The sequence below is a fragment of the Methanomicrobiales archaeon HGW-Methanomicrobiales-1 genome, from assembly GCA_002839675.1.
Taxonomy (GTDB): Archaea; Halobacteriota; Methanomicrobia; order Methanomicrobiales; family Methanospirillaceae; genus Methanoregula.
In genome coordinates this window covers 1-55631 of the sequence record PGYM01000004.1, presented here as the reverse complement: position 1 = coordinate 55631, position 55631 = coordinate 1, and the positions used below count along the sequence as shown (strand labels likewise).

The window sequence follows — 55631 nt, the reverse complement described above, 5'->3', positions numbered from 1 at the left end:
CTCGCTCTCCCAATCTATCCGGTAAGTTGCCCGGTCCGGTGCCCGTCCCTGTACCGCTCAATCGTCAAACGGCATGGGATGACCGGCTCAGGGCTGGGCCGTTACGCGAGAGTCGGTCAGCCCCCGGGTTTCGGTGGGATGGGTGGGGTCCCGGGCCGGAAATAATACCCAGACCCTTGGTTGAAAAAATAAATCAAACCTTGTCCGGAAAATTTCAATCGACCCCTCAGCTCCCGTTTGCAAGTCGCGAACCGTTCAATCAAACCTTGCCCAGAAAATTTCAAGCGGACTCTGTTGCAAAATTTTTACAAGGAATTTTTCAAAAATTATTTTACCGGCCCCTCGCTCAAAAAATTTTCAATCAATCCTCCGGACGAAAAATCTCTAACAAATCGCATGAGTTCACCCTCCTAAAACCACCATTTTTTCAGAGTTCACCCTATCTCCCATCCGGGCACGTATAGGGCTCCGTTCTCCAAAAATTCCCAAACAAAGCCTAAAACGGGCTCTGTTTGGATGAAGATCACCTCATGTTCGATCGAAAACTCCTGGAGGAATTGCATGAACAGGGGGTCGGAAATGATCGTGAATTAACTTCGGTGTCGGACGTGAGGGTGTTCGGTTCCGGGCCCCAAAAAGGGCCTTCATTTCCTCTTGACCGTGCTACCTATCCAGCCCAAAAAGGGGGCTGCTGTAAGCCCGCTAAATTGCAGGGTCTAAATCCCCGCAAATCAGTCCAATTTTGAAAATAATCATTTAAAACCGTATTTTTTGTGAGCGTGGACACTTTTTTCACTGCTCAAAAAACTGCCTTCGTCCGATTGGCAAACCGGGCATTTTACGGGCTTATTGGAGATACACTCCTGGCCACTACCTTTACCAGATGAAACCAATGGCTGATGTCCTTTCAATCCACTGACTGTGAGTCAGGGTAAAATTGTTGAGCCCGGCAAATTTTCTAAACCCGTCGAATTCCACGGATTTAAAATACGGATTGTCGCGACGCTTCCAAATCCTAAAAAAAATTCTATCGAATTCCTGTCTGATAATCCTCTCTGAATCATAAAATCAATCATGCCCATTCATAAAAAACTCAAAACTTTCACTCTCCTGACAGCGATTTCCGGAAAACCCATTCTCTCAACAATCCGTTTGGTTTTCGAATTTCTCACATACCCGCGTTTTGCTAATGCGAGCGGCAATTCCGGCGCAACAAGCTGAACTGAATGAGTGCCATTCAGGGCTGCCCGGATCCAGCGGCTGCGGGTCCACGAAGGTTTGAAGATCATACGTTGTTCGGCAGGTGTCACGTTCCCCCCATTCATGCAGGCATTGAGCGCAATGTGCCAGCTCTGAGAGTCCATGAATATTCCCTCAATGAAATCAAACGAGAATACGGCAAGGTTGGGAAAATTTCCCTTGCTGTTGTAGATCTTTTGGTATCTCCCCTTGATCATCTCACCGCCCGTCAGGACTCTCCAGTTATCCGCATAACCTGTCATGGGTAGTACGGTATCGATCTGCCCGACCGCATAAAAAAAAGGAAAGAACCCGGTTTTTTCTTCCACCCATTCGTACGCAGGTAAAAATGCCGGATCAGAAAATTTCCGGTCCGGCCTGATTGTTCCAAACCGTACCGCATCCCGGGAGATGCAGTGATGAAAGAGAAGTTCTGAAGAATGACTGCCAACGAAAGCGATTACTGTATCACCCAGTACGGATTGATAGTTTTACGTTGATTATTTTCTGGTTGGAACGTAATCGTTCAACTCGCTCCACTCACCCGCTGTGCCACGCCAGAAAATTTCAGGAAAACAGGACTCACGAATTATTAATCGAATTAAAAAAAAGCCCGGGATTTTTCTTGTGGGTGTTCCATGAACCATTTCCAAAAAAGATTGAGCGTTAATACACGTCTTCGTGCGAACCGATATCGATCAATACAACCTGTGTCCGGCTCTCGTCAACAAAATCGAAAACGAGGCGGTGCTCGTACGTAATCCTGAACGACCAGAGTCCCTTTAAGACCCCGCTTAAGGTATGGGTTTTTAATGATGGGTGAAACGGTTCTTCTTCAAACTGGACAATCTTTTTGGCGAATTGCGCTTTCAGCTCCGGGTGCTGGTGCAACCACTTCTTGTAAATTTTTTTGAATCGCTCGTCCCAGATGAGTTCAACCATTCAGATCCGCCAGAAGATCTTTTACTGTTCCGCTCCGGCTCGTGTGTTTCTGCACACTCCCTTTCGCCTGTTTTGCCCGGCGTACAAGTGCCAGGCGTTTTGCGTCGATAAGCCTGCGATGGATGATCTCCTGAAGGTATTGCTGGTCTTCGAGATCGAGCTTATCCACGTATTCAAGAACGGTATTGAGGGATACTGCTTCGGTTCCCATAGGATGCCTCTGTACCATAATTGTTGTTGCCCTACAAAGGCATTTTGATGGTACGGGATGTTTTTGTCTTCCTAGTCCATTACGGTATTGCCCCCTCTCCCAAAATCTCCGATACCCGCCCGGTCCGGTGCCCGTTGCTGTTCCGGGCAATTGCCAAACGGCATGCGATCACCGACTCAGGGCCGGGCCAACAAACGCGATGATGATCAATTAAAAACAAAGTACAAAGAACACCCTTCAGCAGGCAGAGTTCCTCGCACCTTTAAACGTGTAAACGTTTTTCCAGCAGTAAAACGAACAAAGATAATTGTACTATGACCGAACCTCAGCAATCTGACGCTCTGAAAAATCTTGTCATCTTCATAATTGCGCTGGCAATCCTTGGCACAATCATCGCACTGGCATGGTATTTCGCGGTGGACCTCCCCATCCAGCAGGCCGCGGCCCTCAATGTGCCAACGAACAAAGGGTGCAAACCTTTTTGCATAGGTAATTGAGGAAACCGGACAGTCCATAACTCTTTTTTCTTTTTATTCCGTGGGAGATTCCCCCGTCCCTGTTCCGGGCAATCACCAAACGGCATGCGATGACCGGTTCAGGGCGGGGCCGTTACGCGGAGACCCGGCCAGCCCCCGGGTTTCGGAGGGGTGGGGCCCGGGCCTTCGATCGATAAATCCGGGCAGTTGGACAGAAAGTACCTGTTTTCCGGAATCTCTTACGAGAAAAACGTACAGAAAAAAGATCCCGGAAATCGCAATAGATCTGTCCAACTGCCCGGCAAAAGATCTTGGTTTTGGACACTATGGACACCATTTCCGGTTATTCCGGAATCTCTTACGAGAAAATTGTACAGGAAATAGATTCCGGAAATCGTAAAAATGGTGTCCATGGTGCCCGGTGCGGTACCTCTCACTCTCCCAAACGTTTCGTTACCTGCCCGGTCCGGTGCCCGCTCAGTATCTGCTTTCTCGTCCCCATTGATAATCTTCATTGTTTCTGATTTGCCTGATTTACTTCATCCGGAGGAGATGCTGGTTGCGCTACCTGCACTGCCTTCTCTCCATTTGAAGAAGATGTTGGCTGCACGCCTTTCACAACATTCTTAATTATCGAAAAACCTTGCGAAGAATCCTGAGTATCAAGCGTGAAAGTAAGGAACGAGCCGTCTTTTATGGATTGTTTCATTAACGCGATATATGTCTTGTAGTCCGGCATATTTTTTGGAAGTGTGTAAATGCGTGCAGATGGAGTAAGCCAGATCGTAGCATATTCAGCATTTGCCTTTTCGTCCACCATGACAACCTGCATCGTTATCTGATGATCAAATGTGCTGTTATTGGGGGTCTGATTCGTTGCAGTACCTGGCGAAACCGGAGTCCCCGGAACGGTATTCTGTATGCCAGAAAATGCACCGGTACATCCGGCACTCAGCAGTACAACAAAGAGTATCCCCACGCAAGGGAGAATTCCGGATCGTATACGGGATTGTGATTGTTTTTTATCGGACATTATATCACTCCGGAACTATTATTGGAGGTTCAATGAAAAATCATTTCTCGCACAACACTTAACCGGTTCTGATATTCCGGCAATTGTCAAACGGCCTGCGATGACCGGTTCAGGGCCGGGCCGTCTACGCGGAGACCGGCCAGCCCCCGGGTCCCGGCCCGGAATTCACCTTCCTGAAAACCGGGGTTCTTTTTCCCGTTCTGCCTCACAATCTCCTGCCCTCAAGGGCGATCGGTTATCCTCAATCCAAACTGCACAGTACTGGCAGGTTTATCTCCTCTCAAAATGCCCCGTTTCCCCATCAGGAGTTGAAATAAGATTTCCTAAAAAGAACTGGCCGGGAAATCACCGGAACTGGCCGGTCGGGTGCCGGAAATGATGCAATCCGGGGCTGATATGAACCCGGATGGGGGAGATATGGGAGCAGCCTTGGTCTATCTCCTAAGCTGAGCCCCCGGGTTTCAGCGGGGACGGGTGGGGCCCGGGTTGGGAAATTTTCCGGCCTGACGTTGGGGGATTATTTTCTCGTAGTGAAAAATCTCAGAAAAAGAGAATCGGAATTTTATTTTTATTTGTTCTTCGCTTTCTCGTGTGTGATAATAGCGGAGATCTCTTTTTGCAATACCGGGATTTTGTTCACAATAATGTCCCAGAGAATCTCTAAGTCAATACCGAAATATCCATGAATCAGGGTATCGCGGAAACCGGCAACTGCTTTCCAGTCGGTTGAGGGGAACTGCGTCTTCACCTCATCGCTCAGGTTCTTGACCGCTTCTCCGATAACTTCAAAATTGCGTACAACCGCATCGACCCGCATCCGATCATTTTTGAATTTCTCGAATGTAATGTCCCCTACATAAGACCGGATATTTCCTGCTGCCTCTGAAATATCGTTCAGGTAGAGCAGCTGGGATCTAGGCATAGACAACGTCCTGGAGAATTGGATCGCGGATGAGGGGCTTGAGCGCAGCATCCGTCACGAGATCAACTTTCCGTTTGAAGAGATTTTCGAGATAAAATTTGGTTCCCATAAAATTATCAAACGTTTTCCTGTCCTTCTGGAACGTGACGAGGACGTCAATATCACTGTCCGGTCGCTCCTCTCCGCGTGAGAACGAGCCGAAGATGCCGATCTTCGCCACGCCGAACCGCCCCTTTAGTTCCGGCCCGTGCTGCCGGAGGAGTGCTAGTGCATCCATATCAATTCCTGTATGTGTGTGGTTTGTGTGTTCTTGTTATTAATGCATTGACGATTACAGGAGTTTTGCCAATTATGCTGATCGCTCCCTCTCCCAAAAATTTCCGGTACCTGCCCGGTCCGGTGCCCATTCCTGCTCCGGACAATTCCCAAACGGCATGCGATCGCCGGTTTAGGGCTGGGCCGTTACGCGGAGAGCTGGCCAGCCCCCGGGTTTCAGCGGGATGGGGCCCGGGCCCGTCACAGCACCTTCGTTACCCCGGGCACAGCACGGATTACGTGAGCGAGCGCAAACGAGAGGCAGATGGTCAGCGGGAGCACCACGGCAAATTTGGCCAGAGAGGGAATGGCAAGGCCTGCAAATACAAGGGATAAGGAGACGAGGACGACCGGGTGGATAATGTACACTGTATAAGAATCCCCGCCCATTGCGCTGGTGACCGGCCCCTGGCGGTTCAACCAGAGCGAGAAGATCCAGAGCAGTGCGGTGATGATCATTACCCCGGCCATCTGCTCCCAGAACGCATAGAGCACCGCCTGCCAGTGGAGCCCTCCCACGACCGGCTCAAGCCCTGCCGGCGAATTCGTGATTACATACATGAACACAATCTGGAACGCGACAAGGAGCAGGGCCGCGAGTGTGCACATCTTCCCGACACGGGAGGGGATATCGTCAAACCAGTTGTTGTGTGCCGCATAAATCCCGATGATGAAGAGAGCGATATACTGCGGGAAGAACGGGAGCTGGAGATTGAACAGCCAGACGTATCCGATCGGCATGAATATCCGGACGATGGTGGTGACGATCCCGAGGAGGATCCCGAGGGTAAAGACAGAGGCAAAACCCGGGAAGGGATGCGGTTTTTTGTCGCCGGTCGGATCCGGCCGGAAAATCCCGGTCCATATCAGGTAAGCGAAGGTTGCCACGAGCAGGAAGAAGACAAACCACATGAGCCCGAGCCCGGGGCCAGTAATCGGATTTAAGGTGGTTGCCAGGGGCATGGGAAGCGGTGCGCCACCCAGCGTAAGGATAAGCAGGATGATAGGGTTGATGAAGAGGATCCAGACAAGGAGCGGGATCCCGAGCCTTACTAACCGGTCGCGGGTGAACCGGTCTCTTCCCTTGCGCAGGAGCGACCCCACAACGAAGTATGCCGATACCAGGGTAAAGAAGCCCATGAAGAATGACTGGTTCAGCGGATTGATTACGGAAAAAATGAACGGTGTCGCGGCACCGTTGCCCGGGTCGGTGAAGTACCAGCTGCCAAGACCCCCGTAGGTTATTGAGCAGTGCGACACGATCACAAGGCAGATCAGGAGGATCCGGAGATTATCGATATACAGGAGTCGCGGGCCACTCTTTTTTCCTGTAGCTTCCGCGACGGTCATTAGAAAATATTCACTTATTCATGCTATTTATTCCTGACCGGGCTGGGTATTTTTTTTAGGATCCGGTCTTTCCCGGACCGGACCGCCCCCACAAGCGAGACCGGCCAGCCCCCGGGTTTCAGCGGGGATGGGTGGGGCCCGGGCCTTCCGGTTCCGGAAGCACGGTTCGTAAAGGACAAATGCGGATAAAAAAATTATTGTGATTTCTGACGGTGAAAAGTCATAGTCATTGCAAATGCATTTCCGCCCGTGTCCTTGCCCCCTGTATGCGTGAGTACAAGGAACATGGTATCCGGGCTGATAATCGTACCTTTTGCCCATCCACCCGGCTGATCGATCATGTAGACTGACTTACCGTCAGGATCAAAAATACCAACCAGCGTCTGGTTTGCGTAGGTGCCATCCGGTTGTCTGAAAACCTTGTACCCCTCGGCGATATGGCCGTGCTGCGAGGTAAAGATCCAGGTATTCTTGCCGATAGCGACCGGCTGGATCGTGGTATTCAGATAATACCCGGCCTCATCATCGGATATCCAAACTCCGGTAATATTGGGATATTCAGTCATGGATGCCAGAGCATTCCCGGGTGAAGCGGTAGTTGTCGGAACTTGAGTTGTCATGAGCGGGACTGTCGGTGGGGTACTGCTCGTACATCCCGCTACGAACAGGGTCACAATCAGGACTGCGAAAAGGAGGATGGAACGCTGAAATGACTTCATATCTTCAGTAATCCAGCTTTACCATTAAATAATTTCTTTTTCTGTATCCGGCACGGCAGCCCTCTAGCTTGGCTCGTACGGTTCATGCTCGGCTAATACGTTGCTGAATATCTACCCAACCTTACAGTACCGCTCACTCTCCCAAAATCCCCGTTCCTCCGCAAAGGTATGGCTCTGTACCAGAAGTGCTCGCGCAGGGGTTGTGACGAGGAGTGTCACGTTGCTGCGCTTTCTTCCCGGGTGACTCCCACACGCCAGGCTGCCCCGTCAATTCCTGCAGTCTCCCAGACTGCGGTCTTGGTGACATTCCCGTTCCAGTCGCGATCCCAGAATGTATATTTGCCCGAGGCTGACGGCTCTTTCACGATACTCGCTGACACTTCCTTAACGGAGGGATCCGAATAGACGATGTCGGTTATGATATTTTTCCCGATTTCGTCCGGCGAGGTGTCGTAGATCTCGGTCCCGTCTGCCTGGATAACCCAGACATCATACCCTGTCCGGTTTATCACCGGCCCGATATACCGGTCAAGGAAGATTTCCGGTGCATAGGTTATATCGATATACCCGAGATATTCCCCGGAAGGCGAGAAGACCGGGTAACTCTGCGATACTGCAGATGGCCCTTCTGCCATCCTGAATACGCTGCCGACAAGGGGGATCCGGGCTGCGTTCGCTCTATCGATCTGTACCCGCCCGCTCATGTTCAGGCCGGGTTGGACCTCCGGGCTTCCGGGCACAGCGGCCCCGACAATCCCATCCCGCGATACCGTGATCGAAGAGAACGCCCACGGGTAGTGCCGGAGATTCCTAGAGAGGATCTCCTCGGCATGTGTGCCGGAAAGGCCGGACGTGGAAAGCTCGCCGGAAGTATTCGCAAGCCCGGCTTTCATCTCTCCAAGACCTGTATTGATGGAAGACACGAGCTCACCCGCAACCGCTTTCATTTCAGCAGCTTTTGGATCCGTTGCCGGTGCGGTGCACCCTGCGAGTGCCAGTGATGCCGTGAGGATGAGAAGAATCACCGCAGGGGTATATGCCTTCATAGGATTGTATTGCCGGTAAATTGCTATGAAGATTGTCAAACGGAATGTAATGACCGGTTCAAGGCGGGTCCGTTACGCGGGGACCCGGCAGCCCCCGGGTTTCTGCGAGGGATGGGGCCTGCCTTCCGGTTCCGGAGTAGCCCCGCTACACTTCAACTTTCATCAATGCTGATGATCTGCACTGGGCAGAGATCCGCCGCTTCCCGAGTGCAATCGTCCAGTTCAGGGTCTGTCATGCCCCGTGCAATATCGCCGTTGAGCCGGAATTTTTCCGCAACCTGGCTGAATGAATCATCGGGATTCTGTTCGAAAAAGCCCGGGCAGGTCTCCCAGCAGGATCCGCAGCTGACGCACGTTGAACGGTCGATACTGACTTTCATATGTATCCGCTTGTTTCTCATGGGTCTTAATGGTGGTTGCACCTGCTCTTCTTACCCGTTCATCCTTCCGGTTCCGGAGGAGCTGAGCCCTTTTTCGGTACCGCCCAATCTCCCAAAAGGTCCGGTAAGTGAATTTCCCATTGACAAGCCGATTCCGTATGATTTGTAAAAAAAATTGCGCATCTCATAAGATTTTAAGACGTGTCGTAACCTTTATCCCTCATCGTTCTGTTTATTCTCCTCGGGAAGCAAGTCATCCCGCAGATCGTACAGAGGAACACAAACCATGGCCCAAAAATTCTCGCCCAATCTCACCAGTGTGACGTATCACCGATTATATGCGGACGCAGAGGGTGGTTCGCACTTTGATACCGTAACGGTCGAACAGAATCTCGTGACGGGAGCGCCCCCCGCTCCCCCGTTCCACATCTCCGTGGACAAACCCGCTTCGACATATCGCTTCTATTCGTTTCAGCCCGGCTGGATCGGCGACTGGCACCCTTGTCCCACCCGGCAGTTCCTGGCCCTCATGTCGGGTTCCGTGGAAATGGAGGCAACCGATGGCACGGTCAGGAAGTTGGGACCGGGGGACCTCGTCTTACTGGAGGATACCTCGGGCAAGGGTCACGTGACCAGGAACACCGGTAATGGGTACGCTATGTTCTTCGTGGTTCCCGTCCCTGCGGCCTGATTAAAAACCGGGACTGGCCCCACTGCCGCAATTTTTAAAGTCCTGTGGCATCAACATTTTTTTTTATTTTCACTCCTGCCAAATCCAATAAGTGTCCGTTCATGTACCGGCAATTATCAAACGCCCCGGTATCAGAACCGGCTTTTTGCATTTTTTATATCCCGGGCCAGGATCTTTATCGCCTTCCACTTCTTCCTCTCGATCCGGACAAGCCCGATCTCTGATTTTTCCTGCTCGAACGCAAGCTCCTGCATAATCCGGTGATAATTCTCAAGCCGGGATGCCGGGAGGATCCCCTTGCTTACGGCTTCCCGCACAGCACAGCCCGGTTCCTGCTCGTGCCGGCAGTCCGAGAACCGGCAGCCCTCGGCCAGCTCGAGAATATCCAAAAACGTTTCGGCAATGCCGGCGGAAGCCGTGCCGATGCCAACTTCCCGCAACCCGGGATTGTCGATCATAAGTGCCCCGCACTTTAAGATGAAGAGCTGGCGGACGGTCGTTGTATGTCGCCCTCTCCCGTCATTCTCCCGGATGCCGCCGGTATCCTGCATTGGCTGGTCGAGCAGCCGGTTGATCAGCGTTGATTTGCCGACTCCCGAAGAGCCGATGAGGACGATTGTTGTGCCCGGTGCAAGCCAGGGTTCGAGGCAGTCGATCCCCCGCCCGGTGACGGCACTGACAGGAATTACCGGAATGCCGGATACGACCGGAAGAATTTCTTCCGTAAGCAATGCAGGGTCGTCCGCAAGATCGGATTTGTTGATTACGATCACCGGCCGTGCACCGGATGCGTGGGCGATGGCAAGGTATCGTTCGATCCTCCGGGCGTTGAGGTCATGACCGGCTGCGGTGACAATGAAAACGGTATCGATATTCGCTGCTATGACCTGGTCGGTCCCCTCCCTTCCGGAAGCTCCCCGTGTGAACACGGTCTTCTGCGGAAGGATGTCAACGATCGTAGAGGAGCCGGTTTCGGGCTGGTGAAACAGCACGACAAAATCGCCTACTGCGGGAAAGCGGCCGAGCCGTTGCAGGGCGCCGGAGATCCCGGCGATAACCGAATCGTTATCGATGAATACTTCCCAGACTGTTTTTTGCCGGCAGGCCACCCGGCCGGGAATATAGGGGGCGGAATATTTCGAGAAAGCCTGGGAGAATTCGTCAGTCCAGCCAAGTTGTTTCAGGGTATGTGAATGCGGTTGTTCGCATTCCGAAGATGATCTTTTCATAAAAAAAACCTGAACCTTTGATAAGAAGCGTGACATTCAAGGCGCCAAGTATTTTGTGGTCGTAAACTTTTACGTTCATCTCTCATCATCCCGATCGCGTGTATCGATCCTCACTACCTCTAAAATCCTCGGTACATGCCCGGTCTGGTGCCCGTTCCTGTTCCGGGCAATTGTCAAACGGCATGCGATGACCGGTTCAGGGCTGGGCCGTTACGCGAGAGCCGGCCAGCCCCCGGGTTTTGGAAGGGGTGGGGCCCGGGCCTTCCGGTTAGCAGCTCAACCCTTTCCTGAATCGATCAAATCAGCAGCAATTTTTCCCGCACGTTTCGCGATCTGTTTTTCCTGGGATTTCACTCGTCGCTCAAGTTTCATGAGATCTTCTTCCGGAGCAAGACTTTCGGGTCGGATCCCCCGCTTCAGGAGCAAATCCCGGATATCCTGATTATTTTGCACATGTTCAACCGTGATTGGCTCTTCGCCCTGCATATCTTCTTTTGTAACATTGAAATTCGTGATCTCAGTGGCGAGATTTTTGGCCGTAATGGTAACGGTCGGAAGAAAATCGGCGAGTGGCCGGTTCTCTGCAATCACCATGCGTTTTTTCATCATGTGGGTAGTATGGCCGCCGAAAAGAGCCATATCCCCTTTGCTCCGGATACGGGCAAACCCCGACTCGCCAACGCCCCGCTCGTAAATATTCCGTGATAATTCTTTTTCTGAATCTTTCAGCTGTTTTCTCGCTTTCAGCCGTTCGGCAAGACGAATATGGTCTTCAATGATCTCCTGTTTGCGTGTCTGCACCGCAAAATAACTCTGGGCAAACGCAATCTCTTCCTTGCGGGGATCGCCGTTCTGGGCAATAAGATAACAGGCATAGCGGGTGAGAAGGATATCTTCAATATCCCTTTCCCCCCCTTTGGGAACCGGGATCGATTTGTTGGCGTCAACAAAATGATCTAAAATCGGGTTGTTTGCATTTTTGCAGGATTCACGGGCTTTTTCGATAACTTTTAAAAAATTTCTCCATTCGGTATAACCGAGGAGGTTCTGTAAGTCCCGGGCGAACCAGAATTCAATACCTTCCTGTACGTGAACATAATCTTCAAAATTTTTGTGAAGGCGTCTGATGAGTGCTGGTTTCATTTCCCGGTTCCTGACTTGAAAGTATATTCTCTACAGATATAAGCCGGAAGTAATGGCACTTAAAGTATGCAGGTGCGGAGTGAAAATGATCATCAGCCTTTCTGTTTACCGTGTTTCTCATGTCATATGGTTCCGGAGTAGCTGAGCCCATTCCGTTACACGCTCCCTCTTCCAAACGCTTCGTTACATGCCCGGTCCGGTGCCTTGTGTACCGCTCAATCGCCAAACGCCATGCGATCACCGGCTCAGGGCCGGGCCATTACGCGGAGACCCGGCCAGCCCCCCGGGGCACGCCCCACCACTTGGTAATTCAGCGATGCCATTATTATCCCGGGAAAAAAATGATTGACCGTGTATGAGTACTGCGATCTGAAATGGGGTTCAATCACTGCTTCAGGTTTTCTTGCATTATTTATCGGCGTTGCAACGTTCTTCTTCCCCCGTCATGCCATGGGTTTCATTGTTACGTTCAGCGCCATTGTCATTCTTGTCCTTGCCGGAATCCTGATCGCTGAAGGATTGTTCATTGAAGGCGGAGGATTTTCCAGGTGGCTGATTGCAGGGATTGGTGCTGTCGGGATACTGCTGGCGCTGGTTTCCCTGCTCAACCCGGCATGGATTATCGCCACGGCCGGAATCCTCATCGGGGTCAGCCTGATTGTCTTCGGTTGTCTGATGGTGCTTGCTGCAGCAACTATCATCTTTGATTTTTTTGTGCGAAGCATTGTAGCATTCTCGTCGTTCGCTGCGATCCTTCTCGGGATATATTTAATCGTAATCCCGGAAAACAACCTGATGTATTTCGGCATTGCGATAGGGACGTTTCTCATCCTGTACGGGGTTGTCCGGGTAGTGTATGGTATCCGCCTGAAAGAATGGCAGAAGTCCTGCCCCGCACCGTATCTCAAAACAAAGTAATTCTTTTTTTTTCCTTTTTCCCCGGGCGAAACGCTTCTACCACTCCCTGCCCGGGTGGATGATCGTACTGACACGGACTTTGAAGGACCCGACCATCATGGCCTCGACGCAGTTCCATGATATCGTCTTCGGGATACCCGGGAAGGAACAATGAACAAGGGCCGGTACAACAACGTAGTCCGGCAACTACTCGCAAAATTCTATATTCTCCCAGATGTATCAGTATAACCATGGAACCTGATGAGCAGGAACTGCAGGTAAAAAAAGACCTGGACAAACTGACCCGGAAGCTTACCGGAGAAAACCTCAATACTGACGAGATGTTCTCGCATAAACGGGGGATACGGGCCTGCACCCCCCCGTTTAAAAGTGTACACGAGAGCGGCGACCCGGTCAGCGAGCGGTTAAAACGCGTCCAGACCCCGAAATAATATTTTTTTATATCCTTTCCGCACTTTTTTTTAAACGTGCGATTCGCATACCCAGAGATCGTAGATGGGATCCGCGGGATTCTCCCGAACTTCAACGGTCCGGCCCATATCTTCGCCCCATTTTGCCACGAGGCGGGCCTCGGGTTCCGTTCCCACCGTGATCAGCGTCTCTTTAGTGGCTTCAAAGAGTTCCCGCACGATTGCTTCCCACATATCCTGGTTAAAACTGTTGAACTCGCCTAACATGATCCCGATACCTTTTGGCGAGGGTTCAATGTACTGCGATGCGATAGTGGCGTCAAGACACATAGTCTCTGTTGGCAGGAGCCGGCCTGCATGCAGACCCCGCGAGAGGAGGGAGGCATCATTGTCATAGGAAAGCGGGGAGTACCCGATATCCCGGAGCACCAGCGAGCCGACTCCCGAGCCGCAGCAGCAGTCAACACAGGTCTCGCCACTGCCGCTGCCCCAGGTATTCTCGATCAGCTGCCCGAGAATCCCCCGCCGGGCGGGATTGAGGTCATCGATTGCCGGTGGGACTTCAGCGACCATGGCGTTGCTGAAATATTCCCGCACGGCTGCGGCAAAGGCCGCCCGGTTCTCCTGGAAGATCTCGCCGTTCACGCTCTCGAACAGGTCGATAAGGGCGACCGAGGGGTTCCGGCAGAGAAATGTACCGGCAATCCAGCCATTCGTGCCCTGGAACGCGAGGGCGAGCGGCTCTTCTGCTTCATCCAGTAAGAGACGCCCTTCACTGGTATCCTGTTGTGCGAGCAGGGCGTTGTACCTGCTGTCTGTAAGGTCGGCAAACGATGGTTCCACCAACCGGAGGTCTTCGAGTTCGAGAATTTCTGCTATGTTCATGGTCCACGCTCGATCCGCATGCCATGCGGTGCCTGGATGGTGCCATCAATTCTGGCATCCTCATGGAGCACGATCGCTTTTGCGATCACGTTCCCTAAAATATGGGCGCCCTTTTTCACAAAGACCGTACTGCCGCTCTCCACATTGCCGTGGACGGTGACGCCATCGACCACACTGATATTGCCTCGTGCCCGCAGGCTCCCGAAGATCACAGAGTTCTGCTGGACGTCGATCGAGCCTGCCCGGATATTGCCGTGGAGCCGGCAGCCCTTACCGATCTTCATCGTCGAGGGAACAGAAAAAAGTTTCATGTTGAGTTTCGAACGGGCAGGGATCATGAGCGGGATCTCCCGCTTCTCCTCGTCATCTGAAAAGAGGTTGTCGAGAATCCGGTCGAGTTCTTTCTCGTTCTGGATCTTGAGCATCGTCATTAAGTAAATGATGATGAACATGAAGACCGGCATCGGGTTTCGCACCTCTATGGCACCGGTTGCCTCGAACCCTTCTTTGATCTCGACTTTCTCGCCGATGTCAAGAGCCCCGGCAACCACCAGCCGGCCATTGATCTTCACGCCTTCGCCAATATACGCATCTTTCTTTGCGATCACATCGCTGCCGATCTCGCAGAGATTGCCGATCCGGGCATCGCCGCTTGCCCAGACGTACTCGCGGATCTTTGAGGATTCGCCCACGTACACGTCGGCACCCCGCAGACCGTAATCGATCTGGCAGAACTCCCCGACGACAATATCCCGGTCGGTTTTCAGGCTGTGTTCCTGCAGCTCGGTGCCATCCGGGAGCAGGCAGTGCTTATGCCAGTTTTTTACGGCTCGTTCTCTCATCTGGTTCTCCGCCACGTGCCCTCAGGCCCCGAATTTATGTGATTTATTGATAAGGTCAAGGGCAATCGGCAGCAGGTCCGTGCCCCGGATCCGGTTGAGGCCGCCTTTCGCACAATGGTATTCATCGTAGCGGACCACGTCGTCCATCCGGACGCCGTCGCCCCGTATCAGGACCGGCACCGGGTCGGCGCTGTGGTCCTTAATCGTGCACGGTGTCGAGTGGTCCCCGCAGATGATGATGATAGTATCCTTAAGGTCCAGCAGCGGTTCGAGAAGCGGGTCGATCTTTGCAATGAAATCCCTCTTCTGTTCGGCAAGTCCGTCATGGCCGGACTCATCGGCACCCTTGATATTAAGGAGCACAAAATCTTTGGTCTTTAACTCGTTGACTGCTGCCGAGATCTTGCCGGCTACATTGCTGTTCTGCGAACCGGTGGCACCGGCGACCTCGATATGCGGGAGGCCGACTGCCCGGCCAATACCGGTGATGAGGCTTGCAGCGGAGATGACCGATCCCGTGAGGCCGTATTTTTCCGTGAACGGTTCGTACTTCCCCATCTCGCCGGCGCCCCGCATCAGCACGATGTTTGCCGGGCTGAGGTTCTGTGCCAGCCGCTCTTTGTTCATCGGGTGATCGAAGAGAATCTTCGTGGACTGCCGGACAAACTCGTTGCAGACCGCTGCGGTCTTTTCATGGGCCGGTGACTTTTTGATCGCGCTGACCGTGAGCGGTTTCACACCCTCTTTCTTGGGATCATTGGAAGTGACGCAGTGGCCGATTCCCTCTCCTTTGAGGGCGAGGGCAGCCCGGTGCCCGGCACCGGAGCGGAACGTGAACTCCACGCCAAACTTCGAGAGGTCAACGCCGTCCTGTATTGCGGCACTTAAGGCGGCAGTATCGTGGATGCGCCCGGCCCGGCGATCGATGACAAGCCCTTCTTTTGAGATAGTGGCATAATTGCACCGGAATCCGATCATGCCCGGTTCCATGTGGATGCCCGAGCCCTCGCATTCGAGCGGTCCCCGGCCGGTATAGTACTTGTAGGGGTCATACCCGAGAAGGGCGAGGTGTGCGGTGTCGGAACCCGGGCGGATGCCCGGCGCGATGGTATCCATGATGCCACAGCAGCCTTCCTGCGCAAGTTTGTCAAGAACAGGAGTTTTTGCTGCTGCGAGCGGGGTTGTACCCCCGAGTGCGGGACAGGGGCGATCGGAGACTCCATCAAGGACGATAAAAAGAATCCTGCTCGCGGTCATGAGTAAGGAATGTTGGACGGGCGGGGTAATTAGGTTTCGGGGGGATTTTGGGGATTAGCGATGGTTACGTGCTGGCTAAAAAAAACCTGCACGGTCTGGTAAAAATCTTAAAAAACAACTCAAAAAAAAAATTATGCCGTTGAAATCCGTGCAGCCACGGGCTGAACTTTGGACTTGACGACTTCGACCCTGCGGGTCGGGTAGATGATCTTGACTGCCTTGAAGAGATCGCGTGAGATCTCGCCGGATACAATCACGTTGACAAGCGTGGTTAAATCCCACGCGGATGCCTGTGCAGTGACTGCTTCGGTAATGATCTTCCGGATTGCGTGCTCCTGTGAGACATTTGCACGGGCAAACGTGTAGCAGCTGATGGTCAGCTGGACTTTCTTGCCATCCTTGGTGACCAGCGGGACATGACAGTCAACACGGGTGCTGCGGCGCTTGACGAGCGAGCGGAGGTAGTCCCGGGTCACTTCATGGCCAACGAACTCGGTGTATGCCGCGTCGCCGGTTACGGAGTTGATCTTAAAGCTCATCTTCATGTGCTGCTTTGCGTAATCGTTGGTGATCTCGCCAAGCGTTGACGTCATGATCCTGCCGACAACGTTTTCAGCATCGTTTGCTATGGTATCACCGATGAACACTTTCCCGAGGTTGTCGGGAGTGTGCACCTTGTACCAGCTCTTGGCCTTCCAGCCTTCTACTCTTCTTCCAGTTTGCTTTTTTCTTGCCATACTTACATCACCTGGTGATTGTTGTTGGGGCGGAAATGACTGTTGCATCTTCCGCTATTGCCAGATTCATCAGATAATCATCCACCGATGCGATGACCGACCGGATCTGTGTGCCGGTGATCACCGTTGTTACCGTATCGCCTTGTGCGGTTGTGCTCATGTTGCGCATGTTGTCCGGGGTTAATGCCGATGCAACTGCGCCTGCATTACGGTGCAGGGTTGTTATCCTGCCTTCGATCTGCATCATGATGCCACCGCCTCGTGCCACGCTTTTGTAAACGCACCGATCTGGTCGCAGGGGATGGTTGCCCCTGCCCGCCGGTTGTGTCCGCCGCCATTTCCGCTGTTTGCCTGTGCAAGTGCCTTGAGCAGGGGGCCGAGTTCATGTTCGACTCCGGCAGGGCAGCGTGCCGATATCCGGCAGGCTTTCCCGTCCCGTGCATAGACCAGCACCGGTTGTGCATTCACCCGGTCGCGGGCTAACACATCGGCAACGTCGCTTGCGAGCGTTACATCTTTGACTTCAAAGACGCCCGGTGCACCTTCTGCAGGGCTGGCTGTGCGGATCGCATCGATCACGCCGACGCGGTGCTTTCGTGCAATCTCCCATGCCCGGTCAATGTCGTGAGACGACCGGAGGCAGATGGATGCAGCGAGATCGCCGCGCCCGGCTTTTCCGCAGGCATCGATGACTGCGGTGAGTGCGTGGGCATCCTCGATCACTTCGCGCTGGAGGTGGTACGTGTCGCCATAGATCGCACCCAGTCCGGCCAGCGTTGTGCCCGGTGCTGCCGTGATTACAACCTGCGAGAGCAGGTTGTCGAGCATGATACCGTCTTTGCCTGCGGACTGGTTGATGAGCGTGGATACGAGTTCTTCCGTGCCGCTCACGCCTTCAAGGTAGGGGCTGATCGCGGTGTAGAACCGTTCGGTCATGTCCCTGCCCGGCAGGGTGAGTCCCCGGTCCGGTACGATGATGCCGTTGGTGATTGCCTCGTTGAAGATTTCGAGGTTCTTGCCAACCATTTCCTGTCCGTCACCAATTATACCCGGTATCACGAGCCCGGCAAGGTCGCGGTTGTCTCCCATTTTCTGGGCGACGATATACGCGGTGCCTGCTGCCGAGAGTTCGCGATCGCCGTCAATACTGGCCAGTCGCGGGTTTGCATGGAACTCGCCTTCGAATGCCGGAAGGTGGTGATCCACCACGATCGCGTCGTTCGGGAGATCGTTCATGCCCGCACCGAGATCGCAGAGCAGGTAGGAGTCATCACCGGTTAAGTCCTTCACGGAAATTTCCGGTCGGACCCGGAGCCGGAAGCGGATACCTGAACGCAGCATCGCGTGGCAGAGAATCGAGGCAGCGGCTATGCCGTCTGCATCGTGGTGTGCGAACACCTCGATGAACTCCTGCCGGGAAATCTGTTCGGCTACGGTTTCTGCTGCGGTATCAAGTGGCATGGGTTGTGGATAATTATTTAGATGGATTATCTGGACAGCAGAATCTCTGCAGTCTCCGGCTTGTACACAAACTCTTTGGGCAGTCTCTTGCTTCCCGTGTAGTACTTCACGAGACGGCGGACCTTGGATTCGGTCAACTGGAGCTGCCGTTTGTTGTGCAGATCTTTCTTGTTCTCACTCAGGTGCTTGCGCAGACCGAGCGCCTTTGTCATGAGGTCCCGGAGATCTTCGGGGATCTCTGTCGCGACATTGTTCTCCTTTAAGATTTCACCGAGACGCTTGCCAGTGGCAAGTTTAATATCGGGAACTCCATAGCTGTCCCTGAGTACGAGTCCAATCTTGCTGCTCGACGCGCCATCCTTCCGGAGTTCAAGGATTACTTTTGTGATTCCTGCTACGTCCTTGTTGGACCATGCGGGAACTTCCTTGCGGTAGGGGCGGACTGAGCATGACTTGCCTCTTCTTCGAGCATGCATTCGTGCCATAATGTAGTCTCCTTATAGACTAAACGTAAGTCCAGAAAAGTACAGTTGATAAACTGACTCTCTGTAATCCCAAAGCCTTGTTTGAGGCCATGCGTTATATCGCACGTCGGACTTACATCTGCCAGCACATTGTTAAAAGTGCTTACCATCATTCGACTGGAGGTATAATAAGGGTAACTGAGGGAGATCCCCTGGTATCTCATGGTTTGACGGTACTAAATACCAGGTACCCGCCATCGGTTGTCGGGTTCACGGAATAGATCCCGGATAAATCTTCCCGGTTTGTCGGATAGTCAACAATGAAAACCAATTCGGATCCTTGTAAACTTCTCGCACTTACCTGGGTCCTGTTACCCGCGAGTGATGTTGTCTGGTATACGGTATCAGGTTCTGTTTCATGGCTGAATGAATCAGGTTGTGGAGAGAGAATCTCTTCGTTAAGGGTGTTGCCCTGTTGATCCAGGGTATATTTTCGCTCTCCCTCTCCCCGTAAGTACACGTCAATGGTTTCATCACGGTTTTGCACCATTGAGTAAACTACACCGACATTTTTCTCGACAAAATTCTTTTTCCACAGGAGATTTCCCCGAGTATCAAATGCCATAATCTGGTTCCCTGCCACATTCAGATCAGAGCTTGATCTGAAACAGTCCACCAGCAGATTTCCTTCCGTCAGCATGGTTGCCTTCACGCAATTCGAGAAGCTGTCCTCTTTTTTCTCCCAGACAATATTCCCGTAGCGGTCTGCCTTCAGAATCCAGCCGTCCAGTATTGTCCAGCCCTGTTCCGAAGGTTTTCCCCTGTGTGCATGACCCATCAGCAGGAACGCGCCATCAGATTGCGGGAGGGCATTATTGACAATGGTATCAGGATAACTGCGGTGCCACAATTCCTTACCCAGTGCATCCAGCCGGATAACAAAACCGTCGCACATTATCACGGTATATTCCCCACAGGTAGCAAGTGTCGTTTTGACGCAGCCCAGATTTGTCTCGGATGGGTACGCATGAATTCCCCGTTGCACATCCCAGATTACCGTGCCGTTCCGGTCGATGTTCATCACCCGGAGGCCCGCTTCGCTTTGTTGGGGAAACCAGAACATACCGGAGAAGATAAATCCATTATATGTCGACGGTGTTACGGAAAGGGGAAATTCGCTGTACCCGTGGACAACGGTTTGCCATTCCGTAGTGCCATTTGCATTTACTTTGGTAATCAGGGTGTCCTGTGTTTCGGGTAAATTGAGGTGTTCGAACGGGGCATGCGGCGCGATGAGGGAGAACCCAATCGGGATCAAAACCGCCCAGAGGAAGATGAGCGCTATAACCCCCGCTATCCCGATAATAATCTGTATGGTGCGAGGTTTTATCCCGCGTTCAGAACTCCTTACACCAGAGTCCGGCGTTTCTGTTTCCCCGGTTTCCTGTTCTTTATCCTGGCGGGAGGTAAGGATCGTGACAAGGAAATACAGGACCGGGATGAGAAAAAAGATGGCGAGCACGATCGAGAACGATTGCTGCCCCCCGGTATTTTTCTGGATAGTAGTTGCAGAATCGATCAGGATAAATCCAAAATATGCAACCGCCATGAGAGTGATGATTTTTTTGTATTTCGGGAACTGAACGAGGAGAACGGTCAACACGATTGCGGTTACTGCTTTTGCCAGCAGGTACATGCCTGCGGACAACCCGGCGAGTTTTGTGCCAAAGAACCAGTCCTCCCAGTTGATGATTAAGACAAAAGCGTACATGAGCGCTGACAGGATGAGGATGGCGAGAAGGAAAAACAGCAGGAGTTTGTCAAAAAATTTTATGATTTTATTATATTCCATTCTGTTCACCGTTTGCCCTGAAAATTCCAGCATGATACTTATTTGTATTCTGAATTCATTCTGAAATTTATTTAACTCTACTATTTTATTCCCCGGATTTTATGCAACAGAACCAGGATTAACCCCGGGGACCTTCCCGCACTATTCGTAAATACTCCCTCCCCCCATTTTACTTCAAGCATGACTTTCCCCCCCATAGAACTCCATCCCATTGGTTTCGTCCGATCGCCCTACAAGGCCCGGGGCGATGCCCCCCGTCAGGGACGCCTCTCGGATACGATCTCCGAGATCGTGATCGATGAACAATACCGTCCCGCTCTCTGGCAGATGGAAGGCAGGAAACATCTCTGGGTCCTCAGCTGGTTTGACCGGGCGGACCGGACCGTGCTCCGGGCAATCCCGCCCGGGAGTTCGGCAGAGATGGGTGTGTTTACGATACGGTCCCCGGACCGGCCGAACCCTGTTGCGCTCTGCATGGTAGACCTTCTCGAAGTCAAAGACGGTGTCTTAAAAGTCCGGGGACTGGATGCATTCGATGGGACACCGGTTATCGATATTAAGGTGTACTCGGATGAGATCGACTGCGCCCGGCAAGGGTAATTGGCAGAATGCCTTTTTTTTAAAATTTTGTTTAGGAAATTTTAATTGTCCATGGACCACTTGCTGTAACGTATAAGACATATTTCCCAGCGGGTAACGTTTTATATTCCACCCCAGAGTACGAGCCAATTTCATTCGCGATAATTTCCCCCCCCAATTTTACCCCAAAATTATGTTGTCCACCATATTCCATTTCGATAGTTTTTAATCCGGTTTGAGATATGGTGAACGGAACGGAATTATCACCATTCCCGCTGAAAGCTGCCGTATTAAATGTCCCGATTGTATCTACAGATGCAAGCACTCGATCAAGTACATAAGACCGGGTGTGTACTCCATTCGTATATTCTTTGATCTGAACAGAAAATTTACCTAAATCCTCGTTTGTCTGGCTCTGATCTCGGGCAGCTTTTTCCGGAGCCTGGCAGTATGTTGTCGCAGATATCAAGTAGGATCGCGCTTTGAGTAACGTGGAATTATTAGGTTTTTTATTGGAGATTATCAGTTGATTGATCTTTCCCGCTTCTGTGATATCACAACCGTAAACTGCTAAAGAATCAATCCGTTTCACAATATTGTTGTCTGCGACAATCGTAAGAAAAGCCTCATCATCAGGGTTCGATATTTCTTCACTGGAAGTTGAGGGAGTTAATGATGGAATTGGTGTAGGATTCGTGGTTATCAAATTAATTGTAGATGAGGGCGTCGGTTGAGTCAAGGGAGTGACGGTTACAGTAACATAAACGATCTGCGGGGTCATTGTTTGTGTTGAGGTTGAAGGCGACTCTGATGTGCAGCCTGCAATCAGTATAAAAATGAGGCAAGAAATCAGCATTAGGATGGATATAAATTTATTTTGCATATGTGAAAAAAATGGTTCGATAGATATTATTAATTTTGATCTATTCGGGTGGTCCCTAAAGAAATTATATTGAAGATATATCAATAATCCATGGACCACTCGCGGTTACATCAAGGAAATATTTTCCAGTAGTTAATGTTTCAGATGTTTTCCCTGAGTATGAACCAATTTCATTTGCTAATAATGCGAGATAATCCCCACTTCCATCCTTCAGTTTTACCGCGAAATTATGTTGTCCAGTGTATTTCATATCGAAAATTCTCAATCCACTTCCGGATGCAGTGAATGATACCACATCGTCACCATACCCAGAAAGGTGAGTTGAACTGCTAGATCCGGATTGAGTGGATGAACTCCCGCTTGAAGAGTTAAACCAAACGCTTCCCTGATATGGGAAATAGATGAATGCCGAATATTCATTTTCAAAAATTGTATTTGTCTGAGGATTATAAGTATACAATTTCTTATCCCCAGTTTTAACGGAGGTTACAATATATGTATTATCTCCAGCAAAATTCCAAATTCCAGGTACATATATTGTTGAATCTGATGCCAGCGTCTCAATTGATGTACCATTCGCGTCAAATTGCACTCGGTAATCGTAATCACTTGAGGCAGTCTTCGCCGTAAACCTCCACACACCAATTATCGGATCTTTTACCAATGCATTTGTAGGTGTTGGTGTCACAAGAACGGTCACATATACAACTTGGGGGGGAGGTGTTGGTGCTGCTGTAGTCGTCGCACCCAAACCCGTGCATCCCGATATTATTATAATCGCCAAAAGTAGAGCAAAACAGGGGAAAAAAGGATGTGTTCTCATGATTGAACTTACTATTTTAAAATGATTAAAACTTTCATTTTCATTTGTGTTTTTTGAAACAAGAGTTCTGTTGCGTTGGCAGTTGGTTTAAATATTTTATTGGAAGTGTGCATCCTTCCGTGAAGACACAGCACTCCCTACAGATTCAACAATTCAATATTTTCGCTTGGAGTTGATTTTTATGATAATAGATGTTGAATGTGTGTGGCTCTCTCTAACAAAAAGACGGCAATTTTCACATTTTATTTTATCACAGTCAAAATTGTTCAATTTTTAAAAAAAGATTAAGATTACCCGTTCGCAATCAGCCGCGAGATATACGCCCGGGCCCAGATGTATGCCACCGTTCCTCCGATGATATCCCCGGCAACAATTCCCCACCAGATGCCGTGCTCGCCATACCCGAGCACGATCCCGAACAGGTAGGCAAAGAGTGCGATGAAGACCAGGTTCCGCAGGACCGAGATGACAAGCGATGTCATCCCTTTACCTGTTGCCTGGAAGACCGATCCCGACATGATGCCCGGCGGAATGAACGGGTAGAAGAAGCACATGGTGGCAAGGAACATGGCAATCTCCGGTGCGAGATGGGCGCTGTCCGGGGAGTACGTGAAGATGACAGCGATCTGCCGGGCAAAGATAAACGTGAGGGCGCTGATGACCAGCGAGATTGCAATCCCGAGCGAGACCGAAAACGTGTGGACGGTCCTGAGTTTTGCAAACTGCCGCGCCCCGTAGGCAGCACCGGCAACGGATATCACTGATGTGCTGATAGCGATGAGAGGGATAACGGCGAAGAACACGACTCTCCACCCTGCGGTATAGATTGCAACAGCGTCCGTGCCTGCGGTTGCGACCAGCAGGCCGTTGATGAAGATCGCGAGGATCGCCATGAGGAAGAATTCGAAGCTGGCCGGCAGGCCGACCCCGAGAATGTCCCGGACGGTTTTCTTGTCCCACGAGAATGCCTTGTATGAGATGGTGACGTAGGTATCCCGCTTCATGAAGAACCAGTAAAGGAGCACGCACGATACCATGACCAGCGAGATGATCATGCCCCATGCCGCCCCGGCAATGCCCATGCCGGCCGTGTAGATGAGCAGCGGGTCGAGGACCATGTTCATGACCGAAGACGCTGCCATGACGTACATCGCCCGTTTGGCATCTCCTTCAGCTCGGAGAATTGCATAGGCAACGTTAGTGAAGAGGATGAGTACCATGCCCAGGAAGATGACCTGCCCGTATTCAGTTGCAAGCCCGGAGACTTCTCCTGCGCCAAAGAGGTGAACGATCGGGCCGGTAAAGAGGATTAAGGGGATGGTGAGGACTGCTGACAGGATCAGGGTGATGAGTATCGCGTGGACTGCTGCATTGTCAGCCGCGATCTTATCTTTTGCACCTATCCGGCGGGAGATGACGGATGCGACGCCGGCACCGAGCCCGCTGCCGGTCCCAATCAGGATCATGAAGATTGGGGTGATGAACCCGACAGCCGCCAGTGCATCGGAGCCGAGACCGGCAACCCAAATCGCGTTGACGATGTTGTAGGTGGACATCAGGAACATCGCGATGATCATGGGCCCGGACAGTTTCACGATGGCTTTTTTCGGGTCTCCCATCAGGAGCGCGATGCCTTCGGTATTATCTCTCCCGGCCGGGGCTTCATTCGCCCTTTCGGATGATTCAGTTGTTGGCATCGGGAAGTCCTCTTTCATCCTGCATGTTCCTGTGGCTGTTCTGCGCAACGGTGCGCATCAGGGAGTTGAGGGTCTCTTTCTGTTCCCGGGAGAGACCGGTGAGGACCTGTTCTTCCCATTCGTGATGTATTGCCTGCAGCACGGGAGCAAGATGTTCGCCTTTTTCCGTGAGAAACAGGCGGACTGCCCGGCGGTTATCAGGATCGACGATGCGCCGGATATACCCGGCATCCTCGAGTTTTTTTACTGCCCGGGCAATCGTGCCCTTATCGAGATGATAGTGCCGGACCAGGGTCTCCTGCATGATGTTCTGCTCTTTATAGAGCAGCATCAGGACCGGGAACTGGCCTGCGGAGAGGCCCAGCGGCCGGAGCCGGTCATTCAAAAAAATGAACCGGCCGCGACTGGTGATGGAGACTACCGCTCCAAAGGGGATCTCGCAGGTATTTTGGGAGTTCATATGCACCAGTAAATTTGGTGTGGTGGGGGATTAAATGTTGTCAATGCAACAATGGGATATACGCCGGTCCCCTCATGTTTTTTATCTCTCAAAGAGAACGGGATAGTACAGATGGACAAGATCCCCCTTGAGATTTCCGGCGAGGAATCTGCAATCCGGTTCCGGGACTGCTTTTCCGTGCGGTACATCCAGTCGGCAGCCCTGCTCTGCCAGCTCGCCTTTGCGATTGAGCAGGAATACCGGGAGGTAAAAGAGATCCCGGCTGCACTCCAGCTCCGGCATGAAGTTTTCATACTCAACTCGGTCCTGTCCTCCGTTGCGTTTCTCGAATCCACCATCAACGAGCTCTATGCCGATGTCGCTGATGAAGCCTACTTCTTTGCGGATGAAAAGCACGAAGCCCTTTTGAGACTGATCTGCGAGAAATGGAAGAACGAGAAGAATTTCGACCGGGCCCCGCTCCTGAGTAAATATCAGAAGATTCTCCTCATTGCAGAAAAATCCCCGTTTGACGAGGACGACCAGGCGTTTGCGAACCTGAAGTTCCTCATCGAGATCCGCAATCACCTTATGCACTATAAACGGGAATGGGTGGTGATTGGTGACGGGGCGACCCGGCGTAACGGTGAAGAAACAACCAGCGGGAAATTTGAAAAAAATCTCCGGAAAAAATTTGCAACAAACCCGCTCGCACCAAAAAACGGTCCCTTCTTCCCGGACAAATGCTTAGGTCACGGGTGTGCGGAATGGGCCGTGGTCAACAGCCTGATCTTCGCTGACGAGTTCTTCCGGAGGCTTGACCTGCCGGTGCCGTACGAGGGCATACGCGGGGAGATGGCCACGCGATAAGCAAAAACCGGTATTGCAGAAACTCCGGGCAATGATCTGCCGGCCCTGACAGATACCTTTTACTCGATGTAATGTATAAACTACATCCGGAAAGCATGAAGCAGAACACCTTTTACGTCCTTACCGGGATCATTGTCACTGCCCTCGTTGGTATCTTCTGGTTATCGCTGGAGTGGAACGACCCCCTCCCGATCCAGATCGGATTTGTTATCGGTGTCATCACCGTGTACTTTGCCCGGCGCAGGGTTACCGGTATCATCGAAGACGAGCGTTCAATTGCCATATCCCAGAAAGCTGCGTTCCACACGCTTGAGATCTTCTGGGTGGTCTTTTTCACCTTCAGTCTTGGATTCATTGTCTGGACCAGCAGTAATTTCTTTGGCCTTGAGCGGACACCGACATTCCGGTATATCCGCGAACACAGCCCGACGGATATGGAGTTTGGCAGACCGTTCTTAAACCCCGGGTTCCTCCAGCTCCTCTTCCTTTGCATGATCATCTTCCTCTATGTCGGCTTTAAGTTCTATTACGAGCGGAAGTACGGCGGGGAGGACATGGATGAAGAATAACATCAAGGTATTCAGGGCAAAGGCAAATCTGACGCAGGAGCACCTGGCAAACGCTGTCGGGGTGTACCGTCAGACCATCATCGCTATAGAAAAAAGCAAGTATGTCCCCTCTCTTACTCTCGCGTTCAAGATTGCACGATATTTCAACGTGAATGTCGAAGAGATCTTCGAATGCGAAGAAGCAGATCTCAAATAACTCCCTCTTTTGAATGTCCCTGTTTTGCTGGTTGCTGCAAGAGTGTATTTACTCTACAAAAGTAACTTTTAAATTACATTAAGTAATACGTACATTACACTATCATAATGCGGGGTAACGATGTGCCCCATAAACGTCGCAGGTGTATTACTATAAAATGGGAGAAATTATGAACTACAAACACTGGATATCCACAATCTGCCTGGTCTTCTGCCTTGTGGCAGCAGCCGGCGCCGCGACCACGGGCAGCACTTCCTCTACTACCTCAAGTAGTACGGGCACAACAACAACCCTGTCCCCCCAGGACGCCCTTGCACAGGTTTCGGTGAGTTCGGTCACCCTCGATCCCCCGGTATTCTACCCGTACGAGCAAGGAACCATCGCTGTCACGCTCGCCAATTCCGGTTCACAGGCCGTATCATTTTCCCAGGCTGATCTTATCGACACCAACATCAATCTCCTGAACCGGGAAGCCTACGGCACAACGATCTACCTCGGACCCGGTAACTCGATGACCTATACCCTTCTCGTTAATGCAGGGTCAAAAGACGGCAACTATTTCCCGATGTTTTCCGTGGCATCCAGTACTGCAGGAAGCATCCGGTATCCTATCAGTATCGAAGTGGATTCGCAGGATATCCGGGCAAGTTTTGACAGCGTTCCGGATGATTTCGCCGTTTCAACAAAAGACACGATTAACTTAACTATCGTCAATCCGCGAAACGGGGCAATCAAAAATATTCTCATCACTCCTGAAGGCGGGGGTGCAACAGTAAGTCCAAGCTCCCGTTTCATCTCATCCTTAGGTGCCGGAAGTTCCGTTGATATTCCCTTTGATGTTACTCCGGAAAAAGATACCGCCCTGACATTCCGCATCAGCTTCCAGAATGGAAACAACAAGCACTCTACCGTTGCTGTCCTGCCTATCAAAACCGGAACCGATAAATCGGCAGCAGTGCCGGTCATCAATAATATTGAAGTCACGTCCCAGGGCTCTTCCTACCATCTTTCCGGGGATGTCAACAACGCAGGTATCACCGATGCAAAATCCATGGTTCTGACGGTAGTTGCTCCCGCAAAAGCAGTAGAGCCCTACGCGGAATATTCCATTGGTTCACTTGCATCCGATGACTTTTCAAGTTTTGAGCTCACCTTTGCAAGCAACAACCTCTCTTCGGTTCCCGTGCAGGTCTCCTGGAAGGATGCACTGGGCAATTCATTCTCAACGGTAAAGACTCTCGACCTGCGATCATTAACCGGGTTGGATATATCAGGATCCAGCAGCAGTTCGGGTTCAACATCCCGCCAGGTATCAGGAACATCTTCCGGCACATCAGCGTCCCAGCGGGCTCCGGGCGGAAGCAGCATGTTAGGGATCGGTGGATCCCGCGCCGGTGGGATTAGTTCGTTCTACCCGGTGATAGCCGGGGGCATTATTGTTATTATCGGTATTGTGCTGTATATGAAACGGAAATGGATTACAGCAAAGTTCAGGAAGCAATGAGCCGACTGCCATGGATGATACACCCCTTATACGGTTAACCGACGTCTCAAAAGTATACCCCCTGGAGAGTGGCGACTTCACCGCGCTTGACCATGTCTCGCTCGATATCCGGGAAAACGAGTTCATCGCTGTCATGGGCCCATCAGGTTCCGGCAAATCCACCCTGATGAACCATCTCGGTATCCTCGATGTGCCTACGACCGGGGAATTGTTTATCAATGGAAGAAATGTGGCTGCGATGACCAACCTGGAGCGCACTCACATGCGCCGTGATATTATTGGGTACATCTTCCAGAAATTTTACTTAATTCCCCTTCTCTCGGCATACGAGAACGTGGAATACCCGCTTATCCTGAAGTACAAGCAGCGCGATACCACCGGGAAGGCGACAGCGGTGCTCAAATCTGTGGGTTTTGACGCTGATATGAGTGCCCACCGGCCCAACCAGCTCTCGGGCGGCCAGCAGCAGCGGGTCGCGATTGCACGGGCACTGGTCAATGACCCGAAGATCCTTCTCTGCGATGAACCGACCGGGAACCTGGACCGGAAGACCGGCCTCCAGATCATGGACATCCTTGTTGATCTACAGAGTAAAGGAAAGACCGTGATCCTTGTCACCCATGACCCGAAGATCGCAGAATATGCCCACCGGATCATTGAGCTCGAGGACGGGAGGATCGTGGCATCATGAAAGATATCTTCTTTGACCTATCGGTGCGCAGCGTCCGCTTAAACTTCCTGCGCTCGCTCCTTGCGTCGGTCGGTATTGTCATCGGGGTCGTTGCCATCTCGTCCATGGGAATGCTCGGGGCGAATATGCAGCTCTCGGTAAAAGAACAGCTATCGTCGAATGTCAATACGATCATGATCTCGTCCGATGTGGTGAGAACCACGACTACGGCCGGAACACCGGTAACCTCATCGGGAATAACAAAAACGCAGTTGAGCGAGATTAAGAGTTCTGCCGGGTCGAACATTGTCATTCCTCTTCACCGGACCAGTACGCAGTTCACGATCGGTTCTACCGATGGCCGTGGAAGTGTCTACGGTATGGATCCCAACGACATCCCCAAATTCCTCACGATCGAGGAGGGGGATAATATCCGGGGGGCGAATGATGCCATTGTCGGGTCCGGCATTGCCAGCAACTTCGACCTGAAAGTCGGCAGCCGGATCAAGATCGGGCAGAAGGATGAAGCCTCGCGGCCGGTAGTCCGGGTCTCCGGCATATTGGCTGCCCGGGGTTTTGCATCCGACGGGGTCAATACCGATAACGCGATCATTGTGCCGGACGACTGGTACACGGATCATTATGGCGACAAGGACCTGTACGATCAGGTCAATGTGATTGTGAAAAATGTCGATACTATCAGCGATGTAGAGGCTTCCATCGATGACAAAGTCAACCGGAAAAGCGATGTCGTGCGGATCCAGGACGCCAGTTCCCGCCTTACTTCCATTACCGCAACGCTGGGCACCATCACGACCTTCATCCTTGCGATTGGGGGCATCTCCCTTGTTGTCGCAGCCGTCAGCATCTTCAACGTGATGATGATGTCGGTCAATGAACGGGTACAGGAGATCGGTATCCTGCTCTCCATTGGTACGGAAAAAGGAGAAGTGCGCCGCATGTTCCTGTATGAAGCATTCATTCTCGGGGTTATCGGCGCCGGCGTAGGAGGGATCTGCAGTCTTGTCATCGGTTATTCTGTTGTGAGTGCCATGATCGGCAACACGGCGTATTTCTTCCTGCCGGACAGCATCATGTATGTCCCGTATGGTATGATTATCGGTATCGTGGTCTGCGTGGTTTCAGGGTTGTATCCGGCATGGAAGGCATCCAACATGGACCCGATCGATGCGCTGCGATCGGAGTAATCCCCCTGAATCCTTTTTAATTATCGTGGAAATCCTCGCTTCCCTTGATTGCCTGCTCTTTGTGACCCTTGGAGGGTGACCCCCTCTCTCCCCCAGAGGGGGAGGCAGCTCAAGGGGAGCACCCCCTTGACCCTCATAAGAAAAATCGAACTACTCGATGCTGGAGCACAAGCTGTAGGATTTTTTTGCTAATGTCAAGGAAAAACCTGTCAGAATGCAATCGCATCTGTGCCCCATCCCCCTACGGGGGATTGGCACAAGTGGGGGGAGAAGATTGTAAAATATCAGACATCCTCTCACGAGGCATTTAACAAATTATCCTTTTTAGTAAAATCAGATACTCATTAAATGAAAAAAAATATTAAAAAAACCAGGAAAATGAAAGATATTCTCACTTCTTTTTACCCTTCTTCTTCGGCTCTTCTTTTGCCATCGACACGAGATCGATGATATAACTGCCCTCTTTGCCCACGCTTACGATCCGCTCATCGCTCTTTACCATCTTCTCGAGGTTCAGCTCGTAAGATCCCGGTGAGACAATCCGGATCGTCTCGACCCGGTCATACATCTCCACTTCCTTTTTCCGGGTTGTGGGCTTCTCAACGATCTCAAGAACCTCTTCTTTGGACTCGTCAGCGATCTCTTCGATGGACTTCTCTTCAAGTACATCCTTGTTGATCTCTTCTTCCTTGACGTAGAGGAACTTCTTGCCGCCGCAGCTCGCGCATCCCCGTAAGATCTCGGTTGAACCGTCCTGGTATTCCCGTCCGCATTTTGTACACTTGTGCGGCATCTGGTCTCACCCGAAGTATTCGATCATGGTTTCGTAGAGATCTTCAACGTTCCTGCCCTCGAGACCGGAGATCGCTACAACCGGGTGTTGGGGGAACGCGCTGCGGATACGTGCCGGCGCCGCATCGGCGAGATCGATCTTGTTTGCAACGATGATGACGGGAAGATTCCTGCTCTCGATGATCCCGATCATCATGATATTCACCTGCATGAATGGGTCGAGCGTTGAGTCGAGCATGTAGATAACGCCGTCAATATCCTCGCGCAGCCAGTGCATGGCCTCGGCAACACCCTCGGTAGCTTCCCGGGCGCGGATGATCGCTTCGTCCTTCTCCATGCCGAATTCCAGGAATTCATGGTAATCGATCTTGGTCGTGACACCCGGGGTATCTACGATATCCATCGTTACTACGCTGCCGTTTGCGCCGGAGATGATGATATCTTCTTTCTTTCGGGCCCTGCGGGTCTCGTGCGGGATCTCGCTTACCGGGCCGACGGCATCGCCGGTCCAGTCGCGGGCAATACGGTTAGCCAGCGTGGTCTTTCCCGCATTGGGTGGACCGTAAATACCGATCCGGGTCCGTTTCTTCTTGAAAAATGAATTGAGGAAATTGGAAAATTTCTTCTTTGCCGTACCAAACGTCTGATAAAATATTTTCACTCTACACCTCGTCGGCTACGCATCGTACCTGGGTACAAAGAATTCACCATGATTCGTAAGTAATGTATTGAATACGCAGTTTATTAGGTTTCTCGTATTTTTCCCAGAGGATCGCCGTAAGGCGATCCCGCACGGTCCGGACAGCCTCTCCAACTATTACTGTGCTGCATTGTTTCCTGCCTCGGCCAAATTGTATTTATACAAGGGGAGGGGAGTATGCTAATTGTAAAAACATCAGAACCAAACGCACCAAAGGAGGTGACTCATGAAAAAGACAACCAACGCAATACGGTTTGAAACCCGTGTCCCCCTCAGTGAAGTGATGAAACGCAACCCGACCATGATAGGCATAGAAGCTACGGTGGCTATGGCTGCCAAGGCGATGTGCAAGGAAGAAGTCGGCAGTGTAATCATCCTCGATAATAACAAGCCCATTGGCATTGTTACCGAGGAAGACATCAACTGCAAAGTGGTGGCAAAGGATCTCAAACCGAGCAAAGTACACGTGAATGAAATCATGAGCACGCCACTCATTACGGTGAGTGCGGATAAAACATCCGGCGATGCCGCCCACATGATGGTGAAGCACAAGGTAAGGAGACTCCCCGTTGTTGATGACTGCAACGAAGTGATCGGTATTATTACGGTCCGGGATCTTCTTACCGTTTCAACAGAGCTCAATGATCTGCTGGAGGATCTCATCGAGATCAACCGCGAGGAGATCGTTGAGCAGGGTGTATGCGATCGCTGCAGCCAGATGTCTGATGACCTTAAGCGGGTGGATGGCGTATTGATCTGTCCAAGCTGCCGTGAGGAGGACAAAATCACATGAAAACAGCACAGGATTTCCTCGTTGAGATCCCTGTGCTGAAAAACAGTGACCAGATAACAAAAGCGCGGCAGATCCTCAGAGATGAACGATTCCGTGAAGTCTATGTCGTGGATGCAAAGAAAAATCTCCTCGGCTACATCGACCTGACGGACGGGTTGCGGGTGACTGCAACGAAATCGAATGTAACGGTTGAGGGTTTTGTCAAGGATGCACCGATGGTAAATCCTGAAGACTCAATCGAACAGGTGGCAAAAACAATGCGAAGCTTCCATACGGATAGTGTAGCGGTGATAGACTCCACGCGTCACATGCGGGGAGGAATCCTTCTTTCGGATCTCTTTCCCGTTATCATCTCGCGCAATGAACTGCACGGGACGGTAGCCTCACGCATGAATACAAAGGTGGTTGCCGCAGATCCAACGGACGAACTCCAGAAGATCCAGGCACTCATCATGGAGAGCGGGTTTACGGCATTCCCGGTGATCAAAAAGAAACAGCTCATCGGTATCATATCCCGCCGCGACCTGATCAGCACTAAGCGGGTGCGGTCAGCAATCGCCCAGCATGCCCATACCACGGTCGAGGATGTGATGACCCGTGAAGTGGTCACTATCACACCTGACGAGCCGGTGAAGTATGCAGCAGAACTGCTGGTAAAACACGATGTCAGCCGGCTTCCCGTTCTTAACGGCGATGCCCTTGTCGGGATACTTGACCGGCACGACATCCTTGCTGCCCTTGCCTGAATAACCGGCCATCGTCGGCAGGATCAATGTGGACAGGATTATCAGGAACCGAAAAGTCCAGGAACAATACAAAAACGGGCCTAATGACCCGCCAGAGGTGAGAATGCACCAGAATACCAAAGGCATCAAACAGGGCGACCGGCTCTTGAAGATGCAGGGAAAACTCGATCGCGGGCCGGTTGAGTTCAAGTCACATATTGCAGAGCAGGAAGGCGAGATCATGGCGATCGCAACCCGCGACGTCATTTCAGTACCCCCTACGAATAGTATTATCGGGGCTGTTGAAACGATGACAAAGTGCGGTTTCCGGCGGCTTCCGGTTACCGACGCAGGCACCCGGAAACTGCGGGGAATCGTCACGTCCGGTGATATTATTAATTTCATGGGCGGGGGTGACAAGTACAAGCTAGTACAGGTCAAACATGATGGCAACCTGCTGGCAGCGGTGAATGAAAATGTCCGCACCATTATGACGCAGCAGACAGTCACACTCCGGCACGATGCCACGATCCGCGATGCGGTAAAGGAGATTGTAGAAAAGAAGATAGGCGGCCTCCCCATCGTAGACAACGACGGGGTGCTGGAGGGAATCGTAACCGAACGCGATGTGATGCGGGTACTGGGGGCACAGCAGAGTTCGCTCAATGTCGAGGACGTGATGAGCACGTCCCTGCGGGTGACTGCCCCGGACTGCCCGATCGAAACCGTTGCCCGCGATATGACGAAATGCCGGCTCCGCCGTTTACCGGTGGTAAGCGACGACGTGGTATACGGGATTGTCACAGCGACCGACCTGATGCGTTATCTCGGCAGCAGGGAAGTCTTCTCAAGGATCACCACCGGGAATATCTCTGAAGTGATGGGACTGCCGGTCAGGACCCTGATAGGCGGGCACCTCTTCACTACAACCCCGGGGAAGAGCATCAATGAAGCTGCCCGGGAGATGCTTGAGAAGAATATCGGGGCATTACCGGTGATTGAAGACTCCCGGCTGATCGGGCTCGTTACCGAGTTCGATCTCGTCCGGGCATTTGCGAGGGGGTGAAAGCCATGTTCGCACGCGACATCATGACCGCACCGGTCTATTTCGTCTCTCCGGACGCAACGGTAGCTCATGCCCGGAACCTGATGGTGCGGTACAAGATCTCCCGCATCCTGGTCATGGAAGACCAGAAACTGGCCGGCATCCTCACGAAAAAAGATATTGCCTATCGCTTAAAGCAGGGCGAACCGGCATGGAGGCGGCGCCCGCTCGACCGGATCCCGGTGGGTGCCCTTGCCACTGAAAACCCCGTGACAATCGATCCCGGTACCGGGATCAAGAAGATCGCAAAGCTGTTTGCAGAGAGAAATATCAGCAGCGTCCCGGTGGTTGAAGAAGGATCCGTTGTGGGGATCATCACCAAGACCGATCTGATGAAATCCGCCCTTGTCCGGGGCCTGTGTCTCCCGGTCGGGGACGTGATGGAAGATGTGGTGACGGTCAACCGCTACCATTCGCTGAATCATGTGATCAGCGTGATGCGTGAACGCAATGACAAGGTGCTGGTGATCGATGATGAAGGCCTTCCTGCCGGAATCATCACAGAAACGAACCTTGCATTCTATGAAGATGAGCCCAAGATATCGGGTGTGGTTGGAAAAGACGTAGCCATAACGACACGTGAAAAAGCGGACGGGGTACGCGGGCAGGGAACGCTCATGGTCGCCTCGGTGACCGCAGAAGACGTGATGACAAGTCCTGTTATCACGGTACCTGCAACAACCCTGCTCCCCGACGCTATCGCACTGATGGACAGACAGCATGTCAACAGTCTTGTTGTCATATAAAGGAAGTGGCGAAATGACAAAAGAAGTTTTTATCAAAGATGTAATGGCAAAACCGACAACAATAGCCAAATCGGCAACAATCACCGAAGCGCTCGATAAGATGCTGGCAGAGGGTATCGACCCCCTGATAGCGGTCAATAATAATTCTGTAGTTGGCACTGTTTCACGACAGGCAATCGCCGAGAAGCTGGGGAGCAAACAGAACTCTGATCTCGCTCCGGCAGCCATCCATGTAGCAAGTGTAGTGAACGATGATTTCACGAGTGTTTACCCGGATGAGAGTATCAACGTCCTCATCCCGCTGCTCCAGCGCTACAAGCTGGTGGTGGTGTATGACGCGGATCACAAGCTCATTGGCCAGGTAGGTATGGTTGATCTGCTCAAAAAAGTCCGGCCGGAGAACGTGATGGATGAGGTTATCGAAAAGGCCATCACCATTGAAGCAACAGAGCGGGTTGTTCACCTGCGGCGCCGGATGATTGATGATAATATCACCCGGTTTATTGTAACCGAGAATGAAAAATTCACTGGCATCATTACTGAAACGGATGTAGCGGTTGCGATGCGCAAGTTCCGTGAAGCGGTTGATGACAAGCATCAGGATCACCGGATCCGGAACCTGCTGGTCAAAGATATCATGAGCGCTCCGCTCTTATCGGTGGAACGAAAATCTGCGGTTTCCGATGTTGTCGATACGATGATAAAAAAGAACATCAGTTCGATTGCGGTGATGGACAATGGCAAGCTCTTCGGTATGATCACCCGCAGATCGCTGGTCAAAGCCCTGTAGGGCCTCCCACAATTATCTTTTTTGGATTTTCAGATTCAGTTGATACCCTGTTTTTGGCTTTTAATACGTCCCCGGGCGAGTCAAAAACCGTCATGTGTATGTAGCTATCCTGCCAATATCCGTAGAAGGAGTTCAGGGAAGATGGCTGGTATTCAGTTCCGGACAATGACGCGGGAAGAAGTTTCAACTGCCGTGGCATGGGCCACAAGTGAGGGCTGGAACCCCGGGCTTTCCGATGCGGAATGTTTCTCCATTGTTGATCCTGAAGGGTTCTTCTGTGCAGAAGCGGACGGGAAGATCGTGGGTACGGTTTCGGTGGTCAACTATGATGACCGGTTCTCGTTTGCCGGTCTCTTCGTGGTTGATCCGGCCTACCGTGATCACGGGATTGGGATGCAGCTCTACCGGCACGCAATGCGGCATGCCGGGTCCCGGGTGGTTGGCGGCGATGGCGTTGTCGCGATGGTGGACAAGTACCAGAAAGATGGCGGGCTGTTCCTGCACTACAACAATGCCCGGTACGAGGGCATCGGCGGAGGAACGATGCCGGATGGACTGACACCAATCCGTGATGTACGGTTTGAGGATCTGGCAGCGTATGACGCGATGCACTTCCCGGCCCGCCGTGAGCGTTTCCTCACATGCTGGATCGGGCAGACGGGGCATTATGGTCTTGTACAACTGGACCCGGACGGGAAGATTGCCGGGTATGGTGTGCGGCGGGTCTGCCAGACGGGCCACAAGATCGGCCCGCTCTTTGCCCGGGACCGGGCAACTGCTGAAAAGATTCTCGATGGTCTCATTGCGGGAATCCCCGGTGAGCAGTTTTATCTCGATATCCCGGTCCCGAATCCGGCTGCGGTTGCGCTTGTGCAGGACCGGAAGATGACGCCGGTCTTTTACACTGCCCGGCTCTATTCGACCCGGGCCCCTATCCCGCTTCCGCTGGATGAGATTTTCGGTGTTACTACGTTTGAGCTGGGGTAGGCTGCGGAGCGGTGAGCAGGAAACTCATCGTACAATTTTTCCCTGGTCCGGATTTATCGCTCATTTTTGTGAAAGGGTTCGCGAGGAAAAAGAGCGTATCCTACCATTTGCCCGACCCGCAGGAAAACCGGAGGGGGGGTGGTACCCTGTCTTGCGGGGGACAGGGGGGGAGGGGGTCCCCCCCTCATTTTTTAGAGAGGGGGTGGGGTAGGCTGGTATCCCCCGCTCATTTTTTGGAGGGGGGGACCCCCTCCCCCCCACTCATGCGGAAGAGAGGGGGTATCCCCCCTTCCGGATACCCTTTTATGAAATCCCCTCTCCGTCGTGACTCCACGCGAAGTCAAGCCCGCGTACGTGCAGCCGGAGGGGGGGAGGTACCCTGTCTTGCGAAGGACAGGGGGGTAGGGGGTCCCCCCCTCTTTTTTTTGAGTGGGGGGTGGGTATCCCCCTCTCATATTTTGGACAGGGTACCACCCCCCCTTTTATTTTGCGTGATGGGACTTGTCCTGCGTCGTGGCTCCATGCGAACCCGTGGTTGTGTGGGTGCAGCCAGGGGGGTGGGTGCCTGTCTTGCGCAAGACAAGGGGGGAGGGGGTCCCCCCCTCGGGTTTTGGAGAGGGGGGTAGGGTACCCCCACTCATTGTTTGGACAGGGTACCACCCCCCTGCTAAAAAAAATTCGTGGCTATTCTAAAAGAAAAAGGAGTTCATCGTATTTTTTTGCATACATATCTTTCACATATACTTAGTATGCGCTCTATCCTGCTTGCGAATTGCCATACATTAGATGGAGATTATAAGCAGTAAGGATGGAGCCACCGCCTCCCAAGGGGCGCCCCCGCAGCGGATCAGGGCCAGTATTCCCTCGTATGTATCCCGGACCCGACACTTTTGAAATAGAATGCACACATACTAAGGTACTAAGAACACAACGTCCCGGAATTCCAGCATACACAATAAGGAAAAATAATTGCCAACCGGAAAAGATCCCACAACTCCTTCTATCCTCTACCGGGCGTCCAAAAGCCGGACCCCCCGCAACGCTTATTACCCAACTATGCCCATATTATAAAGCACCATTCATGGAGCAGTGGTTATCCGCTGCGAGTGTCTGTTACAAGATGCGAGATTCCTCTGTTGAGGTAGCCAAGCCTGGTATGGCGCAGGTTTGCTAAACCTGTGTTCGAAAGGACTCGGGAGTTCAAATCTCCCCCTCAGCGCTAAAAGAGACAATCTCACCAATCGAGGGGATTGGATGGCTCAGGAAAACGATATTAAATACTTTGTAAGGGTTGGAACCACCGATCTCGATGGTACCAAATCCGTGAGAGTAGCGCTTACCGGCATCAAGGGTGTCGGCAGGCATACCTCCACGGTTATTTCCCGTATGGCGAAAGTTGACGAGTATGCATTACTCGGTCGCCTTGAAGAGGAGTCGGTCAACCGGCTCCGGATCGCTGTTGAAGAGTACATCACCAAGATTCCGGCATGGATGGCAAACCGTCCCAAGGATGTGTACACCGGCGAAACAAAGCACCTTTTTGGCGGAGATGTCGCTCTCGCAAATGAAGAAGACATCAACCTCATGAGAAAGATCCGATGCTACAAGGGCATCCGGCATGAGACCGGCCAGAAAGTCCGCGGTCAGCGCACCAAATCTACCGGCAGAACCGGCAAGACTGTTGGTGTGAGCAAGAGGAAGGCAGGTAACTAATCATGGGATACCCAGGCAAGAACCATAAGTCTTACCAGACCCCAAAGCGCCCGTTCGAAAAGACGCGTATCGAATCCGAAACGCGCCTTGTCATCGAATACGGCCTGCGCAACAAGCGTGAAGTCTGGAAGGCCCAGGCAGACCTGCGCAAATACCGCAAGGGTGCCCGTAACCTTCTCGTGCTCGCGTCAAGCGCCACTGATAAGCACATCTTCGATGCAAAGAAGGACGAACTGATCAGCCACCTCCAGCGTGCAGGTCTTCTCGGTCCCGATGCGGACATTGAAGCCGTGCTCTCGCTCAAGGTCCAGGCCCAGCTCGACCGCCGGCTCCAGACCATGGTACACCGCAAGGGACTCGCCCGCTCGCCGAAACAGGCGCGGCAGATGGTCACCCACGGTCATATTGCAATCGCCGGAAGGCGTACCACTATCCCCAGCTACCATGTTGGCCGGATTGAAGAAGGACAGATCACCTACTATGGGACGTCCTCATTCGTCAGCGAAGCAAATGCCGAGAGGACCCGCATTGCCAAACCGGCAAGTAACCCCAAGGCACTTCCCCAGCAGGGATACCAGCGCGGAGGTAGATAATGGCAGCAAATGACAAGGAAAAGTGGGGTATTGCTCACATCTTTGCATCCTTCAACAACACTATCATCACAGTAACTGACCTCTCCGGTGCAGAGACGGTCACAAAAAGCAGTGGTGGTATGGTCGTCAAGCAGGACCGCAATGAGAGCTCCCCGTATGCTGCTATGCAGATGGCAGGCAACGTTGCGCAGGCAGCCCGCGAAAAGGGCTTTGTCGGCGTCCATGTCAAGGTGCGTGCACCCGGACAGGGCAAGCAGCGCAGCCCCGGGCCAGGTGCCCAGGCAGCCATCCGTGCACTCGCCCGTGCAGGTATGCGCATAGGCCGCATTGAAGATGTTACACCCGTTCCCCACGACTCATGCCGCGCTAAAGGCGGACGACGTGGCAGGAGAGTGTGATGCAGATAGAATTCGCCAGTCTGGACGATTCCTTGGCGCGATTCACTCTCTCGGGAGCGAGCCCAGCATTTGCCAACGCCTTCCGGCGGGCAATGATCGGCGAAGTGCCAACCCTTGCAATCGAAGATGTGCGTATTTATAACAATACCAGTGCGCTCTTCGACGAGATGCTGGCCCACCGCCTTGGGCTTATACCCATAAAGACCGATCTCTCATCCTACACGACTCAGGAGAAATGCACGTGCGACGGGGCCGGATGCCCAGCCTGCACGGTGACCTACACCTTAAGCGCCGAAGGCCCCCGCACGGTCAGTTCAAACGACCTGATCCCGGCAGACCCCAAAGCAGTGCCGGTGTACGACAACGTGCCCATCGTGAAACTCACGAAAGGGCAGACCCTTGTCCTCGAAGCAAAAGCAGTCCTCAATACCGGCAGAGTACATGCAAAATGGCAGCCGACCCTGGTCTGCGGGTACAAAAATCACCCCGTAGTTACGATCAGCGAAGGTTGCGATGCCTGTGGTATGTGCGTGGACGAATGTCCCCGCCAGGTGCTTGCAGTTCGCGGCAAGAAAGTCGAAGTAGTAAGCAACAAACTTCCCGACTGTTCCATGTGCAAGCTTTGTGAAAAGGCCTGCATTGCGAGTGGTATCGGGGATGAACCGGCAATCCATGTATCCGCCGAAATCGACCGCTATATATTCGTAGTCGAAGGCGACGGTTCACTGCCGGTAAAAGAGATCATGAATCGGGCACTTCTGTATATCAAGGAGCAGTCAGACGAGCTGGAACACCAGTTAGGCGAAATCTCAGGGGATGAAAAGAAATGACAAGAATAGTAGAGAAGACGAACCCCCGTCTTACCAGCCTTATCTTACTCCTGAAGAACAAGTCACGGGAGAATGAGGCCAAGATCTGGCGCGAGATCGCAAGCAGGTTAGAGACCCCCAACCGGAATTACGCCGAGGTCAACCTGTCCAAGATCAGCCGCTATGCCCAGAACGGCGAGACAATCATCGTCCCGGGTAAAGTTCTCGGCAGCGGCCTGCTTGAGCAGTCCGTCAAGGTTGCAGCGCTGAATTTTTCAGCATCCGCGACCAGCAAGATCAAGGACGCAAAGGGACAGTGTATGACCATCGAGCAGCTCCTTAAGGACAACCCGAAAGGCAGCGGTGTCCGGATCCTGAGGTGAAGAAGAAATGGTGACAGTAATCAACGGTGACGGACTGCTTCTCGGCCGCCTCGCAAGCCTTGTCGCACAGCGCGGGCTTGCCGGCGAAACGATCGCAATTGTCAACGTAGAAAAGGTAATCATCTCCGGCAGCCGTGCACGCGTGCTCGGCAACTACAAGCACAAGGTTGAGCGCGGCGCCAGCGGCAACCGCTGGGGACCGTTCGTCCCCCGCCGGCCGGACCACCTGATGAAGCGGACGATCCGCGGCATGCTCCCGTACAAACGCCCCCGTGGCGTCGAGGCCATGAAGCGCATCAAGTGCTACGTCGGTGTCCCGACCGAGTTTGTCGGAAAGGAATTAGAAGTGCTCGAAGACGCTCACATGAACCGTCTGAACAACCCGGCTTACATCACCCTCGGTGCTGTATGCACGTTCCTTGGAGCAAAGTTCTAGAGGCTGGTCCCCATGGTAAAGATCATTAACACAAGCGGAAAACGCAAGACTGCAATCGCTCGGGCGACCTTTAAGGCAGGCAAAGGCGTTATCCGGGTCAACTCAGTACCGCTCGAACAGTACGGCTCTGATGTTACCCGGATGAAGATCTCTGAGCCCCTCCTCCTGGTACCCAATGCGGTGCACGGTATCGATGTAACCATCGATGTCGCCGGTGGCGGTGTGATGGGACAGGCAGAAGCGGTCAGGACCGCTCTTGCCCGTGGCATCCTCCTGTGGCACAACGAACCCCAGATCAAGGATATCTATCTTACGTATGACAGGACGCTCCTTGTCAATGACTCCCGGCAGAAAGAAGCCAAGAAACCTCACGGTTCCGGAGCCAGGGCAAAGTTCCAAAAGTCTTATCGTTAAGATAACAGATATGATGAGAGGTTAAATTTATGATACCCGTACGATGTTTCACCTGTGGAAAACCAATTTCCACCGCGTGGGAAGAGTTCAGGCAGAGACGGGAGAACGGCGAGGATCCCAAACAGATCCTCACCGATCTTAATATTACCCGGTACTGCTGCAGGCGTATGCTCCTGACCCACAAAGTCGTCATTGACGAGCTCAACCCATACCAGTAACGATTGAATAGATGAACGAGGGGTCGTAGGGTAGCCTGGACCATCCTATTGCGTTCGGGACGCAGTGACCTGAGTTCGAATCTCAGCGACCCCATTATCAAAAAGAACACATCATTTTGAGGACAAAAAATGCAGACGCAGACATACTCCCGGTATGAACGGGCAAGGATCATTGGAGCAAGGGCTCTGCAGATATCAATGGGTGCTCCGTTACTTGTTACAACGACACGGATCGATCCGCTTGAGATCGCCATCGAGGAATTCAACAACCACACCATCCCCATTACCGTAAAAAGGAAGTAGAGGACTCTTATGACGACCATAGAGGTTATCGAACTGCGGACAATCCTGGACAGCCGGGGCAATGCGACCGTCGAGGCGGACGTATACACGGCGAACGGTTTTGGCAGGTCCGCAGCGCCCAGCGGTGCCAGCACCGGGGCGTTTGAAGCAAAAGTCAAACCGCCACGGGAGGCGATTGACTATGCCTACCAGAATGTTCTTCCCGCACTCATAGGCATGGATGCCTGTGACCAGGAAGGCTTCGACGAGCAGCTTCGCGATATCGACGGGACTGCCGATTTCTCGGAGATCGGGGCAAATATCGCCGTGGCACTCTCGCTTGCCAATGCAAAAGCAGCAGCATCAGCAAGTGATATGCCGCTCTTCCGCTATCTTGGCGGAGCATTTGTAAAGGAGATGCCTCTTCCCTTAGGCAACATTATCGGTGGCGGGGCACATGCGCCAAATGCCACCGAGATCCAGGAATTCCTTGTCGTGCCCGGAGGCGCAGCGGATGCAGAAGAGGCAGTCTTTGCCAATGCAGCCGTCCACCGGCATGTCAAGGAACTCTTAAAGAAGAACGGGAAATCCTGCGGCAAGGGTGATGAGGGTGCGTGGGCACCGCAGATTGACGATGTCCTCGCATTTGAGCTCATTGCCGAGGCGACCGGACTTGTCGCCGACGAGATGAATATCTCGGTTGATATGGGTATTGATGTGGCAGCAAGCCAGATGTGGACCGGTGACGGGTACAAGTACCGTAACAAGATCCGCACCACTGAAGAGCAGATCGCCTACATCGGCGAACTGGTGGACACCTATAACCTTGTCTATGTAGAAGATCCCCTCTTTGAGGAGGACTTCGACGCCTTTTCAGAACTCAACAGCCAGATCGGGGATCGCTGTCTCCTGTGCGGAGACGATATCTTCGTGACGCAGGTTGACCGCATTGCGCAGGGCATCGAGATGGATGCAGCAAACTGCGTACTCATAAAACCCAATCAGGTGGGAACCCTCACTGAAACCTATGACGCAGTGCGGCTTGCCCACACCCATGGCCTGGACACGGTGATGAGCCACCGGTCCGGTGAAACCACCGATACGACAATCGCCCACCTCGCAACCGCGTTCTCCTGCGTTTTCTTAAAATGCGGAGCCGTTGGCGGAGAACGCATTGCCAAACTTAACGAACTGATACGCATCGAGGAACAGCTATGACTACCGTAAATGAAATGGAAATTGAATTAAAAGAGCCACTCATCCCCGTCGAAGAGTACCTTGCAGCCGGTGTACACATCGGTACCCAGCAGAAGAGCGAAGACATGAAGAAGTTCATCTACCGCGTCCGCGGCGATGGACTGTATATCCTTGACATCCGCGAGACCGATGCCCGGATCAAGACAACTGCCAAGTTCTTAACCCAGTTCGAGGCACCCAATATCCTCGTTGTCACCTCCCGCCAGTACGGCCAGTACCCGGCAAAGAAGTTTGCCGATACTATCGGTGCAATGTCCGCCACCGGCCGGTTTATCCCCGGTCTCATGACCAACCCCGTCCTGTCCGAATACGTCGAGCCATCGGTCGTTGTTGTAACCGACCCGATCGGTGACGCACAGGTCATCAACGAGGCAGTCCAGTGCGGTATCCCCGTAGTTGCGCTCTGCGATACCAACAACATGACCAAGTATGTTGACTTAGTCATCCCGACCAACAACAAGGGTCGCAAAGCACTCTCTATGATCTACTTCCTGCTCACCCGCGAAATGCTCAGGCTCCGCGGTATCTCGACAGCACTCACCCCCGAGGACTTCGAAACTGAGTTCTGATCCGATCACTTTTTTTTAGTGATCGATCGTTACATATATGAGTACGACCAGAGGGTTGATCCGATGAAGATGCGTACATGCGCAGTAGCCGGCATGTTTTATCCGCAAGATCCTTCTCACCTGGAGCAACTGCTTGAGAAATTCTTCTCCGGCACCCGGGTGGAGGGAGCACCTCTGGGTATCGTATCGCCCCATGCAGGGTATATCTATTCAGGGCAGGTAGCGGCCCATGCATTCGGCGCTATCGAACCGGATTTCTCCGGCACTTTTGTGGTTATTGGTCCATCCCATCGCGGGTATATCAGCTCTGTTTCTGCCGTTCCCTGGGAAACACCGCTCGGTGTGGTTGATACTGACACCGGGTTTGTCGAGGCACTGGATATGGAGACCGATGAACTGTCTCACCGGGACGAGCATTCGCTGGAAGTGCAGATGCCGTTCATCAAGTACCGGTTCCCTCGTGCCCGAATCGCCCCGATCATGATGGGACAGCAGGATTATGCGAGCGCGATACGGATTGCAGAAAAGATCATATCTGCCGTCCGGCTGACCAAGCGGGATATACGGATCGTAGCCTCCAGCGACTTCTCGCATTATGTGCCTGAAGCAAAAGCGAAATCAGATGATCTATATGCGATCGACCCCTTAACTACTCTCGATACGGTGGAATTCTACCGGAGGATTGAGGAGCGTCGCGTAACTGCCTGCGGGTATGGCCCGATCACCGCGATGGTGACTGCCTGCAGCAGGTTAGGGGCGAAAGCGGCAAAGCTTATCCGGTATGCGACGAGCGGGGATGTCACCGGAGACACCCGTGAAGTCGTGGGATACGCAGCCATTGCGGTGATATAGGTTGGCAACGTGGAGTGCACCGGGCAAGGTTTTCTTGTTCGGTGAGCATGCAGTAGTCTATGGAAAGCCCGGCATAGCCATGGCCATAAAGCCCCGGGTCTTTGTTACCGTGAGAAATACCAAACGCCCGCAGCGTGCGAAATCCCCCTACATTGACGGGTGTTTCGAAGCTATGGGCGTGATGGGCAGCGTGTATATCAATTCCCAGATCCCGAGTTCGTCCGGCCTGGGATCGTCAGCTGCCGTCACGGTTGCCACCCTCTCTGCCATCAACGATGAGTTCTCCCTGCACAAGACCCGGGAAGATGTCGCTGATATGGCTTTTGAGATCGAAAAGACCGTGCAGAAAGGGAGGGCAAGCCCCACGGATACGACCGTCTCTGCCTACGGTGGCATAGTCCTTATCAGCGGCGGTTCCCGGCGACGCCTGCCCCCGCAGAACATCCACCTGGTGATCGGGGACTCGCTCGTCTCGCACAGCACTTCAAAGATGGTGGAACTGGTGAGCGATCTCAAGAAGAAGCACCCCAATATCGTGGACCCGGTGCTCGATGCGATCGAAGGCGTGAGCATGAGCGCGATCCATCACCTGAACAATCCCAAGGAACTGGGCAAATACATGAACATGAACCATGCCCTGCTCGAAGTGCTGGGGGTCGGCCACCCGCAGCTCGGAAAAATGGTGCTTGCGGCACGTTCGGCCGGGGCCTTCGGGGCAAAGATCACAGGGGCCGGGGGCGGGGGTTGCATGGTTGCGCTCTGCCCCAAGCCCATCAAACACCGGATTGCCAGTGCCATTGAAGCGTGTGACGCCCGGGCAATCATTACCGGTATCGATACGGAAGGCGCACGCAAGGAGAAAAATGTCTGATCGCCTCATCCTGAAACTGGGCGGAAGCGTAATCACCGATAAAAGCGCAGATTGTGCAATCAATCACGACCAGCTGGCATCCATTGCCGGCTCGATTGCCCGGGCACGCACGGATGGCATTGTGGTCATCCACGGCGCCGGGTCCTGCGGGCATCCCGAGGCAAAGCGGTACCACCTTGATGTTGGTGCCGTAAAAGGGCAGACCGAGGGGGTCTATGTGACCCACCGGGCGGTCAGCCGGCTCAACGAGGAGGTTGTTGCAACCCTCCGCGAACAGGGAGTTGCCGCGATTGGCGTCCACCCGCTGCACACCGCAATTGCGGACAACGGGCGGCTGGTCAGCTTCGAATGCAGGCACCTGGAAACAATGCTTGATCTCGGGATGGTCCCTGTGATCCACGGCGACGTGGTGATGGACCTTTCAAAAGGAGCCTGTATCGTTTCGGGCGATCAGCTCGTGCGGTATCTCGCGGTTGGTTTAGCAATCAGCCGCGTAGGGCTCGCCACCGACGTACCGGGAGTGCTGGATGGAGAGCGGGTTGTTCCGGAAATTAACCGGGACTCGATGCCAACTCTCCGCATCGGCAACTCGATGCATACCGATGTCACCGGTGGAATGAGAGGCAAGATCAATGAACTGCTCGAACTTGCAGATGCAGGTATCGGGTCAGATATCTTTCATGTCTCGCGGGTAGCCGACTTCCTTGCAGGAGTCGGTCACGGCGGGACAACAGTAAAGGGGATGAAAAAATGAGTGACAAGAAGCGGTTAACCTCCTCGCGCAAGCTCGACCACCTGCGCATCTGCGCAGAAGAAGCAGTCGAGAGCGGGGATGCCGGGTTTGCGGGCATCAGGTTTGTGCACAATGCACTGCCGGAATGTGACATGGGAGCTATCAGCCTCTCGACCCGGTTCCTGGGCCATGCGTTCTCATCCCCCCTGTTCATCTCGGCCATGACCGGGGGTCACCCGGGAACAAAAGACGTGAATGCCCGGCTTGCACGGGCTGCAGAACGTTACGGGACCGGCATGGGTGTCGGTTCCCAGCGGGCTGCGCTTGAAAATCCTACACTCGATGATACCTTCTCGGTTGTGCGGGATGAAGCGCCCCATGCATTCCTGGTTGCAAACCTCGGGGCAGTCCAGCTCCGCGATCACGGCATTGAATGGGCGGAGCGTGCCGTCTCGATGATCGAGGCGGATGCACTCGCCATTCACTTGAATTTCCTGCAGGAAGCAATCCAGCCCGAAGGCGATCATAATGCGATCGGCTGCTTTGCGGCAATCGAAGAACTCTGTCGCGAGTTCAAGACACCGGTTATGATAAAAGAGACCGGCTGCGGTATCTCTGCGGCAATCGCCCGGCAGTGCTGGGGCGCAGGTGCCAGTGCGATCGATATCGGCGGCTGGGGCGGGACGTCCTGGGCTGCCGTCGAGAGCGTACGGGCAGAGGAGAGTAAAAACGCAAAAGATCATGCCCTCAAGTCATTAGGCCAGGACTTTGCCAGCTGGGGCATTCCCACGGTAGTCAGTCTTGCAGAAGTGCTTGCCACCGGCAGCCCGGTGATAGCATCGGGCGGAATACGGAGCGGCATCGATATGGCAAAGGCACTCGCCCTCGGGGCGGATCTCTGCGGCATGGCACTGCCCCTGCTCAAACCCGCGATGGAAAGCGATGAGGCACTCAGTAACACAATCGACAGGATACACCAGCAGCTCAAGGTCACGATGTTTTTGACCGGCTCAGCACAGGTATCCGATCTTAAGAAATCCCCCATGTATCTTACCGGTACGACACGCCAGATGATTGATAAGGACAATCCGGCGCGTATCAAGCGATAACAAATCAGGGTAAATGTCCATACCGGGCAATTATTCAGGCAGAATAACCTACAGAAAACTAAGGAGATAAAAAAATGGATATAGAAATTATAGCAGTGGGCGGATACGACGAGGTCGGGCGGAATATGACCGCTGTCCGCTGCGGAAAGGAAATTGTCATCTTTGACATGGGCCTCCGGCTGGACCAGATAGTGGTCCACGAGGACGCTGATATAGAGAATATGCATTCCCTTGATTTGATCAAGATCAAGGCAATACCGGATGATACCCTGATGAACGGGATCGAAGGGTCGGTCAAGGCGATCGTCTGCTCGCACGGACACCTCGACCATATCGGTGCGATCCCGAAACTGGCGCACCGGTACAATGCTCCCATTATCGCAACCCCGTATACCACAGAACTCATCCGGCAGCAGATCTCCGGTGAGCAGAAGTTCGGCGTGAACAACAAGCTCTTTGCCCTCAAGGCCGGCCAGCGCTACACGCTCTCTCCGAACCTGGTGCTCGAGTTCGTCCGCACGCAGCACTCGATCATCGATACAGTCACCCCGGTGCTTCACACCCCCCACGGTGCGATCGTCTATGCCTGCGATTTCAAGCTTGACCGGACGCCGGTCATTGGTGAACCGCCGGACTTTGCCCGCTTCCGCCAGATAGGCAAGGAAGGCGTGCTCGCCCTGATCGTGGAGAGCACCAATATCGACCGCCCGGGCCGGTGCCCGAGCGAGCGTATTGCCCGGGACCTGGTACGAAACGTCATCACCAGTTACGAGGATGACAAGAGTGCGATCATCGTCTCTACCTTCTCATCCCACATTGCCCGTATCAAAACCATAGCGGAATGTGCCCACGAGATTGGCAGGAAGCCGGTGCTGCTCGGCAGGTCCATGGAAAAGTACTCGGTTACCGCAGAACAGATGAAACTCTGCTCGTTTCCCGAGACTACCAGTGTGTTTGGGAACCGGCGAACCGTTGACCGCACCCTGCGCCGGATGATGAAGATGGGAAAGGAACAGTTCCTCCCCATTGTTACCGGACACCAGGGTGAGCCGGGCTCCATTCTCACCCGCCTTGCAACCGGGGACACCCCCTACCAGCTGTCAAAGGGTGACAAGGTCGTCTTCTCGGCAAACGTGATCCCGAACCCCATGAACTTCGGTCAGCGGTATATGGTCGAGCAGCACCTCCGGCACGCCGGTGCACGCATCTTTGAAGATCTGCACGTGAGCGGTCACGCCTACCGCGAGGATCACTATGAATTCATCCAGCTGCTCCAGCCGCAGCACATCATCCCTGCCCACGGGAACCTGAAGATGACCGCAGGGTATACGGATTTTGCCACGGAAATGGGATACATCCCCCAGTCTACCGTCCACATGCTGAAGAACGGGCAGCGGATCAGGCTCAATTAAAAGAGGATCTAAAATGTCGGAACTTTCCCCATACCTGGAATCGGTCGCAACAGAGATTGACCGCATGATCGACCGGTATTTTGTTGATACGGTCGGTGAACTGAACAAGGCATCAGCCCATCTTCTTGCAGCCGGCGGCAAACGGCTCCGCCCTGCAGTCGTTATGCTTGCGGCAGATTCCGTGAGGCACGGGAGCTCCGATGAGATCATGCACGCGGCTCTTGCACTGGAGATCACGCACACGTTCACGCTCATCCACGACGATATCATGGATGACGACAACCTGCGCAGAGGGGTCCAGACCGTTCACACGAAATGGGACATGCCGACCGGCATTCTTGCCGGCGATGTGCTCTATGCCCGGGCGTTCGAGTATATCTGCATGGCAAAAGCCACCGATGCGGCAAAAGTCCGTTCGGTTACCATGCTCGCCCGCGCCTGCGCCGATATCTGTGCGGGACAGCACATGGACATGTCGTTTGAGCACCGCAATGACGTGAGCGAATACGAGTACATCGAGATGGTCAGGAAAAAGACCGGCGTGCTCTACGCGGCTGCAGCCGGTATCGGCGGCGTTCTTGCCGGGGGCAATGCCCCGCAGGTAAAGGCCCTCTACAATTTCGGCCTGAACACCGGTATTGCATTCCAGATACAGGATGATTTGATTGACCTGCTCACTCCCGCCGAGAAGAGCGGCAAAGACCAGGCTTCCGACCTGCGGGAAGGCAAGCAGACAATCATCATGATCAAGGCCCGGGAGAAAGGCATCGATCTCCAGAAATACCGGCGCGAACTTTCGAAAGCCGATATCGATGCCGCGATAAAAGAGCTCACCGATGCCGGGGTAATTGACGAGGTCAAAAAAGTGGCAGCGGATCTGGTGGCTTCGAGCAACAAACACCTCTCCCTGCTTCCCGACTCAAAAGAACGCCAGCTCTTAATGGACATCGGCGAATATTTTGTAACCCGGAGTTACTAAGAATGGCCGGGGAAGATCCAAAAGAGCTCCTCTTTTTATGTGCACTCCAGAATGCCGTGAAGCACGGCGGTGTTCCCCAGGCGGGAGCTGTCATCGGTATGGTGATGGGTGCACACCCGGAGCTCAGAAGCCGGGCCAAGGAAGTTTCTGGGTTTGCCAAGGAAGCGATCGCTGACGTTGCGGCACTCTCTCCGGAAGACCGGGTGACGACCCTGCAAACCCGTGCACCGGAAATGTTTGCAGCACTCTCCGAGAAGCACGAGCACAAGAAGGTGCTGCCGGATCTCGAAGGAGCCGAGAACGGCGTAGTGATGCGGTTTGCCCCCAATCCCTCCGGTCCCCTTCATATCGGGCATGCCCGGGCAGCAGCGCTCAATGACGCGTACGTAAAACAGTACGGCGGGCGCTATATCCTGCGTATCGAGGACACCGATCCCAAGCGGGTCGATCCCGAAGCCTACGATATGGTAGTCGAGGACCTCAAATGGCTGGGTCTCGGGATCACGGACACCGTGACGCAGAGCGATCGCCTCCACCTGTACTATGCGCTCTGCACGCAGCTGATCGAGCGGAACGGCGCCTATGTCTGCACCTGCGACAACGAGGTCTTCAAGGAGCTCAAGAACAAGAAGATCGCCTGCCCGTGCCGCGACCAGTCGGTCGAGACGAACCTTGTGCTCTGGGACAAGATGCTTACCCACGGGTTCAAGGAAGGCGAGGCATCGGTCCGGATCAAGACCGACCTGCTTCACCCCGACCCGGCCATGCGGGACTTCCCGGCATTACGGATCCTGGACGCCCCCGCCCACCCGAAGGTCATCGCCCACGTGTACCCGCTGATGAACTTCTCGGTGGTAGCCGATGACCACCTGCTCGGGGTTACGCATGTCATCCGGGGCAAGGACCATATCGCCAACACCCGGCGCCAGCGCTATATTTACGATCACTTTGGCTGGAAGGTGCCGGTATACCGGCACTATGGCCGGATGGGTATCGAGGGCGTGGTGCTCTCGACCTCCCAGATGCGGCTTGGCATCAATGACGGCACGTACACCGGCTGGGACGATATCCGGCTCGGCACGATGAGAGCACTTGCCCGCCGGGGAATCAGTCCCGAAGCGGTCAAGGCCGCGATGCTGGCGATCGGTATCGGGGACACGGACATCTCGTTCTCGTGGGACAACCTCTTTGCCGAGAACAAGAAGATCGTGGACCCGGTGGCAAACCGGTACTTCTTTGTCCCTGATCCGGTGACGGCAACGATTGAGGGGGCACAACCCCATACGGCACACGCGATGCTCCACCCGAGCGATGCGTCACGCGGCACCCGGACGCTGGAGTTTACCGGAACGGTGCTTCTTCCGAAGAGTGAGGTCTCACCAGAGGTTACAATGCTGCGTCTCAAGGATCTCTTCAATGTGAAGATTTCGTGGGATAACGGGACGCCTTCGTTTACCTATGCGGGGGATTCGCTTGCGGATGCCCGGTCGGCGAAGGCCCATATCGTGCAGTGGCTTCCGGCGCAGGCAACGGTTGCTTGTACTCTCCTTACTCCGGATGGGGAGATGGTTGGGGCTTGTGAGCCGGCTGTACGCTCGGAGCTGGGGAAGGTTATCCAGTTCGAGCGGGTCGGGTTTGTGAAGATCGATGCGTTCAGTGATGCGGGCGTTGTGGCGTATTTTACGCACAAGTGAACCGGGTTAACTGGGTCGCGGACTCTTTTTTTTAAAGAACTCCATTGATGGAGAATTTCGTGTGAATCGCACATTAACTTCTTTTTAGGTAAACAAACTCCAAATCTAAACCAAAGATAAAAATGGAATAATCGGGGCGAATAAAAATCAAGTCCTGTTTTGATATAAGGAAGGAAAATTAATAACGGCAATTTTAACATCCAATAATATGATGACATTTCTTATGTCAGAAAATCCTGATACCTTTAAACCCGAATTTGGAAAATTTTTTCTTGGGATATTAGTTACGCTTGTATGAATGGTTGTCCTGTTTTTTTATCCGATTAATTTTGGTAATGCTGTAGGTAGCGTGATATTAGCGCTATCAATGGGGTTATATTTCCTCGGTATTAATCTCATGTTAAGTAGTAAACTCAAAAAGGATCCGCAATTACAAGAACTCTCTGATAAAATTGAAGCCCTTTCTCAGACACTTAAAGGACGGGAGATATAACCAGAAATGACACTTGGGGAGATATTAATTGCGGAAATTGATACATTATCCAATTCGTATTTGAATAACACGATTGAATGTATCAAATGGACAACAACATTTTCACTTGCCGCATTGGTAATGACATAAAAGGAACATCGGGAGATGTTCGTCTTTGGTTAGTCGTATCAGTATTACTTCTTGCAATATCGTTTCTTGCATTTATTTCTGTGTTTTTCTTTGTATTTCTCCTGTGTGATGGGTGGAACAACCTATAAAAAGGAGTATACTATCTTTTCCGATCTAACACTTATTACCCCATCCAGTAGCATAACCCCCACATGGATCGAGATTAACCTTTGGATTATTTTGAGAGGCCGTGATGGCACTACTTAACTTCGTTATTGGTATGCCATTAAAATCTACGTCCATTGTGGTTTTATAGGATTTTTGATGAAAATCATTCGGATCCAAACTCCTAAACTCTAAAGTAAGAGTTGCACCTTTCTTAAGTTCTATGTAACCTTTTTGTGAGATCGATATGAACCATTCATTAGCCGACATAGATTCTCCGGGATATATTGTTCCATAAAACGTACCTATACTATTTCCTTGTTGACTCCCAGCCCAATCCGTTATCTTACCATATGAATTTAGGTTCACAATTTTATTTCCTGTATTTTTTACTGTCGTAAATACTGTAATTTTGTACATATTACCGTAATCTTCTTCAACGGTTATTTTATCCAATTGAGCATTGAATGAATTTTTATTATCACTAAAACTCATTCCATTCGAATTTGAATTTTGGAGTGACGTCTGTGTCTGGGTAGGGGTTACAAGCACCGTAACGTAAATGATTTGAGGGGTTGCTGTCCCAACTGCGTTTTGACTCCCATTAACACAACCTGTAGTTGTCAGAACTGCAATAAGTAAAATGACAAAAAGGAGATATTTCATATCCTCCCCTTTCAATTGAGTGACAATATATTTTTGCAATTGATAATTTCTTATTCAGGTTTAACGCATATCCTGCAATGACGGCAGACCCTGCCATTGCGTTTCTATTGGCTTGGATATGCCCGGATTCAGTACTTCTCTAGTTTTTATTAGTTGATTGGAGTGTGATGTTGGTTAATGACTATTCAATATACACAGAGGAAATTTTAGAGAAGTACTGGGATTGTGGACAGATACAGAAAGACAAATGAATTTGACTATCCAGTGATCGTCTTTACATATTCATTATTTTGATATAAGTCCCATTTTGCATCATATGGTCGTTTTTCCGAAACACAAAGGAAAACACCAAATTGATAATGATCTTTCCCATTTTTATTTGTTAATTCTTTTAATTTACGCCGATCGTTATCATCATCATTGTAATTTTTTTTAATTTCAATAACGAGAAGATTGTTCCTTTTTGAAGGATTGTCTTCGTCATGCCGTTCATGTATGATGATATCAGGCCTCATGTTAGCTCCATTTAAATCAGTTTTTGATTCCATTCCTCTTCGATTGTATTCACAATCCACATGCCATTCTGAAAAATACATTTTAAGATAACAAGCTATTTGATGAGTAATTGCAATTTCATGTGCGTCAGTTTTTAAGAGTTGGAAATCATTTTTCCGAAAAGTATCAAGGGCATGTCTTATTTTTCCGTCAATCTCATCGTATTGAACTAATTCAGCATCGATCATGGTTGCGGGAGTTTCTGTAATGGATATAGAAATCTGTTTGTATATCAAAAAAGAAGTCCATGCGCATGGATGTGCCCGGGCTGAGGAATAATGCAGAAGGATTAAGTTGCCTGATTGATTATTTTCAGTCCTATGGTTGAGGCACCAACAATCCCTTCTGTTTCCACTACACCAATGCTCACTTCTAATAATATCCTGAATTTTTGGGGAATTATTATTATTATACTGTTTTTAGGAATTGTCATAGGGGGAATATGGTGGTTCATTTTTCGTAAATCGAAATAAGCTATTTTTTCATCAACTCTTAATATAATCCGTAATCGATGTGTAATTTACCATGCGAATTTTTTATTGTGACTATTATGAGATTATTTTGCATTATTGTCTCAGCTGATTGATAATCAGCTTTACTTTTTCAACACGTGAAGCATCTTGTGGCAAAGCAAGTTCAATAAACATCTCGTAGCTTCCAATTGCCTCCTGAATTTTTCCAAGTTCCTCAAGAGCAATTCCTTTGTTGTTCCATACCTCGGGATGATTTGGGTTGATGGCAATCGCCTTATCGTACGCTTCAACCGCTTCTTCATGTTGTCCAAGTCCACTTAATGCGACCCCTCGGTTGTACCATGATTTGGGGTGCTTTGGGTTGATTGCAATTGCCTTATCAAAAGAAGCGATGGCTTCTGCATACCGTTCGAGTCTACTTAGCGCGTTACCGCGTGCAACCCACACTACATCAAAATCTGGGTTGATGTTAAGTACCTTATCAAAGGAGTTGACTGCTTCAGAATGCTGACCGGTATTAACTAGCACGACTCCGCGGTTGTACCACATTTCGGTGTCATTTGGGTTGATGGCAACTGCCTTGTCATATGACTTAATCGCGTCTGCATGCCGTCCGATCTTATGGAGTACGAATCCACGAAGGTTCCAGGCATCGGCGATATTAGGGTTGATCGCAACCGCCTTATCCCACGAGTCAACTGCTTCAGCGTATCGTCCGAGATCATCTAGTGCACATCCGCGGTTATACCACGCATCGGCATGATTTGGGTTAATACTAATCGCCTTGTTAAAAGAGGCGACCGCTTCAGAATGCTGACCGATATTATCAAGCACGATCCCGCGGTTGAACCAGGCTTTAGCCGAATCTGGTTTAATGGCGATCGCTTTGTCAAAAGAGGTAACCGCTTCTGAATGTCGACCGAATTTATTTAGTACTACTCCGCGATTGAACCACGCTTTAGCGATATTTGGGTTGATGACGATTACCTTATCATAAGATGCCAATGCTTCTGTGTGCCGATCGAATTTACTTAATGCGAGTCCGCGGTTGTACCATGCTTCAGCATAATCTGGTTTAATGGCAATTGCTTTGTCAAAAGAGTTGAGAGCGTCTTCATGCTGATTAAGTCTACCCAGAACGGTTCCGCGGTTGTTCCAAGCCTCGGCATGATTTGGGTTGACGGTGATCGCTTTGTCATACGATGCTAATTCATCTGAATGTCGACCGAGTTTGGCAAAATCAATGCCTTCATTGTAATATTGTTCTGCCGGGTCTTCCATGAATTATAATCCACCAATCAGATAATCACTGTTGTGATTTGCAATAATATGATGCATATCCGCCCTTTTCGCTCCTAATGTCAGCACTCGCCCCCTTTCGTGAAATCCCCACCGCCCCATATCAATTGCGAAAACAGGTTTGCGGGATTGCATGACGTAAGGGAAATCATTGACCGAAATACAAAGATGGGGGCTGATGCCCCCATACCCCCGGATGCGATGAACGCCGCCGCCCCCGATGGGACGCCCCCGCGGCGGTTCAGGGACTGTTTTCCCATTTCTTGCGCAAATCCCATATGCTCCATAAACCATTTTCAGCAGACTTTGGCTGAAATTTTTTCATCAGACCCTGCTTGAATAGTTTACATCGCGATCACGATCGCGTTTGAAAAGTTGATCCGGATCAACCGGACCTTACCTGAAATTTTTCGATCAGACTTCGATTATATTTTTTTAAGCGAACCTTGATTGAAAAATAATGCTCTGTAGAAAACCTCAATCCAGACAAATAATATGAACCGGTCAATGTTAGCGAGAATGATCTTACAAGAGATTTCCTTCTTCTGAATC

Annotated in this window: 66 protein-coding genes and 2 tRNA genes; 38 read left to right on the top strand and 30 right to left on the bottom strand. The window is 52.1% G+C overall.

Features of this window, described 5'->3' with window-relative positions; all coding sequences use genetic code 11:
* Window positions 1-1082: 1082 nt before the first annotated feature.
* The 3 genes from CVV30_11790 to CVV30_11780 all read right to left on the bottom strand — a co-directional run bounded on the left by CVV30_11790 (window position 1083) and on the right by CVV30_11780 (window position 2392).
* Window positions 1083-1568 carry a hypothetical protein gene (locus tag CVV30_11790; protein PKL68019.1) on the bottom strand — a complete coding sequence of 162 codons (486 nt, stop codon included), beginning with the start codon at window positions 1566-1568 and terminating at the stop codon, window positions 1083-1085.
* A 337-nt stretch (window positions 1569-1905) separates the two neighbouring features.
* A complete protein-coding gene (locus CVV30_11785) occupies window positions 1906-2181 on the bottom strand; it encodes a type II toxin-antitoxin system mRNA interferase toxin, RelE/StbE family (GenBank protein ID PKL68018.1) in 276 nt (91 codons plus the stop codon).
* The gene (locus CVV30_11780) at window positions 2174-2392 is read right to left on the bottom strand and encodes a hypothetical protein (GenBank protein PKL68017.1); all 219 of its coding nucleotides are present in this window, start codon (window positions 2390-2392) and stop codon (window positions 2174-2176) included. Before CVV30_11780 ends, CVV30_11785 begins: the two co-directional genes overlap by 8 nt.
* Before the next feature lie 314 nt (window positions 2393-2706).
* Between CVV30_11780 and CVV30_11775 the strand changes: the two genes are divergently transcribed.
* Complete coding sequence (locus CVV30_11775) at window positions 2707-2889, top strand: hypothetical protein (GenBank protein ID PKL68016.1); 183 nt, start codon at window positions 2707-2709, stop codon at window positions 2887-2889.
* A gap of 218 nt (window positions 2890-3107) precedes the next feature.
* Here CVV30_11775 and CVV30_11770 read toward each other — a convergent pair whose 3' ends face one another.
* From CVV30_11770 to CVV30_11735, 8 genes are all read right to left on the bottom strand, one after another.
* Complete coding sequence (locus CVV30_11770) at window positions 3108-3383, bottom strand: hypothetical protein (protein PKL68015.1); 276 nt, start codon at window positions 3381-3383, stop codon at window positions 3108-3110.
* Window positions 3380-3847, bottom strand: coding sequence for a hypothetical protein (locus CVV30_11765; GenBank protein PKL68014.1), 468 nt, complete (start codon window positions 3845-3847; stop codon window positions 3380-3382). Before CVV30_11765 ends, CVV30_11770 begins: the two co-directional genes overlap by 4 nt.
* Window positions 3848-4469: 622 nt before the next feature.
* The gene (locus CVV30_11760; GenBank protein ID PKL68013.1) at window positions 4470-4823 is read right to left on the bottom strand and encodes a DUF86 domain-containing protein; all 354 of its coding nucleotides are present in this window, start codon (window positions 4821-4823) and stop codon (window positions 4470-4472) included.
* A complete protein-coding gene (locus tag CVV30_11755) occupies window positions 4816-5100 on the bottom strand; it encodes a nucleotidyltransferase (GenBank protein PKL68012.1) in 285 nt (94 codons plus the stop codon). Before CVV30_11755 ends, CVV30_11760 begins: the two co-directional genes overlap by 8 nt.
* Before the next feature lie 239 nt (window positions 5101-5339).
* Window positions 5340-6488, bottom strand: coding sequence for a hypothetical protein (locus tag CVV30_11750; protein PKL68011.1), 1149 nt, complete (start codon window positions 6486-6488; stop codon window positions 5340-5342).
* A gap of 194 nt (window positions 6489-6682) precedes the next feature.
* Window positions 6683-7054 (bottom strand): hypothetical protein, encoded by a 372-nt coding sequence (locus CVV30_11745; protein ID PKL68010.1) that lies wholly within the window; start codon window positions 7052-7054, stop codon window positions 6683-6685.
* A 368-nt stretch (window positions 7055-7422) separates the two neighbouring features.
* Window positions 7423-8253: a hypothetical protein gene (locus tag CVV30_11740; GenBank protein ID PKL68009.1), complete on the bottom strand. Its 831-nt coding sequence runs from the start codon at window positions 8251-8253 to the stop codon at window positions 7423-7425.
* 152 nt (window positions 8254-8405) lie between these two features.
* A complete protein-coding gene (locus CVV30_11735; protein PKL68142.1) occupies window positions 8406-8633 on the bottom strand; it encodes a ferredoxin in 228 nt (75 codons plus the stop codon).
* A 286-nt stretch (window positions 8634-8919) separates the two neighbouring features.
* On the opposite strand from CVV30_11735, the gene CVV30_11730 reads away from it, so the two are divergent.
* Window positions 8920-9324 carry a cupin domain-containing protein gene (locus tag CVV30_11730; GenBank protein ID PKL68008.1) on the top strand — a complete coding sequence of 135 codons (405 nt, stop codon included), beginning with the start codon at window positions 8920-8922 and terminating at the stop codon, window positions 9322-9324.
* Window positions 9325-9455: 131 nt separating this feature from the next.
* On the opposite strand, the gene rsgA is transcribed toward CVV30_11730, so the two are convergent.
* Both rsgA and CVV30_11720 read right to left on the bottom strand, forming a co-directional pair.
* Window positions 9456-10553, bottom strand: a complete 1098-nt coding sequence (rsgA, locus tag CVV30_11725) for a ribosome small subunit-dependent GTPase A (GenBank protein PKL68007.1) — start codon at window positions 10551-10553, stop codon at window positions 9456-9458.
* A 276-nt stretch (window positions 10554-10829) separates the two neighbouring features.
* Window positions 10830-11696: a DNA damage-inducible protein D gene (locus CVV30_11720; protein ID PKL68006.1), complete on the bottom strand. Its 867-nt coding sequence runs from the start codon at window positions 11694-11696 to the stop codon at window positions 10830-10832.
* A 345-nt stretch (window positions 11697-12041) separates the two neighbouring features.
* Here CVV30_11720 and CVV30_11715 point away from each other — a divergent pair, with 345 nt between their 5' ends.
* The gene (locus tag CVV30_11715; GenBank protein ID PKL68005.1) at window positions 12042-12614 is read left to right on the top strand and encodes a hypothetical protein; all 573 of its coding nucleotides are present in this window, start codon (window positions 12042-12044) and stop codon (window positions 12612-12614) included.
* 230 nt (window positions 12615-12844) lie between these two features.
* Window positions 12845-13045: a hypothetical protein gene (locus tag CVV30_11710; protein PKL68004.1), complete on the top strand. Its 201-nt coding sequence runs from the start codon at window positions 12845-12847 to the stop codon at window positions 13043-13045.
* A gap of 30 nt (window positions 13046-13075) precedes the next feature.
* Here CVV30_11710 and CVV30_11705 read toward each other — a convergent pair whose 3' ends face one another.
* From CVV30_11705 to CVV30_11670, 8 genes are all read right to left on the bottom strand, one after another.
* Window positions 13076-13909, bottom strand: a complete 834-nt coding sequence (locus CVV30_11705; GenBank protein ID PKL68003.1) for a hypothetical protein — start codon at window positions 13907-13909, stop codon at window positions 13076-13078.
* Window positions 13906-14751, bottom strand: a complete 846-nt coding sequence (locus CVV30_11700) for an acyltransferase (protein PKL68141.1) — start codon at window positions 14749-14751, stop codon at window positions 13906-13908. Before CVV30_11700 ends, CVV30_11705 begins: the two co-directional genes overlap by 4 nt.
* A 21-nt stretch (window positions 14752-14772) precedes the next feature.
* Entirely contained in the window at window positions 14773-16008 is a 1236-nt protein-coding gene (locus tag CVV30_11695) for a phosphoglycerate mutase (protein PKL68002.1), read from the bottom strand.
* A 131-nt stretch (window positions 16009-16139) separates the two neighbouring features.
* Window positions 16140-16745, bottom strand: a complete 606-nt coding sequence (locus tag CVV30_11690) for a 30S ribosomal protein S3ae (GenBank protein ID PKL68001.1) — start codon at window positions 16743-16745, stop codon at window positions 16140-16142.
* Between the two features lie 7 nt (window positions 16746-16752).
* Window positions 16753-16992, bottom strand: coding sequence for a hypothetical protein (locus tag CVV30_11685; protein ID PKL68000.1), 240 nt, complete (start codon window positions 16990-16992; stop codon window positions 16753-16755).
* Window positions 16989-18206: a phosphoesterase gene (locus CVV30_11680; protein PKL67999.1), complete on the bottom strand. Its 1218-nt coding sequence runs from the start codon at window positions 18204-18206 to the stop codon at window positions 16989-16991. Before CVV30_11680 ends, CVV30_11685 begins: the two co-directional genes overlap by 4 nt.
* Before the next feature lie 26 nt (window positions 18207-18232).
* Window positions 18233-18691 (bottom strand): 30S ribosomal protein S15, encoded by a 459-nt coding sequence (locus CVV30_11675; GenBank protein PKL67998.1) that lies wholly within the window; start codon window positions 18689-18691, stop codon window positions 18233-18235.
* Window positions 18692-18890: 199 nt separating this feature from the next.
* Window positions 18891-20522: a hypothetical protein gene (locus CVV30_11670; protein PKL67997.1), complete on the bottom strand. Its 1632-nt coding sequence runs from the start codon at window positions 20520-20522 to the stop codon at window positions 18891-18893.
* 180 nt (window positions 20523-20702) lie between these two features.
* Here CVV30_11670 and tsaA point away from each other — a divergent pair, with 180 nt between their 5' ends.
* Complete coding sequence (gene tsaA, locus CVV30_11665; protein ID PKL67996.1) at window positions 20703-21122, top strand: tRNA (N6-threonylcarbamoyladenosine(37)-N6)-methyltransferase TrmO; 420 nt, start codon at window positions 20703-20705, stop codon at window positions 21120-21122.
* 31 nt (window positions 21123-21153) lie between these two features.
* Here tsaA and CVV30_11660 read toward each other — a convergent pair whose 3' ends face one another.
* The 3 genes from CVV30_11660 to CVV30_11650 all read right to left on the bottom strand — a co-directional run bounded on the left by CVV30_11660 (window position 21154) and on the right by CVV30_11650 (window position 24970).
* Window positions 21154-21882 carry a hypothetical protein gene (locus CVV30_11660; protein ID PKL67995.1) on the bottom strand — a complete coding sequence of 243 codons (729 nt, stop codon included), beginning with the start codon at window positions 21880-21882 and terminating at the stop codon, window positions 21154-21156.
* A 1215-nt stretch (window positions 21883-23097) separates the two neighbouring features.
* On the bottom strand, window positions 23098-24504 hold the full coding sequence (locus tag CVV30_11655; protein ID PKL68140.1) for an MATE family efflux transporter: 1407 nt from the start codon (window positions 24502-24504) through the stop codon (window positions 23098-23100).
* The gene (locus CVV30_11650) at window positions 24491-24970 is read right to left on the bottom strand and encodes a MarR family transcriptional regulator (protein ID PKL67994.1); all 480 of its coding nucleotides are present in this window, start codon (window positions 24968-24970) and stop codon (window positions 24491-24493) included. The genes CVV30_11655 and CVV30_11650 overlap by 14 nt, the downstream gene beginning before the upstream one ends.
* 105 nt (window positions 24971-25075) lie before the next feature.
* On the opposite strand from CVV30_11650, the gene CVV30_11645 reads away from it, so the two are divergent.
* The 6 genes from CVV30_11645 (at window position 25076) to CVV30_11620 (ending at window position 29960) form a co-directional block, all read left to right on the top strand.
* Window positions 25076-25813 carry a hypothetical protein gene (locus CVV30_11645; protein PKL67993.1) on the top strand — a complete coding sequence of 246 codons (738 nt, stop codon included), beginning with the start codon at window positions 25076-25078 and terminating at the stop codon, window positions 25811-25813.
* Between the two features lie 71 nt (window positions 25814-25884).
* Window positions 25885-26382, top strand: a complete 498-nt coding sequence (locus CVV30_11640; protein ID PKL67992.1) for a hypothetical protein — start codon at window positions 25885-25887, stop codon at window positions 26380-26382.
* Window positions 26372-26578, top strand: a complete 207-nt coding sequence (locus tag CVV30_11635; GenBank protein PKL67991.1) for a transcriptional regulator — start codon at window positions 26372-26374, stop codon at window positions 26576-26578. The genes CVV30_11640 and CVV30_11635 overlap by 11 nt, the downstream gene beginning before the upstream one ends.
* Window positions 26579-26735: 157 nt before the next feature.
* Window positions 26736-28082, top strand: a complete 1347-nt coding sequence (locus CVV30_11630) for a hypothetical protein (GenBank protein PKL67990.1) — start codon at window positions 26736-26738, stop codon at window positions 28080-28082.
* A 10-nt stretch (window positions 28083-28092) separates the two neighbouring features.
* Window positions 28093-28773 carry a lipoprotein-releasing system ATP-binding protein LolD gene (locus CVV30_11625; protein ID PKL67989.1) on the top strand — a complete coding sequence of 227 codons (681 nt, stop codon included), beginning with the start codon at window positions 28093-28095 and terminating at the stop codon, window positions 28771-28773.
* Window positions 28770-29960 carry an ABC transporter permease gene (locus CVV30_11620; protein PKL67988.1) on the top strand — a complete coding sequence of 397 codons (1191 nt, stop codon included), beginning with the start codon at window positions 28770-28772 and terminating at the stop codon, window positions 29958-29960. Before CVV30_11625 ends, CVV30_11620 begins: the two co-directional genes overlap by 4 nt.
* Before the next feature lie 391 nt (window positions 29961-30351).
* Here CVV30_11620 and CVV30_11615 read toward each other — a convergent pair whose 3' ends face one another.
* Together CVV30_11615 and CVV30_11610 are read right to left on the bottom strand one after the other, a co-directional pair.
* The gene (locus tag CVV30_11615; GenBank protein ID PKL67987.1) at window positions 30352-30753 is read right to left on the bottom strand and encodes a hypothetical protein; all 402 of its coding nucleotides are present in this window, start codon (window positions 30751-30753) and stop codon (window positions 30352-30354) included.
* A gap of 6 nt (window positions 30754-30759) precedes the next feature.
* Window positions 30760-31413, bottom strand: coding sequence for a GTP-binding protein (locus CVV30_11610; protein ID PKL67986.1), 654 nt, complete (start codon window positions 31411-31413; stop codon window positions 30760-30762).
* Between the two features lie 265 nt (window positions 31414-31678).
* Between CVV30_11610 and CVV30_11605 the strand changes: the two genes are divergently transcribed.
* The 27 genes from CVV30_11605 to CVV30_11475 all read left to right on the top strand — a co-directional run bounded on the left by CVV30_11605 (window position 31679) and on the right by CVV30_11475 (window position 51813).
* Window positions 31679-32245 (top strand): CBS domain-containing protein, encoded by a 567-nt coding sequence (locus CVV30_11605; GenBank protein PKL67985.1) that lies wholly within the window; start codon window positions 31679-31681, stop codon window positions 32243-32245.
* Window positions 32242-32991, top strand: coding sequence for a histidine kinase (locus tag CVV30_11600; GenBank protein ID PKL67984.1), 750 nt, complete (start codon window positions 32242-32244; stop codon window positions 32989-32991). Before CVV30_11605 ends, CVV30_11600 begins: the two co-directional genes overlap by 4 nt.
* Window positions 32992-33094: 103 nt before the next feature.
* Window positions 33095-34036, top strand: a complete 942-nt coding sequence (locus CVV30_11595) for a histidine kinase (protein ID PKL67983.1) — start codon at window positions 33095-33097, stop codon at window positions 34034-34036.
* The gene (locus CVV30_11590; protein PKL67982.1) at window positions 34033-34821 is read left to right on the top strand and encodes a CBS domain-containing protein; all 789 of its coding nucleotides are present in this window, start codon (window positions 34033-34035) and stop codon (window positions 34819-34821) included. The genes CVV30_11595 and CVV30_11590 overlap by 4 nt, the downstream gene beginning before the upstream one ends.
* A gap of 13 nt (window positions 34822-34834) precedes the next feature.
* Window positions 34835-35611 (top strand): signal transduction protein, encoded by a 777-nt coding sequence (locus CVV30_11585; protein PKL67981.1) that lies wholly within the window; start codon window positions 34835-34837, stop codon window positions 35609-35611.
* 141 nt (window positions 35612-35752) lie between these two features.
* Window positions 35753-36598, top strand: coding sequence for a GNAT family N-acetyltransferase (locus CVV30_11580; GenBank protein ID PKL67980.1), 846 nt, complete (start codon window positions 35753-35755; stop codon window positions 36596-36598).
* A 1135-nt stretch (window positions 36599-37733) separates the two neighbouring features.
* Window positions 37734-37817 (top strand) — tRNA-Ser (locus tag CVV30_11575).
* A 35-nt stretch (window positions 37818-37852) separates the two neighbouring features.
* Window positions 37853-38311 (top strand): 30S ribosomal protein S13, encoded by a 459-nt coding sequence (locus CVV30_11570; GenBank protein ID PKL67979.1) that lies wholly within the window; start codon window positions 37853-37855, stop codon window positions 38309-38311.
* Between the two features lie 2 nt (window positions 38312-38313).
* Window positions 38314-38904: a 30S ribosomal protein S4 gene (locus CVV30_11565; protein ID PKL67978.1), complete on the top strand. Its 591-nt coding sequence runs from the start codon at window positions 38314-38316 to the stop codon at window positions 38902-38904.
* Window positions 38904-39302, top strand: a complete 399-nt coding sequence (locus tag CVV30_11560) for a 30S ribosomal protein S11 (protein ID PKL67977.1) — start codon at window positions 38904-38906, stop codon at window positions 39300-39302. Before CVV30_11565 ends, CVV30_11560 begins: the two co-directional genes overlap by 1 nt.
* Complete coding sequence (locus tag CVV30_11555; GenBank protein PKL67976.1) at window positions 39302-40132, top strand: DNA-directed RNA polymerase subunit D; 831 nt, start codon at window positions 39302-39304, stop codon at window positions 40130-40132. Before CVV30_11560 ends, CVV30_11555 begins: the two co-directional genes overlap by 1 nt.
* The gene (locus CVV30_11550) at window positions 40129-40494 is read left to right on the top strand and encodes a 50S ribosomal protein L18e (protein ID PKL67975.1); all 366 of its coding nucleotides are present in this window, start codon (window positions 40129-40131) and stop codon (window positions 40492-40494) included. The genes CVV30_11555 and CVV30_11550 overlap by 4 nt, the downstream gene beginning before the upstream one ends.
* 7 nt (window positions 40495-40501) lie before the next feature.
* Complete coding sequence (locus CVV30_11545; protein PKL67974.1) at window positions 40502-40930, top strand: 50S ribosomal protein L13; 429 nt, start codon at window positions 40502-40504, stop codon at window positions 40928-40930.
* Window positions 40931-40942: 12 nt separating this feature from the next.
* Entirely contained in the window at window positions 40943-41344 is a 402-nt protein-coding gene (locus CVV30_11540; protein ID PKL67973.1) for a 30S ribosomal protein S9, read from the top strand.
* A gap of 29 nt (window positions 41345-41373) precedes the next feature.
* On the top strand, window positions 41374-41562 hold the full coding sequence (locus CVV30_11535; GenBank protein ID PKL67972.1) for a DNA-directed RNA polymerase subunit N: 189 nt from the start codon (window positions 41374-41376) through the stop codon (window positions 41560-41562).
* A 19-nt stretch (window positions 41563-41581) separates the two neighbouring features.
* Window positions 41582-41656: transfer RNA gene (locus CVV30_11530), tRNA-Pro, on the top strand.
* 35 nt (window positions 41657-41691) lie between these two features.
* Entirely contained in the window at window positions 41692-41865 is a 174-nt protein-coding gene (locus tag CVV30_11525; GenBank protein PKL67971.1) for a DNA-directed RNA polymerase subunit K, read from the top strand.
* A 9-nt stretch (window positions 41866-41874) separates the two neighbouring features.
* Window positions 41875-43062 (top strand): phosphopyruvate hydratase, encoded by a 1188-nt coding sequence (locus CVV30_11520; protein PKL67970.1) that lies wholly within the window; start codon window positions 41875-41877, stop codon window positions 43060-43062.
* The gene (locus CVV30_11515) at window positions 43059-43670 is read left to right on the top strand and encodes a 30S ribosomal protein S2 (protein PKL67969.1); all 612 of its coding nucleotides are present in this window, start codon (window positions 43059-43061) and stop codon (window positions 43668-43670) included. Before CVV30_11520 ends, CVV30_11515 begins: the two co-directional genes overlap by 4 nt.
* 63 nt (window positions 43671-43733) lie before the next feature.
* Window positions 43734-44522: an AmmeMemoRadiSam system protein B gene (gene amrB, locus CVV30_11510; GenBank protein ID PKL67968.1), complete on the top strand. Its 789-nt coding sequence runs from the start codon at window positions 43734-43736 to the stop codon at window positions 44520-44522.
* A gap of 1 nt (window position 44523) precedes the next feature.
* Window positions 44524-45393 (top strand): mevalonate kinase, encoded by an 870-nt coding sequence (mvk, locus tag CVV30_11505; protein ID PKL67967.1) that lies wholly within the window; start codon window positions 44524-44526, stop codon window positions 45391-45393.
* Window positions 45386-46147: a uridylate kinase gene (locus CVV30_11500; protein ID PKL67966.1), complete on the top strand. Its 762-nt coding sequence runs from the start codon at window positions 45386-45388 to the stop codon at window positions 46145-46147. Before mvk ends, CVV30_11500 begins: the two co-directional genes overlap by 8 nt.
* Window positions 46144-47235 (top strand): type 2 isopentenyl-diphosphate Delta-isomerase, encoded by a 1092-nt coding sequence (locus tag CVV30_11495; protein ID PKL67965.1) that lies wholly within the window; start codon window positions 46144-46146, stop codon window positions 47233-47235. Before CVV30_11500 ends, CVV30_11495 begins: the two co-directional genes overlap by 4 nt.
* A gap of 74 nt (window positions 47236-47309) precedes the next feature.
* The gene (locus CVV30_11490) at window positions 47310-48647 is read left to right on the top strand and encodes a ribonuclease J (GenBank protein ID PKL67964.1); all 1338 of its coding nucleotides are present in this window, start codon (window positions 47310-47312) and stop codon (window positions 48645-48647) included.
* Between the two features lie 13 nt (window positions 48648-48660).
* On the top strand, window positions 48661-49626 hold the full coding sequence (locus tag CVV30_11485; protein ID PKL67963.1) for a phosphoesterase: 966 nt from the start codon (window positions 48661-48663) through the stop codon (window positions 49624-49626).
* Between the two features lie 2 nt (window positions 49627-49628).
* Entirely contained in the window at window positions 49629-51320 is a 1692-nt protein-coding gene (locus tag CVV30_11480) for a glutamate--tRNA ligase (GenBank protein PKL67962.1), read from the top strand.
* A gap of 298 nt (window positions 51321-51618) precedes the next feature.
* Entirely contained in the window at window positions 51619-51813 is a 195-nt protein-coding gene (locus CVV30_11475) for a hypothetical protein (GenBank protein PKL67961.1), read from the top strand.
* Between the two features lie 282 nt (window positions 51814-52095).
* Here CVV30_11475 and CVV30_11470 read toward each other — a convergent pair whose 3' ends face one another.
* The 4 genes from CVV30_11470 to CVV30_11455 all read right to left on the bottom strand — a co-directional run bounded on the left by CVV30_11470 (window position 52096) and on the right by CVV30_11455 (window position 55366).
* On the bottom strand, window positions 52096-52791 hold the full coding sequence (locus CVV30_11470; GenBank protein ID PKL67960.1) for a hypothetical protein: 696 nt from the start codon (window positions 52789-52791) through the stop codon (window positions 52096-52098).
* A 218-nt stretch (window positions 52792-53009) separates the two neighbouring features.
* Window positions 53010-53495: a hypothetical protein gene (locus tag CVV30_11465; GenBank protein ID PKL67959.1), complete on the bottom strand. Its 486-nt coding sequence runs from the start codon at window positions 53493-53495 to the stop codon at window positions 53010-53012.
* A 378-nt stretch (window positions 53496-53873) separates the two neighbouring features.
* Entirely contained in the window at window positions 53874-55061 is a 1188-nt protein-coding gene (locus CVV30_11460; GenBank protein ID PKL67958.1) for a hypothetical protein, read from the bottom strand.
* Window positions 55062-55141: 80 nt separating this feature from the next.
* Window positions 55142-55366 (bottom strand): hypothetical protein, encoded by a 225-nt coding sequence (locus tag CVV30_11455; protein ID PKL67957.1) that lies wholly within the window; start codon window positions 55364-55366, stop codon window positions 55142-55144.
* Between the last annotated feature and the right edge of the window lie 265 nt (window positions 55367-55631).

Excerpts from the sequence above, each read along its gene's own strand:
- CVV30_11785 (PKL68018.1), bottom strand. The coding sequence starts at position 2,181 with ATGGTTGAACTCATCTGGGACGAGCGATTCAAAAAAATTTACAAGAAG.
- CVV30_11780 (PKL68017.1), bottom strand. The coding sequence starts at position 2,392 with ATGGGAACCGAAGCAGTATCCCTCAATACCGTTCTTGAATACGTGGAT.
- CVV30_11775 (PKL68016.1), top strand. The coding sequence starts at position 2,707 with ATGACCGAACCTCAGCAATCTGACGCTCTGAAAAATCTTGTCATCTTC.
- CVV30_11770 (PKL68015.1), bottom strand. The coding sequence starts at position 3,383 with ATGAAGATTATCAATGGGGACGAGAAAGCAGATACTGAGCGGGCACCG.
- CVV30_11760 (PKL68013.1), bottom strand. The coding sequence starts at position 4,823 with ATGCCTAGATCCCAGCTGCTCTACCTGAACGATATTTCAGAGGCAGCA.
- CVV30_11755 (PKL68012.1), bottom strand. The coding sequence starts at position 5,100 with ATGGATGCACTAGCACTCCTCCGGCAGCACGGGCCGGAACTAAAGGGG.
- CVV30_11750 (PKL68011.1), bottom strand. The coding sequence starts at position 6,488 with ATGACCGTCGCGGAAGCTACAGGAAAAAAGAGTGGCCCGCGACTCCTG.
- CVV30_11745 (PKL68010.1), bottom strand. The coding sequence starts at position 7,054 with ATGACTGAATATCCCAATATTACCGGAGTTTGGATATCCGATGATGAG.
- CVV30_11740 (PKL68009.1), bottom strand. The coding sequence starts at position 8,253 with ATGAAGGCATATACCCCTGCGGTGATTCTTCTCATCCTCACGGCATCA.
- CVV30_11735 (PKL68142.1), bottom strand. The coding sequence starts at position 8,633 with ATGAAAGTCAGTATCGACCGTTCAACGTGCGTCAGCTGCGGATCCTGC.
- CVV30_11730 (PKL68008.1), top strand. The coding sequence starts at position 8,920 with ATGGCCCAAAAATTCTCGCCCAATCTCACCAGTGTGACGTATCACCGA.
- rsgA (PKL68007.1), bottom strand. The coding sequence starts at position 10,553 with ATGAAAAGATCATCTTCGGAATGCGAACAACCGCATTCACATACCCTG.
- CVV30_11720 (PKL68006.1), bottom strand. The coding sequence starts at position 11,696 with ATGAAACCAGCACTCATCAGACGCCTTCACAAAAATTTTGAAGATTAT.
- CVV30_11710 (PKL68004.1), top strand. The coding sequence starts at position 12,845 with ATGGAACCTGATGAGCAGGAACTGCAGGTAAAAAAAGACCTGGACAAA.
- CVV30_11705 (PKL68003.1), bottom strand. The coding sequence starts at position 13,909 with ATGAACATAGCAGAAATTCTCGAACTCGAAGACCTCCGGTTGGTGGAA.
- CVV30_11700 (PKL68141.1), bottom strand. The coding sequence starts at position 14,751 with ATGAGAGAACGAGCCGTAAAAAACTGGCATAAGCACTGCCTGCTCCCG.
- CVV30_11695 (PKL68002.1), bottom strand. The coding sequence starts at position 16,008 with ATGACCGCGAGCAGGATTCTTTTTATCGTCCTTGATGGAGTCTCCGAT.
- CVV30_11690 (PKL68001.1), bottom strand. The coding sequence starts at position 16,745 with ATGGCAAGAAAAAAGCAAACTGGAAGAAGAGTAGAAGGCTGGAAGGCC.
- CVV30_11685 (PKL68000.1), bottom strand. The coding sequence starts at position 16,992 with ATGATGCAGATCGAAGGCAGGATAACAACCCTGCACCGTAATGCAGGC.
- CVV30_11680 (PKL67999.1), bottom strand. The coding sequence starts at position 18,206 with ATGCCACTTGATACCGCAGCAGAAACCGTAGCCGAACAGATTTCCCGG.
- CVV30_11675 (PKL67998.1), bottom strand. The coding sequence starts at position 18,691 with ATGGCACGAATGCATGCTCGAAGAAGAGGCAAGTCATGCTCAGTCCGC.
- CVV30_11670 (PKL67997.1), bottom strand. The coding sequence starts at position 20,522 with ATGGAATATAATAAAATCATAAAATTTTTTGACAAACTCCTGCTGTTT.
- tsaA (PKL67996.1), top strand. The coding sequence starts at position 20,703 with ATGACTTTCCCCCCCATAGAACTCCATCCCATTGGTTTCGTCCGATCG.
- CVV30_11660 (PKL67995.1), bottom strand. The coding sequence starts at position 21,882 with ATGACCCCGCAGATCGTTTATGTTACTGTAACCGTCACTCCCTTGACT.
- CVV30_11655 (PKL68140.1), bottom strand. The coding sequence starts at position 24,504 with ATGCCAACAACTGAATCATCCGAAAGGGCGAATGAAGCCCCGGCCGGG.
- CVV30_11645 (PKL67993.1), top strand. The coding sequence starts at position 25,076 with ATGGACAAGATCCCCCTTGAGATTTCCGGCGAGGAATCTGCAATCCGG.
- CVV30_11640 (PKL67992.1), top strand. The coding sequence starts at position 25,885 with ATGTATAAACTACATCCGGAAAGCATGAAGCAGAACACCTTTTACGTC.
- CVV30_11635 (PKL67991.1), top strand. The coding sequence starts at position 26,372 with ATGAAGAATAACATCAAGGTATTCAGGGCAAAGGCAAATCTGACGCAG.
- CVV30_11630 (PKL67990.1), top strand. The coding sequence starts at position 26,736 with ATGGGAGAAATTATGAACTACAAACACTGGATATCCACAATCTGCCTG.
- CVV30_11625 (PKL67989.1), top strand. The coding sequence starts at position 28,093 with ATGGATGATACACCCCTTATACGGTTAACCGACGTCTCAAAAGTATAC.
- CVV30_11620 (PKL67988.1), top strand. The coding sequence starts at position 28,770 with ATGAAAGATATCTTCTTTGACCTATCGGTGCGCAGCGTCCGCTTAAAC.
- CVV30_11615 (PKL67987.1), bottom strand. The coding sequence starts at position 30,753 with ATGCCGCACAAGTGTACAAAATGCGGACGGGAATACCAGGACGGTTCA.
- CVV30_11605 (PKL67985.1), top strand. The coding sequence starts at position 31,679 with ATGAAAAAGACAACCAACGCAATACGGTTTGAAACCCGTGTCCCCCTC.
- CVV30_11600 (PKL67984.1), top strand. The coding sequence starts at position 32,242 with ATGAAAACAGCACAGGATTTCCTCGTTGAGATCCCTGTGCTGAAAAAC.
- CVV30_11595 (PKL67983.1), top strand. The coding sequence starts at position 33,095 with ATGCACCAGAATACCAAAGGCATCAAACAGGGCGACCGGCTCTTGAAG.
- CVV30_11585 (PKL67981.1), top strand. The coding sequence starts at position 34,835 with ATGACAAAAGAAGTTTTTATCAAAGATGTAATGGCAAAACCGACAACA.
- CVV30_11580 (PKL67980.1), top strand. The coding sequence starts at position 35,753 with ATGGCTGGTATTCAGTTCCGGACAATGACGCGGGAAGAAGTTTCAACT.
- CVV30_11570 (PKL67979.1), top strand. The coding sequence starts at position 37,853 with ATGGCTCAGGAAAACGATATTAAATACTTTGTAAGGGTTGGAACCACC.
- CVV30_11565 (PKL67978.1), top strand. The coding sequence starts at position 38,314 with ATGGGATACCCAGGCAAGAACCATAAGTCTTACCAGACCCCAAAGCGC.
- CVV30_11560 (PKL67977.1), top strand. The coding sequence starts at position 38,904 with ATGGCAGCAAATGACAAGGAAAAGTGGGGTATTGCTCACATCTTTGCA.
- CVV30_11555 (PKL67976.1), top strand. The coding sequence starts at position 39,302 with ATGCAGATAGAATTCGCCAGTCTGGACGATTCCTTGGCGCGATTCACT.
- CVV30_11550 (PKL67975.1), top strand. The coding sequence starts at position 40,129 with ATGACAAGAATAGTAGAGAAGACGAACCCCCGTCTTACCAGCCTTATC.
- CVV30_11545 (PKL67974.1), top strand. The coding sequence starts at position 40,502 with ATGGTGACAGTAATCAACGGTGACGGACTGCTTCTCGGCCGCCTCGCA.
- CVV30_11540 (PKL67973.1), top strand. The coding sequence starts at position 40,943 with ATGGTAAAGATCATTAACACAAGCGGAAAACGCAAGACTGCAATCGCT.
- CVV30_11535 (PKL67972.1), top strand. The coding sequence starts at position 41,374 with ATGATACCCGTACGATGTTTCACCTGTGGAAAACCAATTTCCACCGCG.
- CVV30_11525 (PKL67971.1), top strand. The coding sequence starts at position 41,692 with ATGCAGACGCAGACATACTCCCGGTATGAACGGGCAAGGATCATTGGA.
- CVV30_11520 (PKL67970.1), top strand. The coding sequence starts at position 41,875 with ATGACGACCATAGAGGTTATCGAACTGCGGACAATCCTGGACAGCCGG.
- CVV30_11515 (PKL67969.1), top strand. The coding sequence starts at position 43,059 with ATGACTACCGTAAATGAAATGGAAATTGAATTAAAAGAGCCACTCATC.
- amrB (PKL67968.1), top strand. The coding sequence starts at position 43,734 with ATGAAGATGCGTACATGCGCAGTAGCCGGCATGTTTTATCCGCAAGAT.
- CVV30_11500 (PKL67966.1), top strand. The coding sequence starts at position 45,386 with ATGTCTGATCGCCTCATCCTGAAACTGGGCGGAAGCGTAATCACCGAT.
- CVV30_11495 (PKL67965.1), top strand. The coding sequence starts at position 46,144 with ATGAGTGACAAGAAGCGGTTAACCTCCTCGCGCAAGCTCGACCACCTG.
- CVV30_11490 (PKL67964.1), top strand. The coding sequence starts at position 47,310 with ATGGATATAGAAATTATAGCAGTGGGCGGATACGACGAGGTCGGGCGG.
- CVV30_11485 (PKL67963.1), top strand. The coding sequence starts at position 48,661 with ATGTCGGAACTTTCCCCATACCTGGAATCGGTCGCAACAGAGATTGAC.
- CVV30_11480 (PKL67962.1), top strand. The coding sequence starts at position 49,629 with ATGGCCGGGGAAGATCCAAAAGAGCTCCTCTTTTTATGTGCACTCCAG.
- CVV30_11475 (PKL67961.1), top strand. The coding sequence starts at position 51,619 with ATGGTTGTCCTGTTTTTTTATCCGATTAATTTTGGTAATGCTGTAGGT.
- CVV30_11465 (PKL67959.1), bottom strand. The coding sequence starts at position 53,495 with ATGATCGATGCTGAATTAGTTCAATACGATGAGATTGACGGAAAAATA.
- CVV30_11460 (PKL67958.1), bottom strand. The coding sequence starts at position 55,061 with ATGGAAGACCCGGCAGAACAATATTACAATGAAGGCATTGATTTTGCC.
- CVV30_11455 (PKL67957.1), bottom strand. The coding sequence starts at position 55,366 with ATGGAGCATATGGGATTTGCGCAAGAAATGGGAAAACAGTCCCTGAAC.